Source organism: Terrabacter sp. 05T424, from assembly GCF_056396225.1.
This window is the reverse complement of record NZ_JBFTLB010000006.1, coordinates 170,789-228,459: the sequence shown is the minus strand read 5'-3', so window position 1 is coordinate 228,459 and position 57,671 is coordinate 170,789. Positions and strand designations below refer to the sequence as shown.

Annotated in this window: 47 protein-coding genes (2 of these 47 running past the window's edge); 38 read left to right on the top strand and 9 right to left on the bottom strand. The window is 71.7% G+C overall.

Annotated elements, in window-relative coordinates:
* The 7 genes in view from AC1DE0_RS14555 to AC1DE0_RS14525 are tightly spaced (at most 15 nt apart) and all read left to right on the top strand, a layout consistent with a single transcriptional unit that may run on beyond the window.
* A protein-coding gene (locus AC1DE0_RS14555) for a copper transporter (protein WP_478101731.1) crosses the window boundary here: on the top strand, positions 1–482 show its 3' portion. It extends 463 nt beyond the left edge of the window; 482 of the gene's 945 nt are visible here — the last part of the coding sequence; its start codon lies off the left edge, out of view; its stop codon occupies positions 480–482.
* Positions 479–1,411 (top strand): hypothetical protein, encoded by a 933-nt coding sequence (locus AC1DE0_RS14550; protein ID WP_478101729.1) that lies wholly within the window; start codon positions 479–481, stop codon positions 1,409–1,411. The genes AC1DE0_RS14555 and AC1DE0_RS14550 overlap by 4 nt, the downstream gene beginning before the upstream one ends.
* The gene (murJ, locus tag AC1DE0_RS14545; RefSeq protein WP_478101727.1) at positions 1,408–3,162 is read left to right on the top strand and encodes a murein biosynthesis integral membrane protein MurJ; all 1,755 of its coding nucleotides are present in this window, start codon (positions 1,408–1,410) and stop codon (positions 3,160–3,162) included. Before AC1DE0_RS14550 ends, murJ begins: the two co-directional genes overlap by 4 nt.
* A complete protein-coding gene (locus AC1DE0_RS14540; protein WP_478101725.1) occupies positions 3,159–4,316 on the top strand; it encodes a glycosyltransferase family 4 protein in 1,158 nt (385 codons plus the stop codon). The genes murJ and AC1DE0_RS14540 overlap by 4 nt, the downstream gene beginning before the upstream one ends.
* A gap of 11 nt (positions 4,317–4,327) precedes the next feature.
* Positions 4,328–6,091 carry a CTP synthase gene (locus AC1DE0_RS14535; protein ID WP_478101723.1) on the top strand — a complete coding sequence of 588 codons (1,764 nt, stop codon included), beginning with the start codon at positions 4,328–4,330 and terminating at the stop codon, positions 6,089–6,091.
* 15 nt (positions 6,092–6,106) lie between these two features.
* A complete protein-coding gene (locus tag AC1DE0_RS14530; protein ID WP_478101721.1) occupies positions 6,107–6,796 on the top strand; it encodes an NUDIX domain-containing protein in 690 nt (229 codons plus the stop codon).
* Positions 6,793–7,266 carry a YchJ family protein gene (locus AC1DE0_RS14525; RefSeq protein WP_478101719.1) on the top strand — a complete coding sequence of 158 codons (474 nt, stop codon included), beginning with the start codon at positions 6,793–6,795 and terminating at the stop codon, positions 7,264–7,266. The genes AC1DE0_RS14530 and AC1DE0_RS14525 overlap by 4 nt, the downstream gene beginning before the upstream one ends.
* On the opposite strand, the gene AC1DE0_RS14520 is transcribed toward AC1DE0_RS14525, so the two are convergent.
* Complete coding sequence (locus tag AC1DE0_RS14520) at positions 7,162–8,166, bottom strand: EamA family transporter (protein ID WP_478101717.1); 1,005 nt, start codon at positions 8,164–8,166, stop codon at positions 7,162–7,164. The two genes, AC1DE0_RS14525 and AC1DE0_RS14520, sit on opposite strands and share 105 nt — an antisense overlap.
* Positions 8,167–8,239: 73 nt before the next feature.
* Here AC1DE0_RS14520 and AC1DE0_RS14515 point away from each other — a divergent pair, with 73 nt between their 5' ends.
* Positions 8,240–9,154 (top strand): LysR family transcriptional regulator, encoded by a 915-nt coding sequence (locus AC1DE0_RS14515; RefSeq protein ID WP_478101715.1) that lies wholly within the window; start codon positions 8,240–8,242, stop codon positions 9,152–9,154.
* Here the strand turns inward: AC1DE0_RS14515 and AC1DE0_RS14510 are convergent.
* Positions 9,151–9,864: a TetR/AcrR family transcriptional regulator gene (locus AC1DE0_RS14510; protein ID WP_478101712.1), complete on the bottom strand. Its 714-nt coding sequence runs from the start codon at positions 9,862–9,864 to the stop codon at positions 9,151–9,153. The genes AC1DE0_RS14515 and AC1DE0_RS14510 overlap by 4 nt on opposite strands.
* A gap of 111 nt (positions 9,865–9,975) precedes the next feature.
* Between AC1DE0_RS14510 and AC1DE0_RS14505 the strand changes: the two genes are divergently transcribed.
* Complete coding sequence (locus AC1DE0_RS14505) at positions 9,976–11,505, top strand: MFS transporter (protein WP_478101709.1); 1,530 nt, start codon at positions 9,976–9,978, stop codon at positions 11,503–11,505.
* Between the two features lie 3 nt (positions 11,506–11,508).
* Here the strand turns inward: AC1DE0_RS14505 and helR are convergent, their stop codons facing one another.
* Both helR and AC1DE0_RS14495 read right to left on the bottom strand, forming a co-directional pair.
* Positions 11,509–13,671, bottom strand: a complete 2,163-nt coding sequence (gene helR, locus AC1DE0_RS14500) for an RNA polymerase recycling motor ATPase HelR (RefSeq protein WP_478101771.1) — start codon at positions 13,669–13,671, stop codon at positions 11,509–11,511.
* Between the two features lie 95 nt (positions 13,672–13,766).
* The gene (locus AC1DE0_RS14495) at positions 13,767–14,867 is read right to left on the bottom strand and encodes an acyltransferase family protein (protein ID WP_478101708.1); all 1,101 of its coding nucleotides are present in this window, start codon (positions 14,865–14,867) and stop codon (positions 13,767–13,769) included.
* A gap of 130 nt (positions 14,868–14,997) precedes the next feature.
* On the opposite strand from AC1DE0_RS14495, the gene aspS reads away from it, so the two are divergent.
* On the top strand, positions 14,998–16,809 hold the full coding sequence (gene aspS, locus AC1DE0_RS14490; protein ID WP_478101706.1) for an aspartate--tRNA ligase: 1,812 nt from the start codon (positions 14,998–15,000) through the stop codon (positions 16,807–16,809).
* Positions 16,810–16,899: 90 nt separating this feature from the next.
* Here aspS and AC1DE0_RS14485 read toward each other — a convergent pair whose 3' ends face one another.
* From AC1DE0_RS14485 to AC1DE0_RS14475, 3 genes are all read right to left on the bottom strand, one after another.
* The gene (locus AC1DE0_RS14485) at positions 16,900–17,586 is read right to left on the bottom strand and encodes a DUF427 domain-containing protein (protein ID WP_478101704.1); all 687 of its coding nucleotides are present in this window, start codon (positions 17,584–17,586) and stop codon (positions 16,900–16,902) included.
* 62 nt (positions 17,587–17,648) lie between these two features.
* The gene (locus AC1DE0_RS14480; RefSeq protein ID WP_478101700.1) at positions 17,649–18,428 is read right to left on the bottom strand and encodes a GNAT family N-acetyltransferase; all 780 of its coding nucleotides are present in this window, start codon (positions 18,426–18,428) and stop codon (positions 17,649–17,651) included.
* On the bottom strand, positions 18,425–20,620 hold the full coding sequence (locus tag AC1DE0_RS14475; RefSeq protein ID WP_478101698.1) for an MMPL family transporter: 2,196 nt from the start codon (positions 20,618–20,620) through the stop codon (positions 18,425–18,427). The genes AC1DE0_RS14480 and AC1DE0_RS14475 overlap by 4 nt, the downstream gene beginning before the upstream one ends.
* A gap of 20 nt (positions 20,621–20,640) precedes the next feature.
* Here AC1DE0_RS14475 and AC1DE0_RS14470 point away from each other — a divergent pair, with 20 nt between their 5' ends.
* From AC1DE0_RS14470 to AC1DE0_RS14395, 16 genes are all read left to right on the top strand, one after another.
* A complete protein-coding gene (locus AC1DE0_RS14470) occupies positions 20,641–22,041 on the top strand; it encodes a replication-associated recombination protein A (RefSeq protein WP_478101696.1) in 1,401 nt (466 codons plus the stop codon).
* Positions 22,042–22,336: 295 nt separating this feature from the next.
* Positions 22,337–23,368 (top strand): ABC transporter permease, encoded by a 1,032-nt coding sequence (locus tag AC1DE0_RS14465; RefSeq protein WP_478101694.1) that lies wholly within the window; start codon positions 22,337–22,339, stop codon positions 23,366–23,368.
* A 69-nt stretch (positions 23,369–23,437) separates the two neighbouring features.
* Complete coding sequence (locus tag AC1DE0_RS14460; protein WP_478101691.1) at positions 23,438–25,219, top strand: ABC transporter substrate-binding protein; 1,782 nt, start codon at positions 23,438–23,440, stop codon at positions 25,217–25,219.
* A 117-nt stretch (positions 25,220–25,336) separates the two neighbouring features.
* Positions 25,337–26,323 carry an ABC transporter permease gene (locus AC1DE0_RS14455; protein ID WP_478101689.1) on the top strand — a complete coding sequence of 329 codons (987 nt, stop codon included), beginning with the start codon at positions 25,337–25,339 and terminating at the stop codon, positions 26,321–26,323.
* Positions 26,320–27,390, top strand: coding sequence for an ABC transporter ATP-binding protein (locus AC1DE0_RS14450; RefSeq protein ID WP_478101687.1), 1,071 nt, complete (start codon positions 26,320–26,322; stop codon positions 27,388–27,390). The genes AC1DE0_RS14455 and AC1DE0_RS14450 overlap by 4 nt, the downstream gene beginning before the upstream one ends.
* Entirely contained in the window at positions 27,387–28,445 is a 1,059-nt protein-coding gene (locus AC1DE0_RS14445; protein WP_478101685.1) for an ABC transporter ATP-binding protein, read from the top strand. The genes AC1DE0_RS14450 and AC1DE0_RS14445 overlap by 4 nt, the downstream gene beginning before the upstream one ends.
* A 285-nt stretch (positions 28,446–28,730) precedes the next feature.
* Positions 28,731–31,403, top strand: a complete 2,673-nt coding sequence (gene alaS / locus AC1DE0_RS14440) for an alanine--tRNA ligase (RefSeq protein WP_478101683.1) — start codon at positions 28,731–28,733, stop codon at positions 31,401–31,403.
* The gene (gene ruvX, locus AC1DE0_RS14435) at positions 31,400–31,912 is read left to right on the top strand and encodes a Holliday junction resolvase RuvX (RefSeq protein WP_478101681.1); all 513 of its coding nucleotides are present in this window, start codon (positions 31,400–31,402) and stop codon (positions 31,910–31,912) included. The genes alaS and ruvX overlap by 4 nt, the downstream gene beginning before the upstream one ends.
* Positions 31,909–33,171 carry an endolytic transglycosylase MltG gene (mltG, locus tag AC1DE0_RS14430; protein WP_478101679.1) on the top strand — a complete coding sequence of 421 codons (1,263 nt, stop codon included), beginning with the start codon at positions 31,909–31,911 and terminating at the stop codon, positions 33,169–33,171. Before ruvX ends, mltG begins: the two co-directional genes overlap by 4 nt.
* Positions 33,165–34,127 carry a shikimate dehydrogenase gene (locus tag AC1DE0_RS14425; protein ID WP_478101677.1) on the top strand — a complete coding sequence of 321 codons (963 nt, stop codon included), beginning with the start codon at positions 33,165–33,167 and terminating at the stop codon, positions 34,125–34,127. Before mltG ends, AC1DE0_RS14425 begins: the two co-directional genes overlap by 7 nt.
* A gap of 17 nt (positions 34,128–34,144) precedes the next feature.
* Complete coding sequence (locus AC1DE0_RS14420; RefSeq protein WP_478101675.1) at positions 34,145–34,837, top strand: prepilin peptidase; 693 nt, start codon at positions 34,145–34,147, stop codon at positions 34,835–34,837.
* An 85-nt stretch (positions 34,838–34,922) separates the two neighbouring features.
* Positions 34,923–36,143 (top strand): chorismate synthase, encoded by a 1,221-nt coding sequence (gene aroC, locus AC1DE0_RS14415; protein ID WP_478101673.1) that lies wholly within the window; start codon positions 34,923–34,925, stop codon positions 36,141–36,143.
* Positions 36,137–36,676 carry a shikimate kinase gene (locus AC1DE0_RS14410; RefSeq protein WP_478101671.1) on the top strand — a complete coding sequence of 180 codons (540 nt, stop codon included), beginning with the start codon at positions 36,137–36,139 and terminating at the stop codon, positions 36,674–36,676. The genes aroC and AC1DE0_RS14410 overlap by 7 nt, the downstream gene beginning before the upstream one ends.
* Entirely contained in the window at positions 36,673–37,800 is a 1,128-nt protein-coding gene (aroB, locus tag AC1DE0_RS14405) for a 3-dehydroquinate synthase (protein WP_478101669.1), read from the top strand. The genes AC1DE0_RS14410 and aroB overlap by 4 nt, the downstream gene beginning before the upstream one ends.
* A 10-nt stretch (positions 37,801–37,810) precedes the next feature.
* Positions 37,811–38,248: a type II 3-dehydroquinate dehydratase gene (gene aroQ / locus AC1DE0_RS14400; RefSeq protein WP_478101667.1), complete on the top strand. Its 438-nt coding sequence runs from the start codon at positions 37,811–37,813 to the stop codon at positions 38,246–38,248.
* Between the two features lie 117 nt (positions 38,249–38,365).
* Complete coding sequence (locus AC1DE0_RS14395) at positions 38,366–39,283, top strand: intradiol ring-cleavage dioxygenase (protein ID WP_478101665.1); 918 nt, start codon at positions 38,366–38,368, stop codon at positions 39,281–39,283.
* A 10-nt stretch (positions 39,284–39,293) separates the two neighbouring features.
* Here the strand turns inward: AC1DE0_RS14395 and AC1DE0_RS14390 are convergent, their stop codons facing one another.
* On the bottom strand, positions 39,294–41,363 hold the full coding sequence (locus AC1DE0_RS14390; RefSeq protein WP_478101663.1) for a HelD family protein: 2,070 nt from the start codon (positions 41,361–41,363) through the stop codon (positions 39,294–39,296).
* Positions 41,364–41,570: 207 nt separating this feature from the next.
* On the opposite strand from AC1DE0_RS14390, the gene efp reads away from it, so the two are divergent.
* From efp to AC1DE0_RS14375, 3 genes are all read left to right on the top strand, one after another.
* On the top strand, positions 41,571–42,134 hold the full coding sequence (gene efp / locus AC1DE0_RS14385; RefSeq protein WP_442292254.1) for an elongation factor P: 564 nt from the start codon (positions 41,571–41,573) through the stop codon (positions 42,132–42,134).
* A 16-nt stretch (positions 42,135–42,150) separates the two neighbouring features.
* Entirely contained in the window at positions 42,151–42,564 is a 414-nt protein-coding gene (gene nusB / locus AC1DE0_RS14380) for a transcription antitermination factor NusB (RefSeq protein WP_478101660.1), read from the top strand.
* 217 nt (positions 42,565–42,781) lie between these two features.
* Positions 42,782–45,607 carry a fibronectin type III domain-containing protein gene (locus AC1DE0_RS14375; protein WP_478101658.1) on the top strand — a complete coding sequence of 942 codons (2,826 nt, stop codon included), beginning with the start codon at positions 42,782–42,784 and terminating at the stop codon, positions 45,605–45,607.
* A 37-nt stretch (positions 45,608–45,644) separates the two neighbouring features.
* Here AC1DE0_RS14375 and AC1DE0_RS14370 read toward each other — a convergent pair whose 3' ends face one another.
* Positions 45,645–46,550, bottom strand: a complete 906-nt coding sequence (locus AC1DE0_RS14370; protein WP_478101656.1) for a LysR family transcriptional regulator — start codon at positions 46,548–46,550, stop codon at positions 45,645–45,647.
* Between the two features lie 92 nt (positions 46,551–46,642).
* On the opposite strand from AC1DE0_RS14370, the gene AC1DE0_RS14365 reads away from it, so the two are divergent.
* From AC1DE0_RS14365 to pyrF, 9 genes are all read left to right on the top strand, one after another.
* Entirely contained in the window at positions 46,643–47,770 is a 1,128-nt protein-coding gene (locus AC1DE0_RS14365) for an SLAC1 family transporter (RefSeq protein ID WP_478101654.1), read from the top strand.
* A gap of 63 nt (positions 47,771–47,833) precedes the next feature.
* Entirely contained in the window at positions 47,834–48,436 is a 603-nt protein-coding gene (pyrR, locus tag AC1DE0_RS14360; RefSeq protein ID WP_478101652.1) for a bifunctional pyr operon transcriptional regulator/uracil phosphoribosyltransferase PyrR, read from the top strand.
* Positions 48,433–49,449: an aspartate carbamoyltransferase catalytic subunit gene (locus AC1DE0_RS14355; RefSeq protein ID WP_478101651.1), complete on the top strand. Its 1,017-nt coding sequence runs from the start codon at positions 48,433–48,435 to the stop codon at positions 49,447–49,449. Before pyrR ends, AC1DE0_RS14355 begins: the two co-directional genes overlap by 4 nt.
* On the top strand, positions 49,446–50,783 hold the full coding sequence (locus tag AC1DE0_RS14350) for a dihydroorotase (protein ID WP_478101649.1): 1,338 nt from the start codon (positions 49,446–49,448) through the stop codon (positions 50,781–50,783). Before AC1DE0_RS14355 ends, AC1DE0_RS14350 begins: the two co-directional genes overlap by 4 nt.
* Positions 50,780–52,000, top strand: coding sequence for a glutamine-hydrolyzing carbamoyl-phosphate synthase small subunit (carA, locus tag AC1DE0_RS14345; RefSeq protein ID WP_478101648.1), 1,221 nt, complete (start codon positions 50,780–50,782; stop codon positions 51,998–52,000). The genes AC1DE0_RS14350 and carA overlap by 4 nt, the downstream gene beginning before the upstream one ends.
* Before the next feature lies 1 nt (position 52,001).
* Positions 52,002–55,334 (top strand): carbamoyl-phosphate synthase large subunit, encoded by a 3,333-nt coding sequence (gene carB / locus AC1DE0_RS14340; RefSeq protein WP_478101646.1) that lies wholly within the window; start codon positions 52,002–52,004, stop codon positions 55,332–55,334.
* Positions 55,335–55,354: 20 nt separating this feature from the next.
* A complete protein-coding gene (locus AC1DE0_RS14335) occupies positions 55,355–56,257 on the top strand; it encodes a dihydroorotate dehydrogenase electron transfer subunit (protein WP_478101769.1) in 903 nt (300 codons plus the stop codon).
* Positions 56,257–57,207, top strand: coding sequence for a dihydroorotate dehydrogenase (locus AC1DE0_RS14330; protein ID WP_478101644.1), 951 nt, complete (start codon positions 56,257–56,259; stop codon positions 57,205–57,207). Before AC1DE0_RS14335 ends, AC1DE0_RS14330 begins: the two co-directional genes overlap by 1 nt.
* A 47-nt stretch (positions 57,208–57,254) precedes the next feature.
* On the top strand, positions 57,255–57,671 hold the 5' portion of the coding sequence (gene pyrF, locus AC1DE0_RS14325; protein WP_478101642.1) for an orotidine-5'-phosphate decarboxylase. 426 nt of this gene lie beyond the right edge of the window; only the first 417 of its 843 coding nucleotides appear in the window; the start codon lies at positions 57,255–57,257; its stop codon lies beyond the right edge, outside the window.

The window sequence follows — 57,671 nt, the reverse complement described above, 5'->3', positions numbered from 1 at the left end:
TCACCGGCGTGTTCACGGCCCTGACCGTCTCGAAGACCCCGGTCGGCGCATCGCCCGCACGCTCGGCAGGGCTCAAGGCGCTCGTGGACGCCGGCCTGCTCGACTCGTCCGTGCCCGACCTGCCGAGCGCCGATATCGCGATCATCGTGTCCGGCGACTTCGCCGGCGACGACTCGACGGTCTCGACCCGGTCCGACGCCGTACGGTCGCTCGTCGAGGCCTTTGCGGCCTCGTCGCGGGCCACCGTCGTCGCGGGCGGCAGCACCGTCGCCGCGGCCGGTCAGGCCGTCACGTCCAACGCCGTCCAGGCGGTCCGAGAGAAGTCCGAGACGGCCAACGTCGCCGCCACGGTCGACCACGCCCGGTCGGGCGACGGCCCGGCTGCGGTCGTGCTGGCTGTCGAGGACGTGCTCGACGAGCGCATCGGTCACTACGGCGTCGACGCAGGTGCGACGGCCACCGTCCCGCGAGTGCGCCCGTGACCCCTGGGCGTCGTCGCGCCGAGCCCGGCGCCGGGCCGGCTGCTGCGCCGGCTGGTGCGCCGGCCCGCGCGTCCGTCCCGACGCCGCTGCGTACGTCTGTGGGCTCGATGGTGGGCTCGCTCACGGTTTCCGCGGTGACGTCCTGGGCGTTGTCTCGCCTGTGCCGCCGGCTGCCCGCCGGAGCGACCGAGCGCTGGGAACGCACCAACCATGCCGGCCTCCCCGTCACCCTGCTCGAGGGCCCGGCCTGGGTCGGCGGTGCCGTCGGGGGTGCGCTGGCCGGATCCCTGCTCGGCACGAGGGCCGCTGTCGCCGGTTCGGCGGGCAGCGTCGCCGTCGTGGCGCTCGCAGCGGGGGCGCTCGGCGCCCTCGACGACCTGACGGGCGGCGCCGACGACAAGGGCCTGAAGGGCCACCTCGGTGCGCTCTCGCGGGGTCAGGTGACCACAGGAGCGGTGAAGGTCGCCGGCCTCGCCGCAGCGGGCCTCGTGGGTGCTGCCATGGTCGACGCCCGGAGGCAGGTCCGTGGGGGTGTGCTCGCGACGCTGGTCGGCGGAGCCGTCGTCGCCGGCGCCGCCAACGCCGTCAACCTCTTCGACCTGCGCCCGGGCCGGGCGCTCAAGGTGACCGTGCTCGCCGGTCTGCCTGTTCTCGGGACGCTTCCGGGGGCGGTCGCCGTCGGGTCGTCGATCGGCGTCGTGCGTGAGGATCTCGCGGCGCGCTCGATGCTCGGCGACACCGGCGCCAACGCCGCCGGCGCCCTCGTCGGGTTGGCCGCGGTGGAGCGCACCGGTCTGCCGGGTCGCCTGGCACTGCTCGGCGGACTGGCCGCCCTGACGCTCGCGTCGGAACGCGTCAGCTTCACCCGGGTCATCCACGGCAACCCCGTGCTCCGTCGGCTCGACGAGTGGGGTCGGGGGAGCCGGTGACCGACGACGCTCCCTGGCGCAGGGGCCCTTCGCGAGGGGGGCTGCTCGCCGCCGCGGGCACGATCGCCGCACTCACACTCCTGGCGCGCGTCGTCGGCTTCGGCCGATGGTTCGCCTTCTCGCACTCCGTCGGCGCCACCTGCGTGGGCAGCGTCTACCAGTCGGTCAACGCCGTGCCCAACGTGCTGTTCGAGATCGCCGCGGGTGGGGTGCTCGCAGCCGTCGTCGTCCCGCTCGTCGCCGGAGCGCTCGCGCGGGGTGACCGCGCCCACGCCGACGAGACGGCCTCGGCGCTGCTCACCTGGGCGGTCGTCGTCCTCGTCCCCCTGGGCGCTGTCGTGGCCCTTGCGGCCCGTCCGGTCGCCTCGACGCTGCTCGGCACGGGCTGCCCGGGCGAGGTCGACCTCGGGGCCGGCCTGCTCCGGGTCTTCGCCGTGCAGATCCCGCTCTACGGGGTCGCGATCGTGCTCGCCGGCGTGCTCCAGTCGCACCGACGGTTCGTCGGCCCCGCCCTGGCACCACTGCTCTCGAGTGTCGTCGTCATCGGCGCCTACCTCGCCTACCGTGCGCTCGTGGCCGACCCTGCCGCTCCGATCAGTGACGTGCCGCAGGTCGCGACGGCCGCGCTCGGGGTCGGGACGACCCTCGGGGTCGTCGCCTTGGCCCTGCCGCTCGTGGCCCCGGTGCGGCGCGCCGGCATCCGGCTCCGACCGCGGCTGCGCTTTCCCGACGGGGTGGCCCGACGCGTGCGCACCCTGGCCATGGCGGGCCTGCTGGCGGTCGCCGGACAGCAGCTCGCGACGCTCGTCGTCATCCGACTCGCCAACGACCGGGGTGGCTCGGGCACGCTCAACGTCTACACCTACGCGCAGGCGGTGACGCTGCTCCCGTATGCCGTCCTAGCCGTGCCGCTCGCAACGGCGGCGTTCCCGTCCCTGGCCGGCGCTCACGCTGCGCGCCAGCAGACCGGAGTGCAGGCGCGGGAGCAGCCCGGACCGCCTTCCACACCGCAGGCCGGACCGCGGGCCGGAGTCGAGAGAAGCGAGGTGCGTGACGCGTCCGCCACCTTGCGCCGGGCGTGGCTCGCCACGGTCGTCGTCTCGTTGTTCGGCGCGGCTGCCCTCGTCGCGGTGGCCGTACCGGTGGGCGCCTTCTTCAGCGCGCTCGACGCCGGCTCGACCTCGGACGCCTCGCGCGCGACGCTCTCCGCGATGGGCGATGCGGTGAGTGCGTTCGCCCCCTCGGTCCTGGCTCTCGGCGTCATGGGGCTGCTCACCCGCGCGTCCTACGTTCGGGGCCGCGCCGTCCTCGCCGGCGGGCTGGCGGCGCTCGGCTGGCTCGCAACCGTCGTCCTGCCGCTGCTGGTCCTCGACCCCCAGGGTGCCGGCGGACCCGCGACGCTCCGTGCGCTTGCGGCGGGGTCGAGCCTGGGCCTGGCGCTCGGTGCCCTGTCGCTCGTCGGACTGGTGGCCCGCAGCTGGGGCTGGTCGTCGCTGCGGCTGCCCGTGCGACCCCTCACCGCGGCGGTCACCGGTTCGGTCGTCGCGGCCGCCATCGGCCGTGCAGTGAGCTCGTGGCTGTCAGCCCGGGGGATCGGCCACACACTCGGGTCGAGCCTTGCGGTCGGTGCCGGTGTCGGGGTGCTGGCGCTCGTCGCCATGGCCGGGGTGGCCCTGGCCGTCGACCCGGGCCTCGTGCAGCGGGTCCGACGCTCCCGCGCCGGCGCCGTCCCCGAGGAGGTGGCGTCGTGAGGGTGCTCATGGTCGTCGGCCGAGCCGCGGGAGGGGTCGGCGCCCACGTCGACGACCTCGTCGCGGGCCTGCGGGCCGAGGGTCAGGACGTCCAGGTGGTGACGGCCCCCGCGACGGCGGACACCTTCGGCTGGGTCGACGCGCGCCGCCTCTGGCCGGTCCGTTCCGGCGTGCGCGCGCCGCTGGGACTCCTTGACTGGCACCGCATCATGCGGCTGGCAGGCACGGTGGACGTCGTCCACGCCCACGGGCACCAGGCCGCGGTCGTGGCAGCAGTGGCCGTAGCCCGAGCGCGTCCGCGCCCGCGACTCGTGGTGTCGCTGCACAACGACCTGCCCCCCGCCACCGGCACCATCGGGTCCCGGCTGAAGGCCGGAGTCGCGCGCGGCGTCATCCGCTGGGCACTTCGTCGGGCCGACCTCGTCACGGGCGCCAGCGACGACCTTGTCGTGCTCGCCGAGTCGCTCGGTGCGCGCCGCGCGGTGCTCGCCCAGGTCGCTGCCGCGAACGTCTCCTGCCTGCTCGTCGCTGAGCGTCTCGCACCCGACGAGAGGGCACGACTGCTCACAGACGCAGGCGTACCGCCGGACCGGCCCGTCGTGCTCACCGTCTCGCGCATCGCCCCGCAGAAGGACCTCGCGACCCTCGTCGCCGCCTCCGGCCTGTCCGCAGCCGCGGCCTCCTGGGTCGTCGTCGGTGACGGTGACGCCACCCTGCTGAGGCGCCTCGAGGAGGAGGCAGACGGCATACGCGAGCAGGGCGGCGCCGCAGGGGCCGAGGCACGTGCGCGCGTCCACTTCGTCGGTGCCCGGAACGACGTGCCGAGCTGGCTGCGGGTGGCCGACGTGTTCGTCCTCACGAGCCGCTGGGAGGCGCGAGCCCTGGTCGTGCAGGAGGCCATGGCCGCCGGCGTGCCGGTCGTCGCGACCCGCACCGGCGGCCTGCCGGGTCTCGTCGAGGGGACGGGAGTGCTTGTGCCCGTTGGCGATCCGGCAGCCACTGCTGCAGGGGTCGACAGCCTCCTCGCCAACCCTGCCCAGAGGGCCAGGATGGGCGCCGCGGGCCGTGCGCTCGCGGCCTCCTGGGAGTCGCCGAGGGACGAGGCGCGCCGATGGGTGGACCGGTATGCCCGAGACCCCCGCGCTATGACGTAGACTTAAAGCCCGTGGTGGAAACGACGAAGCACATCTTTGTGACCGGGGGCGTGGCCTCCTCGCTCGGCAAGGGCCTGACGGCCTCCAGCCTCGGACGACTTCTCAGATCGCGTGGCCTCAGGGTCACAATGCAGAAGCTCGACCCTTACATCAATGTCGACCCAGGGACGATGAACCCGTTCCAGCACGGCGAGGTCTTCGTGACCGACGACGGGGCCGAGACCGACCTCGACATCGGTCACTACGAGCGATTCCTCGACGTGAACCTCGTCGGCAGCGCCAACGTGACGACCGGCCAGGTCTACAACAACGTCATCGCCAAGGAGCGCCGCGGCGAGTACCTCGGCGACACGGTGCAGGTGATCCCGCACATCACCAACGAGATCGTCTCGCGCATGCGTGCCCTGGCGACCGGTGGACCCGACGCGCCCGACGTCATCATCACCGAGATCGGTGGCACGGTCGGCGACATCGAGTCGCTGCCCTTCCTCGAGGCGGCCCGCCAGGTGCGCCACCTCATCGGCCGCGACAACAGCTTCTTCCTCCACGTCTCGCTCGTGCCGTACCTCGCGCCGAGCGGCGAGCTGAAGACCAAGCCGACCCAGCACTCGGTCGCCGCCCTGCGGCAGGTCGGTGTGCAGCCCGACGGCCTCGTGCTCCGCGCCGACCGCGACATCCCCGAGCCGATCAAGCGCAAGATCTCGCTCATGTGCGACGTCGACGTGACCGCGGTCGCGGCCTGCGTGGACGCGCCGAGCATCTACGACATCCCGAAGGTGCTGCACCGCGAGGGCCTCGACGCGTACGTCATCCGTCGCCTCGGGCTCAACTTCCGCGACGTCGACTGGACCGAGTGGGACCAGCTGCTCGAGCGGGTGCACGACCCCGAGCACGCCGTCGAGGTCGCCCTCGTCGGCAAGTACATCGACCTGCCCGACGCCTACCTCTCCGTCACCGAGGCGTTGCGCGCCGGAGGCTTCCACCACGACGCGAAGGTCAACATCCGCTGGGTCGCCAGCGACGAGTGCCAGACCGAGGCCGGTGCCCAGCGCGCCCTCGGCGGCGTGGACGCCGTGCTCGTCCCCGGCGGCTTCGGCGTACGCGGCATCGAGGGCAAGCTCGGCGCGCTGCGCTGGGCGCGAGAGAAGCAGGTTCCGACGCTCGGCATCTGCCTCGGCCTCCAGTGCATGGTGATCGAGTACGCCCGCACGGTCCTCGGCACCGACGGTGCGAGCTCGACCGAGTTCGACCCGCAGACCCCCCACCCCGTCATCGCGACGATGGAGGAGCAGAAGGCGTTCGTCGAGGGTGCCGGCGACCTCGGCGGCACCATGCGCCTCGGCCTCTACCCGGCGGCCCTCAAGGAGGGCAGCGTCATCCGCGAGGCCTACGGCCAGGCCGAGGTCAAGGAGCGTCACCGCCACCGCTACGAGGTCAACAACGCCTACCGCGCCGACCTCGAGGCGGCCGGGCTCGTCTTCTCGGGCACGTCTCCCGACGGCACGCTCGTCGAGTTCGTCGAGCTGCCCCGCGACGTGCACCCCTACTACGTGTCGACGCAGGCGCACCCGGAGTTCCTCTCGCGCCCGAACCGCGCGCACCCGCTCTTCGCGGGCCTCGTCGGTGCGGCGCTGGAGCGCCAGCGCAGCGAGCGTCTCGTGGAGGTCGAGCGGCACCGCGCCTCAGAGGCCGCCGACTCGGCCGGCTCCCGTGACGACGACGGCCAGCGCGACGAGCTCGCGTCGGTCGCCGCCGGAACGACCGACGCCGACTGACCTCCGGGGGAGCAGGTGAGTCTCGACGCGCCCATCGGCACCGGCGCCGACATCGTCGAGGAGTGGGCCGCCGAGCCCGTCCTCGAGTCCTCGACGCCCTTCGAGGGGATGATCTTCGACGTCGTGCGCGAGCGCGTCGACCTCGGCGCCGGTGGTGTGGTCACGCGTGACTTCGTGACGCACCCCGGCGCGGTCGCGGTGCTCGCCCTGCGTCAGGTCGCCGGTGTCGACCACGTGCTGCTCATCCGGCAGTACCGCCACGCGAGCGGCGGGCACGTCTGGGAGCTCCCGGCCGGGCTCCTCGACGTCGCGGGGGAGCCGCCCCGAGACGCGGCTGCCCGCGAGCTGGCGGAGGAGGTCGACCTCGTGGCCGACGAGTGGCACGTGCTCGCCGACGACGTCACGTCTCCCGGCGCCTTCCCCGAGACCGTACGCGTCTTCCTCGCCCGCGGCCTCAGCGACGTCCCCGAGGCAGACGCCCACCAGCGGACGGCGGAGGAGCTCACGCTGCGACCGCTCTGGGTGCCGTTCGACGACGCCGTGGACGCGGCCCTGACCGGGCGCATCAGCAACTCGGCCACGCTGGTCGGGCTGCTCAGCGCCGGTCTCTCTCGTGGCCGCGCCTGGTCGACCCTGCGACCCCACGACGCGCCCTGGCCGGCGCGCGAGGCCCAGGCAGCGGCCTCCTCCGCGGCCCGACCGTGAGCGGGTCGTCCATCGTCGGCTCGTCCTTCGGCGGTGGCGCCCCGTGCACCGGCCCTTGTCCGTGTGGCAGCGGCACGGCATACGCGGGCTGCTGCAGTCCGCTGCTCACCGGGGAGCGGGACGCCTCGACGGCCGAGGAGCTGATGCGATCGCGCTACACGGCATTCGCCACGGGTGACGTCGACCACCTCGTGCGCACGTGGCACCCGCGAACCCGTCCCGACGACCTGACCCTCGACCCGGCCACCAGGTGGACGGGCCTCACCGTCGTGCGGACCGAGCGGGGCACCGGCGACGACACCGACGGGGTGGTCGAGTTCGTCGCAGCCTTCGACGAGCGGTCAGACCAGCGGTCAGACCAGCGGTCAGCCGGCCTCGGCGACGGGACGGCCGCGGGCCGCCTGCACGAGATCAGCCGGTTCGTCAGACGGGCCGGCCGCTGGGTCTACGTCGACGGCGACCAGCGCTGACCGGTCGTCAGGCCGATCCGTGACAGCGGTCCGGGCCCCCCGCCTCAGCAGCGTGACCGCGACGCCGGCGAGCAGCACGAGGCCACCGGCGAGCTCGAGAGCGTGCGGTCGCTCGTCGTAGACGAGCGCGGCCGCCGCCATGCCGAACACCGGCACGAGCATCGCGAACGGCGTGACCTTCGCGACGGGGTGACGGCTGAGCAGCGTGTTCCAGATGCCGTAGCCGACCAGTGACGAGAGGTAGGCCGTGTAGGCGGTCGAGAGGACGGCCGACCACTGCACGTGGCCGATCGCATCGCCGATGGCTGTCGGCCCCTCGAAGACCAGGGAGAGGGCGAACGCTGGAACGGGCACGACGAGCCCGGACCAGACGGTGACGCCGAGCCCGGCGCCCGCGCCGGACAACGACCCGGCGCGGCGGGTCAGCACGTTGCCGACGGCCCAGGAGACGGCCGCCAGGACCAGCACGACGAGGGGGAGCAAGGGGGCGGTGAGCCCGCGGCCCGCCGCGATGGTCAGCAGCCCGGCGCCGCCGAGCGCGACCCCGATGCGCTGCGCCGGCGTCGGCTGCTCCCGGAGCCACGCCGCGGCGATGACGACGGTGAGCAGCACCTGCGTCTGGAGCACGAGCGACGCCAGGCCCGGCGGCATGCCGAGCTCGAGGGCGAGGTACATCAGGGCGAACTGGCCGAGGCTCGTGAAGAGGCCGATGAGGGCGAGGTCACGCCAGGGGAGTCCCGGCCGCCGCACGAAGAACACGGCAGGGACGCAGACGACGGCGAACCGCACCGCGAGGAAGAGCAGCGGCGGCACCGAGTCGAGGCCGGTTCGGATCGCCACGAAGTTCGTGCCCCAGATCAGGGCGACCAGGACGGCGAGGGCGGTGTCACGGCGGCGCATGGGCCCATCGTCCGCGACCATGACCGTTCACGTCCATCAAACTGTTGTTCGGCGAACTGTGTAGCATTGCTGCATGATCGACCCGGTCGCCCTGCGTTCCCTCGTCGCCGTCGAGGCCCACGGGTCGGTGGGTGCGGCCGCTGCCGCCCTCGACTACACGCCGAGCGCCGTCTCCCAGCAGATCAAGCGGCTCGAGGGCCAGACCGGCGTCCAGCTGCTCGAGCGCCAGGGGCGAGGGGTGCTGCTCACCGAGGCGGGCCGCACCCTCACCGAGTCGGCCCGCGACCTGCTCTCGCACATGGAGCGCCTCGAGTCGCGGTTGCACGGGGTCAGCGGCGAGGCCGTGGGCACGGTGCGCCTCGCGACGTTCGCGACGGCATACCGCGGCATCGTCGTCGGCGCGCTCGCGCGACTGCGCGAGCAGGCCCCAGGTGTCACCCTGCGACCGGACGAGATCGACCCGTGGGACGCCGTCGACGCGGTGGCGTCCGGCTCGCACGACCTCGCGCTCGTGCACAACTGGGAGCCCTTGCCGCTCGCGATCCCCGACCACCTCGAGGTGCGACACCTCGGGCGCGACCGGGCCGACGTCCTGGTGTCCGTCGGGCACCGCCTCGCGGGCTCGGCGAGCATCGGCGTCGGTGACGTGCTCGACGAGCAGTGGGCGAGCGTGGCGCCGGGATCGATCTGCCACCAGTGGCTGCAGAAGATGTACTTCGACGTGGGGCGCGCGCCCCGCATCGGTCACGTCGCACTGGAGTTCGCGACGCACGTGGCCCTCGTCGCCGGCGGCGAGGCGATCGCGCTCGTGCCCCGCCTCGGGCGGGGGCCTCTACCCGAAGGGGTCGTCGCCGTGCCGATCGTCGACCCCGTGTCGGAGCGGACGGTCAGCCTGGTCTGGAGACGGACCATGACCGACAGTCCAGCACTCGCCGCCGTCACGAAATCCCTTGCGGCAGAAGGATCCCGGGACCTCACCCTGATCTAGGTGCGCCTGTCGGCCTGCAGTCGCAGCCCTGCGAGGATGAGGTCGAGCCCTGCGCGGAACTGGTCGGCGTCGTCGTGCCCGGAGAACTCGTCGACGATGCGGTGCACGAACGGGAACTCGTCCGCCGGCAGGGCGCGCCAGGTGTCGGCGTACCGGCTGAGGTACTCGTCGCGCCCCACCTCGCCGGAGCGCACCACCTCGGGCGCCTGCTGCCCCATGTCGGCCGCGGTGCCGACCACGAAGCCGACGACGGCGGACACCGCGTGGAAGCTCTGGCGGGGGGTCAGGTCGAGCCGGAGCACCTGTTGGCCGAGCTTCTCGTAGAGGTGCAGGGCGTTGGGCTGCACGTCGGTGTCGCGCATGAAGTAGGCGCCGAGCCACGGGCGTTCGACGATCGCGTCGAACAACGTCGTCGCGATGGTGCGCAGGTCGTCGACCGGGTCGCCGTCGCCGACCTGCGCGACGTCGGCGAGGACGTCCTCCAGCACGTGGTCGGCGGCGCGGTCGAGCAGCTCGTCCTTGCCCGAGACGTACCAGTAGATGCTGGCGACGCCGCCCCCGAGCCGAGCCGCCAGGGCACGGAAGGTGAGGGCTTGCTCACCCGACGTGTCGAGCAGCGCCACCGCCTCGGAGAGCACTGCGTCGAGGGAGTGGGACGCCCGGCGGCGCTCGCGCGGTCGGTGCACGTCGCGCTGTCGCTGGGGGGCCATGCGCCCATCCCACCACATGCCGCCGGCGTCGTCTTGCATCAGATCGAACATCGTTCTATATTATCGAACTGTGTTCGAGAGTCGAACGCCGTTCGATGATCGGAGGCCCGCATGACCACCACCAGCCCCACCGCGCCTCGCACCTACCGTTCCCTCCGTGCCGCCTGGGTGCCCCTGGCCGCCCTGTGCCTCGCCTTCTTCGTCGAGATGGTCGACAACACGCTGCTGACGATCGCGCTGCCCACCATCGGCCGCGACCTCGGCAGCGGCACGACCGCCCTCCAGTGGGTCACCGGCGCCTACTCGCTCACGTTCGGCGGCCTGCTGCTCACGGCCGGCTCGGCGGCCGACCGGCTCGGCCGGCGACGTGTCCTGCTGTGGGGGCTGGCCGCCTTCGGGGTGATCAGCCTCGCGGTCGCCGCCGTCACGACCACGGGTGAGCTCGTTGCACTTCGCGCCGCGCTCGGGGTCGCCGCGGCGGCGATGGCGCCGATCACCAACTCGCTCGTCTTCCGGCTCTTCGACGACCAGGCCCTGCGCATGCGAGCGATGACCGTCATGATCGTCGTCGGCATGGCCGGGTTCGTCCTCGGCCCACTGCTCGGCGGCACCGCCCTCGCCCACGTGCGATGGGAGTGGCTGCTGCTCGTCAACGCGCCGATCGCCCTCCTCGCGTGGGTGGGGATCCGCCTCGGCGTCCCCGCCGACCGGTCGGAGGACCTCACGCACGACCGGCTCGACCTGCCCGGAGCGGCGCTCAGCATCACCGCGATCGGCCTGGGCTGCTACGCCCTCACGAGTGGAGTCGAGCACGGCTGGCTGTCGGCCTGGACCATCGCCTCCGTCGTCGGAGCCGGCGTCGCGCTGCTCGCGTTCATCGGCCACGAGCGCCGCTCCGCGTCGCCGATGCTCGACCTCCGGCTCTTCGCGCGGGGCACCGTGCGGGGCGCGGCGATCGCGCAGGTCGGCACGTCGATCGCCATGGCCGGGGTGATGTTCGGGCTGATCCTGCACTTCCAGTACGCGTACGGCTGGAGCCCGGTGCGCGCGGGCCTGGCGAACCTCCCGCTCATCGCGACGATGGTCCTCGCGACCCCGGTCTCCGAGTGGCTGGCCAGGCGCTTCGGGCACCGGGTCGCCTGCCTTGTCGGTGCGGCTCTCCTCGCGCTCTCGCTGGCCGGGCTCGCCTGGGGCGTCGACCACGGCTACCCGGCGATCGCCGCCGCCATGGTCGTGATGACCCTCGGCCTGCGCAGCGTGATGACCATCTGCGCGGTGGCCCTCGTCGAGGCGATGCCGGAGAACCGGACGTCGATCGGGGCCGCGCTCAACGACACCGCCCAGGAGGTCGGCACGAGCGTCGGCACTGCCGTCGTCGGGACCCTCATCGCCGTGCTCGTGACGACGCAGCTGCCGAGCGGCACCTGGAGCCAGGCCCTCGTCGAGTCGTTCTTCCACGGCGAGCGGATCACGTATGCCGTCCTGGCCGTCGTCGTCGGCATCGTGTCCGCCTGGGGCGCGCTCTCGCTCACCGACAGCCACACCGTCGACGAGCACGCGGCCGAGGGCGAGGCCGAGACGCCCGCGGCGGAGGGCGCCCTCACGGTGGTCCGCCAGGGTGAGGCCGCCCTGCCGCGCTGACGCCTAGGCGGCCGGTGCTGCGTCACCGCCGAGGACCACGAGCTGCTGCGTGGCACGGGTCATCGCGACGTAGTGGTCGACGGCGCCCTCGATCCCCGACCCGAACGACCCGGGCTCGACGAGCACCACGAGGTCGAACTCGAGGCCCTTGGACAGCTCGGGGGTGAGGGACTGCACCCGGGGCCGAGGCACGAACGAAGAGTCGCCGATGACGCAGGCCACGCCGTCGTCGTGATCGGCGAGCCATCTCTCGACGACGGCCTCGAGGTCCGTGCGAGACCCGTGCACGACGGGCACGCCGCTCCGGCGGATCGAGATGGGGACGTTCGCGTCGGGAAGAGCCGTCCGGATGACCGGCTCGGCCTCGGCCATGACCTCCTCGGGGGTGCGGTAGTTGATGCTCAGCGAGCTCAACGTGACGCGGTCGAGCCCGACGCGGGCGAGCCGCTGCTCCCACGACTCCGTGAAGCCGTGCCGTGCCTGCGCCCGGTCCCCGACGATGGTCAGGCTGCGCGACGGGCACCGCGCGAGGAGCATCTGCCACTCGGCGTCGGTCAGCTCCTGGGCCTCGTCGACGACGACGTGCGCGAACGGGCCGGCGAGCAGGTCGGCATCGGCACCGGTGTCGTCCGTGTCGTCGAGCGCCCCTTGCAGGTCCGCGCCCCGCAGCATCGACATGAGGTGCATCTCCGAGTCGTCGGCCGCGATGAGGTGCTCGACGACCTTGGCCATCTCCTCGCGGTCGGCGGCCACCGCGGCCTCGCGCCGCCGGCGCCGGTCGGAGGCMTCGGGGTCGCCGAGCCGGTGGCGCGCAGCGTCGAGCAGCGGAAGGTCGGACCGCGTCCACGCCGTCGCGTCGGCCCGCTGGAGCGCACGGACCTGCTCGACCGTGAGCGACGGGGCACACCGGCGCAGGTAGGCCGGGACCGACCACAGGTCGCCGACGAGGTCGGTGGCCTCGAGCATCGGCCACGCCCGGGCGAGGGCTGCGCGGAGGTCGCGGTCGCGCTCGACGGCCGCGCGGATCATCTCGGGCGCGGCCTCCTCGTCGTCGTGCCGGTCGACGACGATCGACACGAGCTCGTCCCAGATCACGTCGCGCGCCTCGTTGTGCGGGGTGCCGGGCGAAGGCGCCTCGAACGCCGCGGCCCAGTCGTCGGGTCCGAGCCACACGTCGTCCCACGGGGTCGAGACCTCGACGCGCTCGGTCGGCGGCTCCTCGTAGAGCCTGACCGCCGGTTCGATGGCCCGGACCAGCTCGATCGAAGCCTTGAGCCGGGCGACCTCCGGGTCGGTCTCGTCGGGCGCCGAGGCGCCCTCGGGCACGAGGTCGCGGAGCGTGCAGGTCTGCACTCCCTCCTCGCCGAGGCTCGGCAGCACGTCGGAGACGTAGGCGAGGTACGGCTGGTGGGGGCCGACGAAGAGCACCCCGCCGCGGCGGTGCCCGAGGCGGGGGTCGGAGTACAGCAGGTATGCCGTCCGGTGCAGGGCCACGACCGTCTTGCCCGTGCCGGGACCGCCGTCCACGACGAGCGGGCCGCGGGAGCCGGCGCGCACGATGGCGTCCTGGTCGGCCTGGATGGTGCCGAGCACGTCTCGCATGCGGGCGGACCGGTTGGCGCCGAGGCTGGCGATGAACGCGGACTGGTCGTCGAGGGCAGCGTGGTGGTCGATGCCGTCCTCGACGAACACCTCGTCCCAGTAGTCGCCGACGCGTCCCCGGGTCCACCGGTAGCGCCGCCGGTTGGCCAGACCCATCGGGTTGCCGTGCGTGGCGCCGAAGAACGGTTCGGCGGCGGGGGAGCGCCAGTCGACGAGCAGGCGCCGGCCCTCCTCGTCGGTCAGGCCGAACCGGCCCACGTAGACCGGTTCGGGGTCGTCCGCCGCGACCATGCGGCCCAGGGTGAGGTCGATCCCGTAGCGGCGCAGGGCCCGCAGGCGTGCGGTCAGCCGGTGCACCTCCTGGTCGCGCTCGAGGGCGGTCTGGCCGTGTCCTGCCGGCGCACGGCGCACGGCGTCGAGGCGGTCGGAGAGCTCGGTGATCGTCTGGTCCAGGCTCCTCGCGATGGCGGCGAAGTGCTCATCGTCGCCGGCGATGAGGGCGGGGTCGGCCTTGTGGGAGAGGTGGGCGGGCAGGTCGAAGGCATCGGTGGTCAGTGGTGTCACGTCTGGTGTCACGTGGGCTCCGCTCGGGTGTCGCGACCAGGGTGGACCGTGATTCTCGGCCACGACCGGGGCCTTGCCGCAAGACCCCCTGTGCGCTATACGTTGGAAGTGGAGGGACGTGGTCCCTCCTTCTCCATGTCTGCCGCGCGTGATGCGGCATACGCCTCCTGGCGGGCCGAGGGCCGGTCGAGGCGGAAGCGGCCACGGAGCCGGCTGACGGGTTGTTCGACGAGCACCCACGACAGCCACGACACGAGCACGGCCGCGGCGATGAGCACGAGGTTGCGGGGCGTCGAGTGCTCACCGAGCAGCCGGCTGTTGATGAAGGTCTGGTGCCAGAGGTAGAGCGCGTAGCTGACCGTGCCGAAGAAGACCATGACCCGTGAGCCCACGAGCCGGGACCGGCCTGTCGCTGCGGCATACACGAGCCACACCCCGATGAGGGCGTACACGGCGCCGAGTGGCCGGAAGAGCGGGTGGTCGACCTCGAGCCCGCGACCGGGGAACGACGAGACCGCGACCATCACGATGAAGGGGACGGCCGGGCTCGTCGTGGGCAGCTGCCAACCACGGCGCCGCACCCCCGTGAGCACGAAGGCCAGCGCGACGCCGAGCAGCAGGGCGAACGCGTTCGTCTCGGTCGAGATGTCGAGACGGGCCTCGCTTCCCTGCGTCCACACCGAGTAGAACGTCGCGACCGCGGCCAGCGCGAGGACGACGGCGAGGGCACGCGAGCGCAGCCAGGTCATCAGTGCGATGAAGACCGCGGGCCACACGACGTAGAACTGCTCCTCCACCGAGAGCGACCACAGGTGGTTGAGGACCCCGAGGTCGGTGCCCGCGATGCGCACCCAGTTGCCGACGTAGAAGAGCGACGCGAGCGCCGCGACGGGGTAGTCGGTGAGGCGTTCGTCGCCCGTGGCCAGCAGCAGCGGCGGCACGAGCAGCAGGAGCAGCAGCAGGGCCGGCAGGAGGCGCAGCGCGCGACGGCCCCAGAAGCGCCAGAGGCTGATCGACCCCCACCGGTCCCACTCGCGCAGCAGCAGGCTGGTGATGAGGTAGCCGGACAGGACGAAGAAGAGCGTCACGCCCGACAGGCCACCCCAGCGCACCGGCAGGCCGGAGTGCGCTGCGACGACGAGGAGGATCGCGAGCCCTCGGACGCCGTCGAGGTCGCGGCTTCGGCTGTGCTGCACGCGGACAAGGCTAGGGGTGGACCCGGTCTAGGATGAAACCTCGGTGCCGCACGCCGACCGCGTGCGAGGTCACCAGAACGCCAGCGGCCCCACGCGTCGCACCCCCCACCCGTCCTCGGAAGGATCCTCCGTGCTCCGCACTCACGAGGCCGGCACGCTCCGTGCCGGCAGCCATGGTCATGTCGGCCAGTCAGTTGTCTTGACCGGGTGGGTGGCCCGACGCCGCGACCACGGCGGGGTCGCGTTCATGGACCTCCGGGACGCCTCCGGAGTGGTCCAGGTCGTCGCGCGCGACGAGGTGCTCGCCGAGGGCGGTGCCCACGACGTGCGCAACGAGTACTGCATCAAGGTGACCGGCGAGGTGCGTGAGCGTCCCGAAGGCAACGCCAACCCCGACCTGCCGACGGGTGACGTCGAGGTGATCGTCAGCGAGCTCGAGGTGCTCAACCCGGCCGCGCCGCTGCCGTTCCAGATCGACGAGCGCGTCACGGTCGGCGAGGAGGCCCGCCTCAAGCACCGCTACCTCGACCTGCGCCGCCCCGGCGCCAGCTCGGCCGGGTCGGCGATCCGCCTGCGCTCGAAGGTCAACGCGGCCGCCCGCACGGTGCTCGGCGCGCGCGACTTCGTCGAGATCGAGACCCCGACCCTCACCCGCTCGACGCCCGAAGGGGCCCGCGACTTCCTCGTGCCGGCACGCCTCGCGCCGGGTTCCTGGTACGCCCTGCCGCAGAGCCCGCAGCTGTTCAAGCAGCTGCTGATGGTCGCCGGCATGGAGCGCTACTACCAGATCGCGCGCTGCTACCGCGACGAGGACTTCCGCGCCGACCGCCAGCCGGAGTTCACCCAGCTCGACATCGAGATGAGCTTCGTCGAACAGGCCGACGTCATCGAGCTCGGCGAGGCGATCGTCCGTGAGATCTGGTCGCTCATCGGCGTCGACCTGACCACGCCGTTCCTGCAGATGACGTATGCCGAGGCGATGGCGCGCTACGGCTCCGACAAGCCCGACCTGCGCTTCGGCAACGAGCTCGTCGAGTGCACCGACTTCTTCACGGACACGACGTTCCGGGTCTTCCAGGCCGAGTACGTCGGCGCCGTCGTCATGCCGGGCGGGGCGAGCCAGCCGCGCAAGCAGCTCGACGGCTGGCAGGAGTGGGCCAAGCAGCGCGGTGCGCGGGGCCTCGCGTACGTCCTCGTCCAGGAGGACGGCGAGCTCGGCGGTCCCGTCGCGAAGAACCTCACCGACGCCGAGCGGGCGGGTCTGGCGGCGCACGTCGGCGCCCAGCCCGGCGACTGCATCTTCTTCGCGGCCGGCGCGACCAAGGCGAGCCGGGCCCTGCTCGGTGCGGCCCGTCTCGAGATCGGCCGGCGCTGCGACCTCATCGACGAGAAGGCCTGGAGCTTCCTCTGGGTGCTCGACGCGCCGCTCTTCGAGCCGGCCGCCGACGCCACGGCTTCGGGTGACGTCGCCCTCGGCTACAGCGCCTGGACCGCCGTGCACCACGCCTTCACGTCACCGAAGAAGGAGTTCGAGGACACCTTCGACACCGACCCCGGATCGGCGCTCGCCTACGCGTACGACATGGTCTGCAACGGCAACGAGATCGGTGGCGGCTCGATCCGTATCCACCGCCGCGACGTGCAGGAGCGCGTCTTCCGCGTCATGGGCATCTCCGACGAGGAGGCCCAGGAGAAGTTCGGCTTCCTCCTCGATGCCTTCCAGTTCGGTGCGCCGCCGCACGGCGGCATCGCGTTCGGCTGGGACCGCATCGTCTCGCTGCTCGCCGGCACCGACTCGATCCGCGACGTCATCGCCTTCCCGAAGTCCGGTGGCGGCTACGACCCGCTGACCGCCGCGCCGGCCCCGATCACGGCGGCCCAGCGCAAGGAGGCCGGGGTCGACGCGAAGCCCGCCGAGAAGGCGGCCACGCCGAGCGCCTGACCGGCGCACCTCGACGAGGGCCACCGCCCGCGTACGTCCGGATGCCGCTCACCCAACCGGGTGGGCGGCATCCGTGCGTACCACGGCGTCTCAGGCGTCGTCCGGCCGCGGACCGGTGAAGGCGTGCGCGCGCGCTCCGTCGACCGTGGTCACCGTGCGTTCCGCCCAGAAGCACAGCAGGTCGCGCACCGGCTCGGCCTCGCGCAGCGGGTTGCGGTAGCACCAGGCGATGTCGCGGCCGTTCTCACCCTCGGCGCTGAGGTAGGACGCGTGACCCTTGTAGGCGCACGTCGTCCTCGTGTCGCTCGGGGCCAGCAGCTCGGTGCGCACGTCGTGGGTCGGCAGGTACCACCGGGTCGGCAGCCCGGTCTCGAAGAGGGCCACCGGACGCCGTGACCGGGCGAGCTCGACGCCGTCCAGCTCGACCCGCACCTCCCGCGTGCTGTGCAGCACGTCGATGCGGGAGAAGGGGTCGTGCGGGTGGCCGATGACCGGCTCGTCCTCCTCGAGCCAGTCGAACTCGCCGAACGGCAGCAGCACGTGGCCGTCGACGCCGTCGCCCTCGAAGACCGCGGCACCCTGGGGCAGCTCGTCGCCGAGAGAGCTTCGGGGCACGGCGTACTGGGGGACGACATGGCGTGGCAGCCACACCACCAGCGCCTCGGTCGTGTCGCAGACGAGGGCCCCTTCGCGGCTGGCCCGGAGCCTCTTGGCGGTGGCGGCGTAGCGGAGCTGTTCGCGCTGCACGTGTTGCTGGGATCGCAGGTCGATCGTCATCTCCCCAGCATCCCCGGCGCGCGTCGACGGCGACAAGACCGCAGACGTGCCGTGGGGCGCGCTCAAGGGTCGACGACCACCGGGCGGCTCGACCAGGCACAGACCTGCTGGTAGCCCAGAGCGAGGTAGAGGCGGCGGCCCACGTCGTTGTGGGAGTACATCCCGAGGGTGCACACGCCGGTCTCTGCAACGGCAAGGCGGGTGAGCGCGCCGACGATCGTCCGTCCGAGGCCGCGCCCTCGCTCGCGCGCGTCGACCGCGACCGACGAGAGGTGCGGCGCGCCGGCGCGGGTGGTGCCCCAGGCCGTCACGGCGACGAGCCGGTCGGGCCTGCCTCCTCCGGCGGGCCCTTCCACGGCGAACCACCGCTCACCGCCGCCGGGCTCGGTGTCGGCCGTGGGCGAGTGCTCCTCGAGGAACGCTCGCACCTCGTCGGACCGGGCGACGTCGTCGAGCGGGAGCACGAGGTCGTGTGAGGGGTCGGCACGTGGCGGCGTCGTCGTATGGAACCACTCCCAGTCGCCGCCCTCGAACACTCGGTAGCGCTCGCGCAGGAGAGGCTCGAGATGCTGGGGAACGCTGACGGAGAAGGCTTTTCGCTGCGGGTCGATCTCGTCGGCGATCTGCGGGAGCGCATCGAGGAGGGTGGCGACGCCACGCTCGTCGCCCATCACGTTGACGGTTCGGCGAGTGGCCTTGCGGGTGCGTTGGAAGGCGACTGCGCCGGACGTGGTCCACCACGTGTCGGCGAGCTCCTCGGTGACCTCCCACCGGACGAAGGGGTTGTCGCCGGTCCACCGGAGCAGGCCCGCCAGCCCGTGCCCGGCGCGCACCCCGGTCACTCCGTGATGCCGAACCGGTCGTGCAGTCGGCGCAACGGCGCGGGAGCCCACCAGTTCCACCGTCCGAGGAGGGTCATGGTGGCCGGCACCAGCAGCATCCGCACGAGGGTCGCGTCGATGGCGACCGCCGCGACGAGGGCCAGACCCATCTGCTTGATGATGAGGATGTCACCGGCCACGAAGCCCGCGAAGACGATGACGATGAGCAGCGCGGCGGAGGTGATGATCCGACCGGTGCGCTGCAGCCCCAGCGAGACGGCCCGGTCGTTGCCGGCTCCGTGGCGGTGGAACTCCACGATGCGCGAGAGCAGGAAGACCTCGTAGTCCATCGACAGTCCGAAGCCGAACGCCAGCACGAGGAAGGGCACCATCGACTCGACGGCCCCGACCGACGTGAAGCCGAGCAGGCCCTCGAGGTGCCCCTCCTGGAAGATCCACACCACGACGCCGAGGGCGGCGCCGAGCGAGATGAGGTTGAGCAGCAGGGCCTTGACCGGCACGACGACCGAGCCGGTCATGAGGAAGAGCAGCACGAAGGTGCCGAGCGCGACGAGCCCGACGGCATACGGGGCGCGGGCCGACATGGACTCGAGGAAGTCGATCTGGCCGGCCGCCTGCCCCGTCGTCAGCGTCTCGAACGGGGCCGGGCTGTCGCGCACCGCGGCGACCAGCTCCTGCGCCTGGTCGGAGGTGGGTCCGCCCGCCATGCGCACGTCGACGCGCTGGTGGGTGCTGCCGAGGGGCTGGACGGTGATGCTCTCGACGCCGGGGGCCGTGCGGAACCCATCGGCCCACGCCGTCACGGCGCTCCGGTCGGACGACGCTGCGACCACGGTGACCTCCGGTGCGGTGAGCGCGGGGTAGTCGCGTGCAAGGTCCTCGAAGAACACGCGTTGGTCGGCGCCCTTCGGCAGCAGCTCCGTTCCCGAAGAGGTGAGGCGCATCGACAGCGTCGGCAGCGCCAGGGTCACCAGCACGACGACGACTGCAGCGATGACGAGGATGGGGCGTCGCTGCACCATGTGGGCGAGACGGGAGAAGAGACCGACATCGGACGGCCGCTCGATCGCCTTGCGCGAGAGGCGTTTTGCGCCGAGGACGCACAGAGCGGGGACCAGCGTGATCGCGACGACCATGGCGACGAGGACGATGGAGACGCCGGCGACGCCGATGGCGCGCATGATCGAGGCCTCGAAGGTCAGGAGGCCGGCGAGCGCGATCGCGACCGTCAGCCCCGAGAACAGGACGGTCCGCCCGGCGGTCGCCACGGTGCGCTCGGTGGCATGCGCCACCTCCTCGCGCGTCGGCACGTCGTGCTCGCGGTGTGCGAGCTCCTCGCGGAACCGGCTGACGGTGAGCAGCCCGTAGTCGATGGAGAGTCCGAGGCCGAGGAGCGTCACGATGTTGACGACCGTCGCGTCGAGCTCGACCGCGTGGGAGAAGCCGAAGAGGGAGAGCAGCCCTCCGCCGATCGCCACGACCGCTCCGATGATCGGCATGCCGGCCGCGATGAAGCCACCGAACACGAAGACCATCACGAGGAACGTCAGGGGCAGGGCGATGCCCTCGCCACGCAGCAGGTCACGCTCGACCGTGCTGGTGATGGCGGTGATCACCTTGTTCGAGCTGCCCAGCTGGCCGGTCGCGTCCATCGCCTCGGGCACCGCCAGCAGTGCCTTCTCGGCGGCCGCCTCGGCGGTGTCCTGGGCCTTTCGGTCGAGTCCGGGCTCGAAGTCGACGACCGTGACGAAGCCGCCCGCCCTGGGGGAGCCGCCCTTGAGGAGCGGCGCCACCGACAGGTCGGCGACGCCGCCGGGCGCCAGCAGCGGCGAGCGCATGTTCTTGACCCCCGGGACCCCGGCGACGGCGCGGGTGCGCTCGACCCCGGCCGCAATGAGCTTCGGGTCGCCGAGATCCGCGCCCGACACCTGCATGGTCAGCGTCTGCAACGTCGGACTGCTCTCGGCGATGACGTCCTGGGCGCGCGAGGCCTCGGAGTCGACGGTCGGGGCGCCCGAGTGGAGGCGTTCGAAGAGGGACTCGCCCGTGACGCCGCCCACGGCCACGGCGAAGCACGTGACGGCGACGACGACCCACGCCAGCACCCACGAGCGTGGGTGCCGGGCGACGAGCGCTCCGAGGCGGCCGAGCCGGGTGGTCGGACCCGGGCCGGGAGGAGAGGGTTTCAGCACGCGGATAGCCTTCCACAGTGATGTCGAACAGCACCGAGGACCTGTTCGGGGCGGCCTCCGCCGCCGAGCGCGGCGACCAGCCGGCGTCGGCCGGCGTGGCCCCGCTCGCCGTCCGGATGCGCCCGCGGACCCTCGACGAGGTGCGCGGCCAGGGCAAGGTGCTCCGCCCCGGGAGCCCGCTGCGACGGCTGATCGAGGGCTCGGGAGGGGCCGCCGGCCCCCTGTCCGCGATCCTCTGGGGTCCGCCGGGCACCGGCAAGACGACGCTCGCGCACCTCGTCGCCACCGTGGCCGACCGGCGCTTCGTCGAGCTGTCGGCCGTCACCGCCGGGGTCAAGGACGTGCGTTCGGTCATGGAGTCCGCCGTGCGCGAGCGCGACCTCTACGCACGCCAGACGGTGCTCTTCCTCGACGAGATCCACCGCTTCACCAAGGCCCAGCAGGACGCCCTGCTGCCCGGCGTCGAGAACCGGACGGTCATCCTCGTGGCCGCGACGACCGAGAACCCGTCGTTCAGCATCATCTCGCCCCTGCTCTCGCGCTCGGTGCTCGTCACGCTGGAGTCCCTGTCCGACGAGGAGGTCGGCGACCTGCTCGGTGCCGCCCTCACCGACGAGCGCGGCTTCGACGGCGCGCACACGCTCGCCCCCGACGCCACCGAGCACCTCGTGCGCATCGCCGGAGGGGACGCGCGACGGGCCCTCACCTCGCTCGAGGCGGCCGCCGGCGTCGCCCTGGACGCGCAGCCGGCCGGGCGGCTCTCCGACGACCCCGTCGAGATCACCCTGGCCAACGTGGAGCAGGCCGTCGCGCAGGCGGCCGTGCGCTACGACCGGGCCGGCGACCAGCACTACGACGTCGCGAGCGCGCTCATCAAGTCGATGCGCGGCAGCGACGTCGACGCGGCGCTGCACTACCTCGCCCGGATGCTCGAGGCGGGGGAGGACCCGCGCTTCATCGCCCGGCGCATCGTCATCTCGGCCAGCGAGGACGTCGGGATGGGCGACCCCACCGCCCTGCAGACCGCCGTTGCCGCCATGCACGCCGTGGCCCAGATCGGGATGCCGGAGGCGCGGATCATCCTCGCCCAGGCGGTCGTGCACAACGCCATGGCGCCCAAGTCCAACGCGGCATACCTCGGCATCAACGAGGCGATCGCCGACATACGCGCGGGGCGGGGGGGCGTGGTGCCGCCGCACCTGCGGGGGAGCGGGTATGCCGGGGCCGAGCGCCTCGGCCACGGCAAGGGCTACGTGTACGCCCATGACGAGCCCGACGGGGTGGCCGCGCAGCAGTACCTCCCGGACGACCTCCACGACACGGTGAGCTACTACCGGCCGACCGACCGCGGGTTCGAGGAGCGCCTGCGCGCCCGCTGGGAATGGCTGTCGACACGGCTGGGGCGTACGCGAGGGCAGTGATCCCCGGGCACCGTGAGGCCCTGCGTGGAACCGGCACTCGGGTGCTGCGAGGGGCGTTTGTTTCGGGTGGTCCGGATGTGGGCGGACATTGTGTGGCGGGGGCGCGTGCTCGGTAACGATTTGTCATCCATGCACGTCTCAATGCTTGGACGGCACGAATCTGTGTGGCAGGCTCACGTCGTCCCGCCGGGGGTGGAGCAGCGCAGCTCTGGTCTCCCCCTCGGGGCGACTCGGGTGTCGAATTCCCCCGAGTTGGATGTGATCCCACCAGGATGGAGACAACGCGTTGAACGCCATGCCGGAGCCCTCTGCCGAAGTGCTGACCGAGGAGTCCGCCGAGAAGGGTTCGACGCCGGTCCGTGAGCACCAGGAGGTGCGCACCGGCCGCTCGCCGGGTCAGGTCGCCTGGGCCCGGCTCAAGAAGGACAAGGTCGCGATCGTCTGCTTCGCGATCATCATCTTCTTCATCGTCGTGGCGATCTTCGCCCCCTTCCTCTACTCGCTCGAGTCCGTCGACCCGACGACGGGAGCCAAGGCCGACCCCTACACCACCTACACCAAGCTGGTGGACATCAACGGTCTCCCGACCGTGGGGACGAGCGCGGCCCACTGGCTCGGGGTCGAGCCCCGCCTGGGCCGCGACCTCTTCGCGCGCTGGGCGGTCGGCGCCCGCCCGTCCCTGATCATCGGGTTCGTGGCCGCGGCCGCGTCGACGATCATCGGTGTGACGCTCGGCCTCATTGCCGGCTACCTGGGCGGCGTCGCCGACAAGATCATCTCGTGGATCATCGACTTCTTCCTGTCGCTGCCCATCCTGCTGCTCGTGCTGGCCATCGTCCCGATCATGCAGAAGAGCCTCGCGTCCAACGGTGACCTCTCAGCCGAGGAGACGTCGCAGATCCGCTTCGTCGTGCTCATCGTCATCCTCTTCGTCTTCGGCTGGATGGGTCTGGCCCGTCTCGTGCGAGGTGAGGTCAAGAGCCTGCGTGAGCGCGAGTTCGTCCAGGCGGCGCGGGCCATCGGTGTGCCGACCCGGGGCATCCTCTTCCGTGAGGTGCTGCCCAACCTCGTGGGCCCGATCATCGTCTCCGCCTCGATCGCCGTCCCCGCCTACATCACCTACGAGGCCACGCTGAGCTATCTCGGCGCCGGCCTGGTCGAACCGACGGCCTCCTGGGGCCGCACCATCTCGGATGCGCAGAACCTCTTCGCCTCGTATCCGCTGTGGCTGTGGCCCTCGGTGATCGGCCTGTCGCTGCTCGTGCTCGCGCTCAGCCTGCTGGGCGACTCGATCCGCGACGCCTTCGACCCCACCAGCCGCCGATAACCCACCGGTTCTCGGCCATCAGATGTTCCCGGCAAAACGCCGGGACACGCACAAAGGGAGCAAACAACAATGCGCTGGACCAAAGTCCTGACCGTGGGGGCCGCGGCCTCCCTCGGCTTCGTCGCAGCTTGCGGCGCGCCGGCCGCCAACAACGCTGGCACCGGTGGCACGAACGGCGCCGGCAACGGCGGTGCGGTCGAGGGTGCCTCGGCCGGCCTCCTGCCCGACGCGAAGGGCCCCGCCCCGGAGGTCCCCGGTGCGAAGAAGGGCGGCATCCTGACCGTCCCCTACACCAGCACCCCGGCCAACATGGACCCGAGCGACCAGTTCTTCCAGGACACGGCCGTCATCTTCTCGCTGACGCACCGCGCACTGACCACGTTCACGGAGCGCGACGGCAAGCAGGTGCTCGTTCCTGACCTCGCCACCGACCTCGGCAAGGCCTCCGAGGACGGCCTGACGTGGACCTTCACGCTCAAGGACGGCATCAAGTACGAGGACGGCACGCCGGTCAAGGCCGCCGACATCGTCTTCGCTGCCAAGCGCTCGTTCGACCCCGACCTCGCCGCCAACGGCCCGACCTACCAGCGCGAGTTCTTCAAGGGCGGCGCCGACTACAAGGGCCCGTACAAGGGCGACAAGAACTGGAAGGGCGTCGAGGCCCCGGACGACAAGACCATCGTCTTCCACCTCGAGAAGCGCTTCGAGACGCTGCCCTACTTCGTCTCCTTCAACCAGTTCACGCCGATCCCCGAGGCGAAGGACAAGAAGGCCGACTACCAGCTGCACCCGCTGGCCACCGGCCCGTACATGTTCGACAAGTACACCCCGGGCACCGAGCTCACGCTCAAGCGCAACCCCAACTGGGACCCCGCCACCGACCCGGCGCGCCACAACTACCCCGACGGCTTCCACTTCAAGTGGGGCGTCGACACCATCAAGACGCAGACGGCCATCCTCGCCTCCAACGGCGAGGACGCCACGAGCCTCAACTGGGACGCCATCGACTCCTCACTCATCCCGCAGATCGAGGGCGACAAGAAGGCCCAGTTCGAGGAGGGCCCCTCCTCCTGCGTGATCATGGTCAACATGGACGCGCGCAAGATCCCGCTGCCCGTCCGCAAGGCGATCGCCGTCGCGTGGCCGTTCGACTCGATCCACAAGGCCGGCGGTGAGACGTCCCACTCGTACTCGCCCGCCAGCACGATCATCCCGCCGCAGATCCCCGGCCACCTGGACTACACGGCCGAGGCCACCCCGGGCTTCAAGATGAACGGGCAGGGCGACGGCGACCCGGCCAAGGCCAAGGCGATGCTCGCCGCGGCCGGCTACGGTCCCGACAAGCCGTTCGAGCTCATCTACTACTACACGAACGACGACGACACCGCCCAGAAGGTCAACCAGGTCCGCAAGCAGGCGCTCGAGCAGGCCGGCTTCAAGGTCCAGGACATCGGCGCCCCGAACAAGGAGCGTCGCAAGCTCGTCCTTGACCCCAAGGGCAAGTACAACATGCTGCAGTCGCCCCGCGGCTGGTGCTTCGACTGGCCGTCCGCCGACTCGATCATCCCGCCCACCTTCGGCACGATCGCGCTGTCGCAGGGTGGCACGACCTTCGGCAACTTCTCCGACGCCAAGATCGACTCGGAGATCAAGCGCATCCAGCAGCTCTCCATCACGGAGCAGGGGCCGGAGTGGGGCAAGATGGACAAGTGGCTCACGGAGACGTACCTGCTGGCCATCCCGGACTACAACGACAAGGGCAACTCGGTCTTCGGTACCAAGGTGCACAACGTCCACAACAACCCGAACAAGGGCATGCCCAACCTGATCGACGTGTGGCTCGACCAGTAAGTCATCAGTGACAACGCTCCCTCGGGAGAGTAGAACCTGATTTGACCGCCGTGGTGGGGGTCCGGAGATTCCCGGGCCCCCACCACCGGCGCCCCACCTTGTCCTGGAAGGCATATCGTGCTCACCTACATCCTCAGGCGACTGGGTCTCGCCCTGAGCGTCATCCTCGCCACTCTCGTGTCGACGTTCCTGATCTTCTTCGCGGGCCCGTCCGACCCTGCGCAGGCGATGTGCCCTGAGACCCGGTGCACCCCCCAACGCCTGGCGGCCATCACGCAGAGCCTCGGGCTCGACAAGCCGTTGCCCGCCCAGTTCTTCGACTACTTCGGCGGTCTCTTCGTCGGGCGTGACTTCGTCTACGCCGGCGACACCGTCCACTGCAGCGCGCCCTGCCTGGGCTTCTCCTTCGTGACGCGCCGTTCGGTCAACGACGAGCTCTTCTCCCGCTTCCCGAACACCGTGGTCCTCGCGCTCATGGCAGCGGTCGTGTTCCTCACGATTGGCGTCACGATCGGCATCTTCGCCGCCGTCCGTCGCGGCACCGCGACCGACCGCACGCTTGTCGGAGCCTCCCAGGTGCTCGGCGCCATCCCGTACTACGTGCTCGCGCTCCTGACGGCGCTCTACCCCGTCATCCTGTGGCACCTGCTGCCGCAGTACTCCTCGATCTCGGCCGGAGTCGGGCCCTACCTCCTCGGCATGCTCGCACCGGCACTGATCCTCGGTGTCGTGACATCCGCGTCGTACGTGCGCTACACGCGCAACTCGATGATCGACACGCTGTCGATGGACTACATCCGCACCGCCCGCTCGAAGGGCATCAACGAGCGCACCGTGCTGTTCAAGCACGGCTTCCGCGCCGCGATGAGCCCGATCGCCACCATCCTCGGTCTCGACATCGCCGCCCTGCTGACCGGAACGCTCATCACGGAGCAGATCTTCGGCGTCGACGGCATCGGTCGTCGCGGCCTCGCAGCCCTCAAGGCAGACGACCTGCCCATCATCATGGGCACGGTGCTCATCGGGGCCGTGGTCGTCGTGATCATGAACCTCATCGTCGACATCGCGTACTCCTTCATCGACCCGCGAGTGAGGCTCTCGTGACCGCAACCGCGAACACCATCTCGACCCAGACCGCCGAGGCGCATGACGCGGGCGACATCGTCCTGGACGTCAGCGACCTCTCCGTCGCCTTCCCGACCGAGGAGGGCGTGGTCAAGGCCGTCTCGAACCTGACCTACCAAGCTCGTCTCGGGCGCACGCTCGCCATCGTCGGCGAGTCCGGCTCGGGCAAGTCCGTCAGCAGCATGGCCGTGCTCGGACTGCACAACCCGAAGCGCACCCAGATCACGGGGAGCATCAAGCTCGACGGCCTCGAGCTGGTCGGGGCCTCGGCCTCGACCTTCCAGAAGATCCGCAGCACCAAGGCGGCCATGGTCTTCCAGGACCCCCAGAGCTCTCTGCACCCGTTCCACAAGATCGGCAAGCAGATCGCCGAGGCGTACCAGGCGCACAACAAGGTCAGCAAGCAGATCGCCGCCAAGCGCGCGGTCGAGATGCTCGACCTCGTCGGCATCCCCAACCCGCAGCGCCGGGCCAACCAGTACCCCCACGAGTTCTCGGGCGGTATGCGCCAGCGCGCCATGATCGCGCTCGGCCTGGTCAACAACCCGAAGCTGCTCATCGCCGACGAGCCGACGACGGCCCTCGACGTGACGGTCCAGGCGCAGATCCTCGACCTCGTCAACGACCTCCAGAAGGAGTTCGGCTCGGCGGTCATCCTGATCACCCACGACCTCGCGGTCGTCGCCGAGACCGCCGACGACATCCTCGTGATGTACGCCGGCCGCGGCGTCGAGAAGGGCAGCGCCAAGGAGGTGCTGGCCCAGCCGTCGCACCCCTACACGTACGGACTGCTCCAGTCGCTGCCCTCACACTCGGAGGACCTCGCCGAGCTCAAGGCGATCAAGGGCACGCCGCCCAGCCTGCTGAACCTGCCGTCGGGCTGCTCGTTCCACCCCCGCTGCGAGTTCAAGACGCAGGTCGAGGGCGAGCGGTGCTTCACCGAGCTGCCCGAGTGGCGACCCACCCCGGGGCTGGCCAACCGTGAGATCCGCTGTCACCTGGCCGACCCCGTGGCCACGCTTCAGCACGACGAGGGAGTCCGATGAGCGACCAGACGCTGCTCAAGGTCACCGACCTCCAGCGACACTTTCCGTTCCGTGAGGTCCAGGGCCTTCGGATGGTGCGGGCGACGGTCAAGGCCGTCGACGGCATCAGCTTCAGCATCAAGCAGGGCCAGACCCTTGGTCTCGTCGGGGAGTCCGGGTGTGGCAAGTCGACGACGTCCCGGCTCGTGACGCGTCTCGACGAGCCCACCGGAGGCACGATCGAGTTCGAGGGCCGCGACATCTCGCACTTGAAGGAGCGCGAGCTGCGCGGCATCCGTCGCGACGTCCAGATGATCTTCCAGGACCCGTACTCCTCGCTCAACCCGCGCCACACGGTGGGCTCGATCCTCAGCACGCCGCTGCGCGTGCACGGCCTGCACAAGGGCAAGGAGAAGGCCAGGGTGCAGGAGCTGCTCGAGCTCGTGGGCCTCAACCCGGAGCACATCAACCGCTACCCGTCGGAGTTCTCCGGCGGGCAGCGCCAGCGCATCGGCATCGCCCGAGCGCTCGCGGTGGAGCCGAAGCTCATCGTCGCCGACGAGCCGGTCTCGGCCCTCGATGTCTCCATCCAGGCGCAGGTGATGAACCTGCTCGCCAAGCTGCGCAACGAGCTCGACCTCGCCTTCGTCTTCGTCGCCCACGACCTCGGGGTGGTGCGCCACTTCTGCGACCAGGTCGCGGTCATGTACCTCGGCAAGATCGTCGAGTACGGCGACAAGAAGAAGATCTACGAGGCCCCGGAGCACCCGTACACCCAGGCACTGCTCTCGGCGGCGCCCGACATCAACGTCGCGCGCGGCATCGCCCCCAAGGAGCGAATCCGCCTCGTCGGCGACGTGCCGAGCCCGATCGACCCGCCGAGCGGCTGCCGTTTCCGGACCCGGTGCTGGAAGGCGCAGGACATCTGCGCCCAGCAGGAGCCGCCACTCCTCTCGGCGACGGCCGAGGAGTCGACGCGCACCTTCCGCGAGGGCGGCGTCCACCTGCAGGCGTGCCACTTCCCGGAGGTCAAGACGGACCTCGTCGCCGAGGTCGCGAGCAGCGGTTCGGCCTGAGCCACGGCGCGCTGCCAAGGACAGGGCGTATGCCGCTGGGCCGGCTCCCGCACGGGGGCCGGCCCAGCGGCATACCTGCGTGGACGGACGGCGGGGGTGCGCGGCCGGCAAGGGGTGTGGGACGGGCGTCACGTGGTCCGTTAGGGTTGTCGGCGTGATGGACACGAGAAGTGCGGTGGTGGCGAGCGTGGCTGCACGAGCCCGCTGGGGGTCGGTCGCGCCCTGCTGAGGCGCACGCCGACCCCGCCCCGACCCATCACCCGCGATCCACCACGAGGACATCACATGGAAACCGCTGAGATCCGCCGCCGCTGGCTCTCCTACTTCGAGAACAACGGCCACACGGTCGTCCCGAGCGCACCGCTCGTGCACGAGGACCCGAACCTGCTGTTCGTCAACGCCGGCATGGTCCCGTTCAAGCCGTACTTCCTCGGCCAGGAGACCCCGCCGTTCGATCGCGCCACGAGCGTGCAGAAGTGCGTGCGCACCCTCGACATCGAGGAGGTCGGCAAGACCACGCGCCACGGCACGTTCTTCCAGATGAACGGCAACTTCAGCTTCGGCGACTACTTCAAGGAAGGCGCGATCGGGCTCGCCTGGGAGCTCATCACGCGTAGCCAGGCCGATGGCGGCCTCGGGTTCGACGAGAAGGACCTCTACGCGTCCGTCTACCACGAGGACGAGGAGGCCATCGCGCTGTGGAAGAAGGTCGCGGGGCTGTCCGACGACCGCATCGTGCGCCTCGGTCGCAAGGACAACTACTGGAACATGGGCGTCGCCGGCCCCGGCGGGCCGTGCTCCGAGATCCTCCTCGACCGCGGCCGCGAGTTCGGCGCCGACGGCGACTGGGAGGCGGGTGACCGCTACCTCGAGTTCTGGAACCTCGTGTTCATGCAGTACGAGCTCGAGAACGTCAGGTCCAAGGAGGACTTCGACATCGCGGGCGACCTGCCCAAGCGCAACATCGACACCGGCATGGGGCTCGAGCGCGTCGCGTTCCTGCTCCAGGGAGTCGACAACATCTACGAGACCGACGAGGTCTTCCCGGTCATCGCGGCGGCCGAGGACCTCAGCGGTCGTCGCTACGGGGCCGACCACGGCGATGACGTGCGGTTCCGCGTGGTCGCCGACCACGTGCGCAGCTCGCTCATGCTCATCGGCGACGGCGTCACGCCGGGCAACGAGGGCCGCGGCTACGTGCTGCGCCGCCTGCTGCGTCGCGCGGTGCGGTCGATGCGCCTGCTCGGCGTCGACGCGCCGACGCTCGAGCAGCTGCTCCCGGTCAGCATGGAGCGGATGAAGGCCTCCTACCCGGAGCTCGAGACCGACTTCCAGCGGATCAGCCAGATCGCGTATGCCGAGGAGGAGGCGTTCCGTCGCACGCTGAGCTCGGGCACGACGATCCTCGACACAGCGGTCGCGCGGGCGAAGTCGTCGGGCGCGAGCACCCTCGGCGGGTCCGAGGCGTTCGCGCTGCACGACACCTATGGCTTCCCGATCGACCTCACGCTCGAGATGGCTGCAGAGCAGGGCCTGCAGGTCGACGAGGCGGGCTTCCGCCGCCTCATGGGCGAGCAGCGCGACCGCGCGAAGGCGGACGCCCGGGCGAAGAAGTCCGCGCACGGCGACACCAGCGTCTACCGCCAGCTCTCCGACGCGCTCGGCCGCCAGGTCGAGTTCACCGGCTACGACCAGACGCTCACCGACACCCGCGTCCGGGGGCTCATCCGCGACGGCGCGGTCGTCGACCGGGTGGTCCAGGGGGATGACATCGAGGTCGTGCTGGACCGCACCCCCCTCTACGCCGAGTCCGGCGGCCAGCAGGCCGACCACGGCCGCATCCGGCTGGCGAACGGCGCCCTCATCGAGGTGACCGACGTCCAGCGCCCCATCACCGGGCTCGTCGTACACCGCGCGACCGTGCTCGAGGGTGAGGTGGGTGTCGGCGAGGAAGCCGAGGCCGAGGTCGACGTCATCCGTCGCCGCTCGATCTCCCGCGCCCACACCGCGACCCACATGGTGCACCAGGCCCTGCGTGACGAGCTCGGCGACACGGCCACCCAGGCGGGTTCGGAGAACTCACCCGGCCGGCTCCGCTTCGACTTCAAGTCGCTCCAGGCGGTCCCCGCCGCGGCCATGGGCGAGATCGAGGGACGCATCAACGCGGTGCTGCTCGACGACCTCCCGGTGACCGCCGACATCATGAACATCGACGCCGCCAAGAAGCTCGGTGCGATGGCGCTGTTCGGAGAGAAGTACGGCGAACGGGTCCGCGTCGTGTCCATCGGCGAGTGGTCGCGCGAGCTGTGCGTCGGCACGCACACCCCGCGCGTCGGCCAGATCGGCGTCGTCAAGCTGCTCGGCGAGAGCTCGATCGGCTCTGGTGTTCGCCGCGTCGAGGCCCTCGTCGGCGCCGACGCGTACACCCACCTCGCGCGTGAGGCGACGATCGTCAGCCAGCTGACCGACACCCTCGGGGTGCGCCGCGACGAGCTCGCCGACCGCGTCGCCACCATCATCGGTCGCCTGCGTGACGCCGAGAAGGAGATTGCTGCGGTGCGCCAGAGCCAGGTGCTCGGCGCGGCGAGCGGGCTCGTGTCGTCGGCGCGCGACATCGGCGGGGTGACCTTCGTGAGCCACGACGCCGGCGACGGCGTGACGGGCGACGACCTGCGCAAGCTCGTCACCGACGTGCGCGGGCGCCTCGGCAACGACCGTCCGGTGCTCGTGTCGATGGCCGCGGTCAACAACGACCGGCCGTTCGTCATCGTCGCGACGAACGAGCGGGCCCGCGCGGCAGGCCTCAAGGCAGGCGCCTTCGTGAAGGTCGCCGCGCAGACGCTCGGCGGCGGAGGCGGCGGCAAGGACGACCTGGCCCAAGGCGGCGGCACCGACCCCGGCAGGGTGTCGTCGGCGCTCGGAGCCGTCGAGGACCAGCTGCGTCAGCGGGGCGCATGACCTCGCCCGGCGAGCATCCCCGACGCGGGGTGCGCATCGGGGTCGACGTGGGCGACGCCCGCGTCGGCGTGGCCGCGTGCGACCCGTCCGGCATGCTCGCGCACCCGGTGCGCACGCTGCCCCGCGACGTCGAGGGCGACACGGATGTCGAGGCCATCGTGACGCTCGTCGACGAGCTCTCGGCCATCGAGGTCGTCGTCGGCCTGCCTCGCCTGCTGTCGGGCGAGGAGGGCGAGGCGGCGCGGATCGCCCGGGCCTATGCGGGGCGGCTCGCGTCTCGACTGGGTACTGTAGGGGTGCGTATGGTCGATGAACGCTTGACCACCGTCGACGCGCACCGCAGACTACGCGACAGCGGTGTTCCGGGTCGCGGGCAGCGAGCCGTCGTCGACCAGGCCGCAGCAGTACTCATTCTCCAGTCTGCGCTGGACACCGAGGCACGATCGGGAAGACCAGCAGGGGAGACCGTCTCGCCAGGGGGCAAACGGAAGAAGGAACGTCGTCGATGAAGGACCATCTCGAGACCTCCATCTTCGGCGACCACGAGGAGCACCTCGAGCACCCTGAGCCGGGCGAGCACTTCGAGCACCTCGAGGAGGCGCACACCGCGCCGGCCCCGATGAGCCGCCGTGAGATGCGTGACGCCGAGGAGGCCGCGCGCAAGGGCGGCAGGAGGAGTCGCAAGGGCGCCGCCGCCGGTGCCACCGGCGGAAGTGGTCGCGGACGGCCCTCGATCCTTCGACGACTCCTCGTCATCGTGCTGGCCCTGGCCGTCATCGGTGGCGGAGTCGCCGTCGCCTACAAGGCCCTGCGACCGGTCGTCGAGGGCTTCCTCGAGTCCAACGACTACCCCGGCCCCGGGTCGGGTGAGGTCAACGTGACCGTCGACGAGGGTGCGCGCGGAAGCGTCATCGCCAAGACCCTGGCCGACCAGGACGTCGTCAAGTCGAGCAAGGCGTTCATCGAGGCCGCGAACAACAACCCGAAGAGCGCCGGCATCCAGCCCGGCATCTACACGCTGAAGAAGCAGATGAAGGCGTCGGACGCCCTCGCGATCCTCGTCGACCCGAAGAACCGGCTCATCACGCGGGTCGTCATCCCGGAGGGCCTGTGGACCGAGGAGATCTACGCCCGCCTGTCGAAGACGTCCGGCATCCCGGTCGCCGAGTACACCGCGGCGGCCAAGAAGGTCGACGAGCTCGGACTCCCGCCGTCGGCACGCGGCAACATCGAGGGCTACCTCTTTCCGGCCAGCTACGAGTTCCCGCCGTCCACCTCGGCCCTCGACCAGCTCAAGGAGATGGTCGCCGAGTCGACGAAGCGCCTCGAGACGCTCGGCATCACGCCCGAGCAGATGGAGCGGGTCGTCACCGTCGCCAGCCTGGTCGAGGGTGAGGCGAAGACCGATGGCGACCGGGCCAAGGTCGCACGGGTCGTCGAGAACCGGCTGGCCGCCAACATGTCGCTCGGCTTCGACTCGACGGTCAACTACATCTTCCGCAAGCGTGGCGTGCCCACCCAGGACATGCTCGACAGCCGGAGCCCGTACAACACCCGTCGCGTCACCGGGCTGCCGCCAGGCCCCATCTCCAACCCCGGCGTGGGCGCCCTCATGGCAGCAGCCAACCCGGCGCCCGGGCCGTGGCTCTATTTCGTCACGGTGAACCTCGACACGGGTGAGACGAAGTTCGCCGCGACCTACCCCGAGCACCAGCGCTACGTCGCGGAGTTCCAGAAGTGGTGCAGCGACAACAAGGGCAAGTGCTGAGAGAGGGGTCCGCCGTCCACCGCTGCGCGGTGTGGGGCAGCCCCGTCGCGCACTCGCTCTCCCCGCTCCTGCACCGAGCGGCCTACGTCGCCCTGGGTCTGGCCGACTGGGAGTACGCGCGCCGCGAGGTCGACGAGGCGGCCTTTCCCGATGCGTTCGGCGGGCTCGACACCTCCTGGCGCGGCCTGTCGCTGACGATGCCGCTCAAGGAGGTGGGCCTGCGGGCCGCCCGCACCGTCACCCCACTGGCCGCGGCCACGGGGGCGGCCAACACCCTGGTCAGGGACGCCGACGACCCGTCTGCGTGGACCGCCCACAACACCGACGTGCACGGCATCCGGATGGCCCTCGAGCTCGCAGGGTGCCCAACGCCGTCCAGCCTGCTCGTCATCGGCTCGGGCGCCACGGCCCGGTCGGCCCTGGCCGCCGTTGCGTCGCCCGGGGCGAGAGTGGTCTTCATGGTGCGCGACCGGGTGCGCCCCGAGACGCTGGCGCAGGCCGAGGTGGCCGGCACGGCGGTCGAGGTGGTGCCCATGGGCGACTGGGAGCCGGCGCGCGACGTCGACGCCATCGTGAGCACCGTGCCCCCGCTGTCCGTGCCACCTCTCGGGGGGTTCCTCGAGCAGGGAGACGGCGGCAACAGCCGGCGTCCCGTCGTCCTCGACGTCGTCTACGGTTCGGGCCGCACGCCGCTGCAGCGGGCCGCCGCCGCGCGAGGCTGGGCTGTCGCCGAGGGCACCGACATGCTCCTGCACCAGGCCACCGAGCAGGTACGCCTGATGACCGGCAGGCCGGCGCCGCTCGCCGCCATGTCGGAGGCGTTGGAGCAGGCCCTGGCGCAGCTGGCGCTGACCGAGGCCACGACCGAGCCCACGACCGAGCCCACGACCGAGCCCACGACCGAGCCCACGACCGGCGTACGAGGGCCATCACAGACGCCGGACCCGGCTCGGTGACCTTCCCCGTGACGTGGGTGGACGCACCCGGTGCGCCGCTGTGGTTCGTCCTCGCGCTCGCCCTCGCCGGCGGCCTCGTCGGCGAGGTGCTGCGTCGGCGTCTCGCGACCGGCGGCTACCGTCTCGACGACGAGCTCGGTCGCCCTCCTCGGCTCTCGTCCGCGGCGATCCCGGTCGCGCTCGCGCTGCTGTGGGGGCTGGTGGCATGGCGCTTCGGTCCGCTCTCCGAGTGGGCCCTGGCTCCGGCCTACCTCGGGTTCTCCTTCGTCGCCGTCGCGCTGGCGTGGATCGACGCCGACGTCCACCGCCTGCCGCGAGGGCTGACCCGTCCGGCATACCCGATGCTCGTCGCCCAGCTTGCACTGGCGTCACTCGCCTCGGGCGACTGGGACGCGCTGCGCCGGGCGGCCGTCGCCGGTGTCGTGCTCTGGGCCATCTACTTCCTCCTCGCACTCGTTGCCGCGTTGCTCGGCAGCGGCTTCGGCTTCGGCGACGTCACCCTCGCCGGGCTCGTGGGGCTGGCGAGCGGCTACGTCAGCGTGTCGACCACGCTCGTGGCGTCCTACGCAGCCTTCCTCCTCGCGGGGCTCTACGGCGTCGTGCGGCTGGTGCTGCGGCGTGGCACCCGCAAGGACGACATCGCGTTCGGACCGTGGATGCTCGTCGGCCTGCTCCTCGCCCTCGTCGTGCAGGTGCGGTCCTTCGTCTGACCCTCCGTCGCCGCCGGTGGGCCGCGTCGGTCCCGCGGAGCGGGCGGGTCGGAGCCGGTCGCGGCACGCGTGGGAGGATCGAGGAATGTTGCGTTGGTTGACGGCCGGTGAGTCGCACGGGCCCGCACTCGTCGCCATGATCGAGGGTCTCCCCGCGGGGGTCGAGGTCGGCGCCAAGGACCTGCAGGCCGCCCTGTCGCGGCGCCGGCTCGGCTACGGTCGCGGCGCCCGGATGAAGTTCGAGCAGGACGAGGTGGAGTTCCTCGGCGGTCTGCGCCACGGCGTGACGCTCGGCTCGCCGATCGCGGTCCGCGTCGGCAACAGCGAGTGGCCCAAGTGGACGACCGTCATGAGCCCTGAGGCCGTGACCGACGAGGCGTATGCGGCGTCCGACGACGTCAACGCCGAGAAGGAGATCGCCCGCAACAGGCCGCTCACCCGACCCCGGCCCGGTCACGCCGACCTCGTCGGCATGCAGAAGTACGGCCACGAGGACGCCCGGCCCATCCTCGAGCGTGCCTCGGCCCGCGAGACGGCCGCCCGCGTCGCGCTGGGAGAGGTCGCCGCCCGCTTCCTCGAGCAGGCCTACGGCATCCGCCTCGTCTCGCACACGGTGTCCATTGGCACGGCCGCGGTGCCTGCCGACGCCGCGCTTCCCACGCCCGACGACCTAGAGCGTCTCGACGCCGACCCCGTCCGGGCGTTCGACCCCGCGGGGTCCGCGGCCATGGTCGCGGAGATCGATGCCGCCAAGAAGGACGGAGACACCCTCGGTGGCGTGGTCGAGGTCCTGGCCTACGGCCTCCCGCCGGGCCTGGGCTCGCACGTGCACTGGGACCGCAAGCTCGACGGCCAGCTCGCCCAGGCCCTCATGAGCATCCAGGCGATCAAGGGCGTCGAGGTCGGCGACGGCTTCGAGACCGCTCGCCGCCGCGGGTCCGAGGCGCACGACGAGATGGAGATCGTCGACGGGGTCATCACCCGACGCACGGGGCGTGCGGGTGGCACCGAGGGCGGCATGTCCACCGGTCAGGTGCTGCGCGTCCGCGCTGCCATGAAGCCGATCAGCACCGTGCCGCGTGCGCTCTCGACGGTCGACGTCGCCACCGGCGAGGCCGCGACCGCGATCCACCAGCGCTCCGACGTGTGCGCCGTGCCCGCTGCCGGTGTCGTGGCGGAAGCCATGGTCGCCCTCGTGCTCGCGCAGTCCTGCCTCGAGAAGTTCGGCGGCGACTCGGTCACCGAGACGGCCCGCAACCACACGGCCTACCTCGCCGGCATCCGCGAGGGGCTGCGCACGTGGTGAACGACGTGACGCCCCCGACGACGCGTCCGGTCGCCGTCGTGGTCGGCCCGCCCGGCGCCGGAAAGACCACCGTCGGCCAGGCCCTCGCAGCCCGGCTCGGCGTCGCGTTCCACGACGTCGACTCCGCCATCGAGGCGGCCCAGGGCCGCTCGATCTCCGACATCTTCGTCGACGACGGCGAGGCCGTCTTCCGCGACCTCGAGCGCGCCGAGGTCGCGCGGTCGCTCGCCGAGCAGGCGGGTGTCGTCTCGGTGGGCGGGGGAGCCGTGATGGACCCGCTCACCGAGGAGGCCCTGGCCGGTCACGTCGTCGTCTTCCTCGACGTCGCCATCGCCGATGCGAGCAAGCGCATCGGTTTCGACCGCTCACGCCCGCTCCTGTCGGTCAACCCGCGTGCCTCGTGGGTGGCCATGATGAACACCAGACGGCCGACCTACGAGCGGGTGTCGACCCTGCGCGTCGACACCGCAGGTCGCACCCCCGACGAGGTCGTCGACACCATCGTGGCGTCGCTCGAGGCGGCCAACGCGTGACCGGTGAGGCGACGCCGACCACCATCGCCGTCGGCAGCGACTACGACGTCGTCATCGGCGCCGGCGTGCTCGACCGGGTGGCCGACCTGCTCGGCCCGGACGTCGAACGCGTCCTCGTCGTGCACCCACCGACCCTCCCCGACCTGACGAGGCGGGTCACCACGGCCCTCGAGGCACGCGGCCTCGCCGTGCACGTGGCCGAGGTGCCCGACGCCGAGGCGGCCAAGACCGCCACGGTCGTCGCCGACCTCTGGGGGCAGCTCGGCCGGGCCGGCTTCACCCGCACCGATGCCGTCGTCGGAGTCGGCGGTGGCACGGTCACCGACCTCGCGGGCTTCGTCGCGGCCTCCTGGCTGCGCGGTGTCCGCGTGGTGCAGGTGCCCACGACGCTGCTCGGCATGGTCGACGCCGCCGTCGGGGGCAAGACCGGCATCAACACCGCCGAGGGCAAGAACCTCGTGGGAGCCTTCCATCCGCCCGCCGGAGTGCTCTGCGACGTCGACGTGCTCCAGACGCTTCCCGAGGCCGACCTCGCAGCGGGGCTCGCTGAAGTCGTCAAGTGCGGCTTCATCGCCGACCCCGTCATCCTCGAGCTCGTCGAGTCGGCCGTGGCTGCCGACCCGGAGACGGCACGCAGCGCCGCCAATCCGCACCTGCGCGAGCTCATCGAGCGGGCGATCCGGGTCAAGGCCGAGGTCGTGGCTGCCGACCTCAAGGAGAGCTCGCTTCGCGAGATCCTCAACTACGGCCACACGTTCGGGCACGCGATCGAGCAGGTCGAGAACTACACCTGGCGTCACGGCGAGGCGGTCAGCGTCGGTCTGGTCTACGTCGCCGAGCTGGCCCGCCTCGCCGGCCACCTCACCGGACCGGAGGGCGACGCGCTCGTCGCCCGGCACCGCTCGGTCCTCGCCTCGCTCGGGCTGCCCACGACGTATGCCGCGGGACGCTGGGACGAGCTGCTCACGGCGATGCGGCGCGACAAGAAGTCGCGGGGTTCGACGCTGCGCTTCGTGGTGCTCGACGGCCTCGCCCAGCCGACCCGTCTCGTGGGCCCGGACGACGTGCTGCTCCAGGCGGCATACGGCCTCGTGTCGCGGGCCGGGCGAGGTCCGGCTCACTAGACTCGCCGCCATGACGGCACCCACGGTCTTCGTCCTGTCGGGCCCCAACCTCAACCGTCTCGGCACGCGTGAGCCGGAGGTCTACGGCTCCGACACGCTCGACGACGTCCACGCCGCCGTCCAGCGGGAGGCCCGTGACCTGGGGCTCGTTGCGGACTGCCGGCAGACGAACCACGAGGGCGAGCTCGTCGACTGGCTGCACGAGGCGGTCGACGTCGGCGCCGACGTCGTGCTCAACCCCGGCGCCTTCACGCACTACTCGTATGCCGTCCGCGACGCCTGCGCGATCGTCACCACGAGCGGGCGCAGCCTGGTCGAGGTGCACCTGTCGAACCCGGCCACGCGCGAGGAGTTCCGGCACACGTCGGTCGTGGCCGGGGTGGCCACCGGCACCATCGCCGGGTTCGGCCTGCAGTCCTACCTGCTCGCCCTCCGCGCCCTCGTCTGACCGTTCCGGGCGCCGCCGGCCACAGCGGACGCACAGCAGGCCCATCGAGGTCACATGGCTGTGACACCCAGACTCTTCTCAGGAGGGGTCGCCGGCCCCACGACGGAAGGCACGAGGATGGCCCCCAGACAGGACGACTGGCTCGACGAGCACGGCAACGAGATCGAGGACCACGACCGCGGCCTCTCCTTCGACCTGCTGACCCTGGTCGACCGGCGTCGGGCGCTGACCCTGTTCGGTGGCCTCGGCGTAGCGGGCGCCCTCGCTGCGTGCAGCAGCAGCACGCCCACCGCGACGACCGGCACGACCACCGCGAGCAGCACCGCGAGCAGCACCGCCGCCGCGACGGCGAGTGCCACGTCGGCAACGGGGTCGGCAACCACGTCCGCGGCGGCCACCAGCGACGCCAGCCTGGTCGAGGCGCCGGACGAGACGGCGGGTCCCTTCCCGGGCGACGGCTCCAACGGCCAGAACGTGCTCGACGACTCAGGCATCGTGCGGCAGGACATCCGCAGCAGCATCGGTGCGTCGACCGCGACGGCCCAGGGTGTGCCCCTCACCATCAAGCTCACGGTGAAGGACCTCGCGACCAGCTCGGCTCTCGTCGGGGCCGCCGTCTACGTCTGGCACTGCGACCGCGACGGGCTCTACTCGATGTACAGCCAGGGGGCAGAGAGCGAGAACTACCTCCGCGGCGTGCAGGCCACCGACGACTCCGGCACCGCGACGTTCACCACCATCTACCCGGGCTGCTACGCGGGTCGCTGGCCGCACGTGCACTTCGAGGTCTACGCGAAGGTCGCGGACGCCACCTCGAGCGGGCCGATCGTCAAGACGTCGCAGATCGCGCTACCCCAGACGGCTTGCGAGGCGGTCTACGCGACGGGCGGCTACGAGCAGAGCGTCGGCAACCTGTCCCAGGTGAGCCTCGCGCGCGACAACGTCTTCGGCGACGACGGGGGAGTCCACCAGCTGGCGACCATGTCGGGCAGCGCCTCGACCGGCTACACCGCGGCGCTCACCATCGGCGTCTGACCGGACCTGGTCAGGTGAGCTCTGCGGGGAGTGGCTCGGCGTGCACGATCGTCAGCCCGGAGACCGCTCGGGTCAGCACGACGTAGAGCCGGCGCAGTCCCGTGCGCTCGTCGGGCTCCGCCGCCGCGATGGCACGGGGTTCGACGACGACGGTCCGGTCGAACTCGAGACCCTTCGCGACGCTCGCCGGCACGACCTCGACCTGCCGGTCCTCGTCGTCGCCGTGGTCGACATCGAGGCGTCCGTGCGGCACCGACGCTGCGGCGAGAGCCGATGACACGGCCTCGACACCGGCGTCCGCGACGATGACGCCGACCGACCCCGGCTCCTGCGCTGCCGCCTCGACGGCGCGCACGACCTCGGTGTGCAGCTCGTCCTCGGCGACCGGTCGAAGCTCGAGGCGGCCCGGGTTCTCGCGCACCGACACCGGCGCCCCGAGCCCGGGCGCCATGTGCGGGAGCAGGCGGGCCGCGTACTCGATGACGACCGCCGGGACGCGGAAGCCACGGTCGAGCACCACGAGGTCGTGCGTGTCCTTGCCGAGGTGTCGCATGGCGTCGTCCCACGACCCGGTCGCCCACGGCGTCGTGCCCTGCGCGATGTCACCGAGCACCGTGACCGACCCGGTCGACGCGCGTCGGCCGACGGCCCGCAGCTGCATCGGCGAGAGGTCCTGGGCCTCGTCGAGCACGACGTGTCCCAGGCTCGGCACGCGGCGCAGCACGTCGTCGACCTCGTCGAGCAGTGCCATGTCGGCGCGTGACCACCGTGCAGCGCCCTTGGTGCGGGCGGGCTTGTCCCAGAGCAGCATCGCCTGCTCCTCCGCGGTGAGGTCCTCGCCGGCGGCGTCGCGCAGCGCGTCCGCGTCCGAGAGGAGCCGATGCAGCACGCCCTGCGGGTCGAGGGAGGGCCAGACCGTCGCGACGTACTTCTTGACGGCCGGCGACTTGGCGACGGCGTCCTGCACGCGGTCGTCGGGGGCCTCGCCCGACCGCTCCATCTCGAGCAGGACGTGGTGCGCGAGCCGCTGCGGCAGCAGCTCGCGGGCGGCGGAGTAGCGCACGCCGCGCGCGGCCAGCTCGCCGAGGATCTCCCGCACCTCGTATGCCGGCACACGCCACTTGCGCACGCCGCGCGGCACCACGAGCGCCTCCGTCGGGCGGGCCACGTGCGACCAGACCGCCCGGTGCAGCACTGCTGCCAGGCGGGCGTCGCCCTTGAGGGTCGCGACGTCGGCCGGCTCGTCGGCGCGCACCCGGCCGTGGCCGAGCAGCGTCTCGATCGTCGCGTGGCCGACGCGCACCTCGCCGAGAGAAGGAAGCACGGCGCCGATGTGGTCGAGGAACGCACGGTTCGGACCGACGACGAGGACGCCCGACCGGTCGAGGCGCTCGCGGAAGGAGTAGAGCAGCCACGCGGCGCGGTGCAGACCCACCGCCGTCTTGCCGGTGCCTGGGGCGCCCTGCACGCAGACGCTCACCGCGACGTCGCTGCGGACGATCTCGTCCTGCTCGGGCTGGATCGTCGAGACGATGTCGCGCATCGGCCCCGTGCGCGGTCGCTCGATCTCGGCGGCAAGGATCGAGCCGGCGCCCCCGTCGGGCGGCGCCGGGTCGCGCAGCTGCTCGTCCTCGAGCGCGGTGAGGCGCCCGCGGTCGACGCCGAACCGGCGCCGGAGCACGACGTCCATGGGCTCGAGCGGCGACGCGCGGTAGAAGGCGGTCGAGATCGGGGCGCGCCAGTCGACGACGACAGGGTCGCCGGCCTCGTCGGAGACGTGTCGGCGACCGATGTGGAACTGCTCGGCAGGGCCGCCCGGCGGGTCCACGTCGATGCGGCCGAAGAAGAGGGTGGTGCGCGGGTCGTCCTGCAGCGAGGCGATGCGTCGCGCGAGCACCCGGCCGAGCACCTCGCCGGAGATGGCGTCGCTCGCCTTCGACGCGTCGAGCGACTCTGCCAGCTCACGCATCCGGGTCAGCTGGCCCCTCGCAGCGTCGAGGTAGGCCTGTTCCCTCGCGAGCTCACCCGTCAGCGTCTCCGCGGTCTCCGTGCTCGGCTCGGCGCTCGGTGACGGGGGCATGACGAAGCCGCCTTTCGTGGGCTGGGGTTCGAGGGGGACGAGCGAGCCTACACCCCGGGCGCGCCGGGACGGCCGTGACGATTCCGCGATCGGGCGGGCGCGCCGCTAGACTCGTGCGGCAACTCCCCAAGTCAAGAACGCCCCGGGGCTGCGGTGTGCCATCGGCGCGCGCCGGGCCGGCCGGCATACGAAGGTGGACACACAACGATGGCTACGACCAACGACCTGAAGAACGGCATGGTGCTCAACATCGAGGGACAGCTCTGGTCCGTCGTCGAGTTCCAGCACGTCAAGCCCGGCAAGGGCCCGGCCTTCGTGCGCACCAAGCTCAAGGCCGTTCTCTCCGGCAAGGTCGTCGACAAGACGTTCAACGCCGGCACCAAGGTCGAGACGAGCAACGTCGACAAGCGCACGATGCAGTACCTCTACAAGGACGGCACCGACTTCGTCTTCATGGACGTCGACACCTACGACCAGCTGCACGTGTCCGAGACCGTCGTCGGCGACTCCGCGAACTACCTCCTCGAGAACCAGAACGCGATCGTCGCCACCAACGAGGGCCTCCCGCTCTACGTCGAGCTGCCCGCATCGGTCGTCCTGGAGATCACGCACACCGAGCCGGGCCTGCAGGGCGACCGCTCGACGGGCGGGACCAAGCCGGCCACGCTCGAGACCGGCGCCCAGATCAACGTGCCCCTCTTCCTCGAGAGCGGCACCAAGGTCAAGGTCGACACCCGCGACGGGTCGTACCTCGGCCGCGTCAACGACTGAGCGGACGCGAACTCCCTTGGCAGCACGCAGCAAGGCCCGCACCCGGGCCCTCGACATCCTCTTCGAGGCGGACCAGCGCGGGATGAACGCCGAGGCGCTCCTCGACGAGCGTCTGGGCGACCGTGAGTCGCGGGCGGCCAACAACCCCTACACCGCCGACCTCGTGCGAGGTGTGGTGGGCCGCTGGAACGACATCAACGGCGCCCTGACCGACTACAGCCAGGGCTGGACCCTCGACCGCATGCCCGCCGTCGACCGCGCGATCCTGCGGCTCGGCGCGTGGGAGGTGCTCTGGAACGACGAGATCCCGGACGCCGTCGCGATCTCCGAGGCCGTGGCCCTCGCGACCGAGCTGTCGACCGATGAGTCGCCGGCCTTCGTCAACGGGCTCCTCGCCCGTCTCGCCGAGGTCAAGGCGACGATCGTCTGACGCGTCGCCGCCATCGCGTGCACGAAGGGCACCTACCAACCCGGTGGGTGCCCTTCGTCTGTACCTCCGAGCCCTGAGAGAGCGAAGCCCCAGAGCGAGTGTCGGGAGGCACGAGGCGGGCCAGCACCGCGCCTACTGCATCTGCATGAGGCTGCAGCTACGGCATCGGTGGGATCCTCCGAACAGGTGCTTGGGGATCTCGCAGAAGGTGATCGCGATGCGGCTCGCGCGCTTCTACCGTCGCTCCACCGGGACTGCACGTCTCGGCCGTCCGACCGATGCTCCCCGGCGGCGCCGCTGGCGTCTTCGGGGCGGACTGGGGGCGGTGCTTGCCGCCGCGGTCCTGGCGCTGCAGTGGGCGCTCGCGGGTCTCGTGCCGGCGCTGGCCGCGACCCCGCTCAACGTCTTCGTGGGATACATGGACACCCACTCGGTGGCGTCGAGCTCCAAGCAGCCCAAGCCCTGGCCCTACACCGACCCGACGAGCTACGTCGGCTCGCCGTGCCCCAGCTACCCGACGAGCACGACGTGCTGGGACGCGGCTGCCCTGCGCCTGGACAACCCGGGCAGCGTCGACGTCACCGGCGTGCACGTGGTCGTGGCCATCGGGTCGAAGACGTACAACCTGTGGGGCGCGTCGATGACCGTCAAGGCCGGCGGCACGCTGGTGCTCACCGAGACCGGCGCGCAGAACTCGACGAACTTCGACGCCTCGGACTTCTCTCCGAACTCCTACAACGGCGGCAACACCGCCTCCTGCGTGAACTCCGGCGCCGTCCCGGACGTCCGGGTCACCATCGGCACGACCACGACGAGCTACCTCGACTCCGGCCAGGTGCTCAACGGGGCCGGCGTCGACAGCGGGCACTGCGTCAACGGCACCTTCGTGTCGGGGCGCATCGACGAGTCGCACCCCTGGGCCCAGATCGGCGTCGCCGCCTCGAACACGCCGTCGGCGCCGCAGAGCCTGGCCGCAGTGGCCGGCGACGCGTCGGTGAACCTCTCGTGGCGGGCACCCGCGAGTGACGGCGGCTCGGCCGTCACCGGCTACAACGTGTACCGCGGCACCACCCCCGGTGGCGAGGGGACGAGTCCGGTCGCCACCAACGTCACGACGACCACCTTCACCGACGCCGGGCGCGTCAACGGGACGGCGTACTACTACACCGTCTCCGCCGTGAACGCCGTCGGCGTGTCGGCCCGCTCGAACGAGGCGTCCGCGACCCCGCAGACCACCGCGCCGACGGCACCGGGCGCTCCGACCGGACTGAGCGCGACGGCCGGCAACGCCTCCGTGGCCCTGGCGTGGACGGCGCCTGCGTCCAACGGCGGGTCTGCCGTGACGGGGTACGCCGTGTACCGCGGGTCGACGCCGGGCGGAGAGAGCCCGACGCCGATCGCGACGAACGTCACCGGCACGAGCTTCACCGACACCGGCGAGGTCAACGGAACGGCCTACTACTACAAGGTCGCGGCCACCAACGCCGTGGGCACCTCGCCGCAGTCGAACGAGGCCTCGGCCACCCCGCGCGCCACGGTATCGTCCGCTCCGGGTGGGCTCATCGCCTCCGCGGGCGACCGGATGGTGGCGCTGTCGTGGCAGATGCCGACCTCTGACGGTGGCTCCGGCATCACGGGCTACAACGTGTACCGCGGAACCAGCGCCGGTGCGGAGGGCAGCGCCCCGATCGCGTCCAACGTCGCCGCGAGGACCTTCACCGACTCCGGGGTGGTCAACGGGACGACGTACTTCTACCGGGTTGCTGCGGTGAACGCCGTCGGCACGTCGGCGTTCTCGGGCGAGGCGTCGGCGACGCCGCACGCGGCCGCGACCGTGCCCTCGGCGCCGCAGTCCCTGGCCGCGGTGGGCAGCAACACGACGGTCGCCCTGACGTGGTCGGTGCCAGCGTCCGACGGTGGGTCCGCCGTCACCGGCTACTCCGTGTACCGGGGCACGAGCGCAGGCGCTGAGGCGGCGACGCCGATCGCGGCCAACGTGGCCGGGACGAGCTTCACCGACACCGGGCTGGTCAACGGGACCACGTACTTCTACCGGGTCACGGCCGTCAACGCCGTCGGGGCGTCCACCCCCTCGAACGAGGCCTCGGCGAGGCCGCAGGCCACGGTGTCAACGGCCCCGACGGGGCTGGTCGCTTCGGGCGGCAACACGACAGCGGGCCTGACGTGGTCGGCGCCGGCGTCCGACGGTGGGTCCGCGGTGACGGGCTACTCCGTGTACCGGGGCACGAGCGCGGGTGGTGAGGTCGCGACGCCGGTGGCGGCGAACGTGGCCGGGACGAGCTTCAGCGACACCGGTCTGGTCAACGGGACGACCTACTTCTACCGGGTCGCAGCGGTCAACGGGGTCGGGACGTCGGCGCCGTCGACCGAGGTGTCGGCGACGCCGCAGGCGCCGGTGGCGGCCGGCTACGTGGGGCGGGTCGGGTCGCTGACGGCTTCTACGGCTCGCACGGCGAGCACGGTGACGGTCGGGTCGGCCGGGGTCCAGGCCGGTCACACGGTGGTGGTGTCGGTGCTGCTGTCGACGACGAGCCTGACCGCAGCCGTGTCCGTCAAGGACTCGGTGGGCAACGCGTACGTGGTGGTTCGCGACGGCAGCGACGGTTCCGCGGGGGACCGGGTCGTGACGGCGGTGGCGATCGGAGTGCGGGCGCTGCCCGCCGGGGCGACGGTGACGGTGACGTACGGGTCGGCTGCGGAGACGCATCTGGCCGTTGACGAGCTGGCCGGGGTGACGAGGCTCGACGGCAACGCGTTCGCGACGGGCTCCGGTGCGACCTTCAGCTCGGGGAGTGCCACGACGACTGCGCCGAACGACGTGCTCTTCGGGGCGGCCGGGCTCGAGTCGAGCGGGACGGCGCCGACGTGGGCGACGGGCTGGACGGCCTTGCCCAGGCTCAGCCTGTCCACAGACCACCTGGCGACGGCCTACCGTGTCGCCTCGACGTCGGGGCCGTACGCCGCGAGCGGCAGCGGTGGCGGGCAGTGGATGGCCACCCTCGTGGCCTTCCGGACCAGCTGAGCCACTGCTCCTCGACGCCCCGGGTCGGGACCGGGGCTCAGGCCCCGCGGGTCGCGGCGGCGATGGCGAGCAGCTCGGCGGCCGCCTCGCTCGGACGTTGGCTCGGGTTCCACACGGCCCGGATCGAGCGCGGCATCGTCAGGTCGACGACGGGGACGGCGACGAGCCGTCCGGAACGCAGGTCGCCGCGCACGGCGAGCGCCGACAGCACGGCCGGGGTGCCGGTGGTGACGACCGCGTCGCGGACCGCCCCGGTGGAGGACAGCTCGAGCGCCGGCGCCGCGTGGCCGGGGACGGCGCGCTCCCAGGTGCGCCGGGTGCCGGAGCCCGCCTCCCGCACGACGAGCGGCGTCGCGGCGAGCTCAGCAGCGCTGATGCCTCGGCGGCGCCTCGCCCACGCGTGGTCGCGCGGCACGACGACGACGAGCGCGTCGGAGGCGACGGTGCGCCGGGCCAGGCCACGCGGCACGGTCGGCCCCTCGACGAACCCGAGGTCGACCTCACCGGCTGTCACCGCCGCGACGACGTGCTCGGAGTTGCCCGGGAGCACCTGGACGCGCACTCCGGTCGCGGAAGCGCGCAGCGCGCTGGCCCAGCCGGGCAGGAGGCACTCGGACACGGTGTTGCTGGCGGCGACCCGCAGGACGCTCTCGCCGGCGCTGCGCAGACCGATGACCCCGTGCTCGAGTGCGCGGGCCGAGTCGACGACGTCGCCGGCCCACGTGACGACGAGCTGCCCTGCGGCCGTGAGCTCGACGCCGCGGGAGGTGCGCGTGAAGACGGCCACGCCGAGCACCCGTTCGGCTGCGCTGACCCGCGTGCTCATGGCCTGCTGGCTGACGCCGAGCTCGTCGGCGGCGGCGGAGATGCTGCCGCAGCGGGCCACGGCGAGCAGGGCGAGCAGCTGGCCGGTCTCGGGCACGTGGCTCAGGTCTAAGGGCACGCCACCAGCGTACGCGGCCACAACGTCAGCGTTGTGGCCACACGCCTCGTCGACGCTTCCGGGCGACGCCGGGTGCCCGCGAGGATGGACCCGTGACGACACCCCTGCTCACCCACCCCGCCCGAGGAGCCACGAAGCCCGAACGGCGCGTCGGTGCTTCTCCGTTGCCACCGATGGGCCCGGCGTGGTTCCCGTCGGTCATGGGGACCGGCATCCTCACGACGCTGCTCGCGACGTACAGCAGCGCCGGTGATCTCCGCGTGGCGGCTGTGTCGCTGCTGGTCGTCGCCTGGGTGCTCCTGCTCGGCCTCGGGGGCGGCTTCGCAGTTCGGGCCGTCAACCGTCCCGAGCGGCTGCGTGCCTCGGTGGCGACCCCGTCCGACCGGGCGATGTGGGGGACCGTGGCCATGGGGGTCCTGTCCGTCGGGTCGGCGACGCTCGCGGTCCTGCCCGGGCGCGGTTCTGTCGTCACGGCGCTCGTGCTGTGGTCGGTCGGCACCGCGCTCGGGCTCGTCACGGCCCTCGGGTTCACGGCCGGGCTCGTCCGGGGCGTCGCGGGCGAGCCGTCGTTCCTCTGGGGCCTGCCGGTCGTGCCGCCGATGGTCTCTGCGACGGCCGGTGCTGCCCTCGTGCCACATCTGCCAGGCCACCCGGGCGCCGCCGTCGCGTTGCTCGCGGCGTCGGCGGCGTGCTTCCCCGTGGCGCTCGGGCTCGGGCTCGTCGTCTTCGCGGTCGGCTACCACCACCACTGGCGCGTCGCCGCGGTGCCGGTCGCGGCCTCGGCCTCGGCGTGGATCCCGCTCGGCATCGTCGGACAGTCGGTCGCGGCCGCCCAGGCGCTCGCGACCGCGGGAGCGCCGTGGCTCACGCCGGCGGCCGCGTCGGACGTTCGCGCGTTGGCCGTCGGGTACGGCGTCGTCGTCCTCGCCTGCGGCGTGCCGGTGGCCGCGTGGGCCGTCGTCGTGACAGCCCGAGGGTTCGCCCGCCGGATGCCGTTCGGCCCGGGCTGGTGGGCCCTGACCTTCCCGGTCGGCACCGTGTCGCTCGGCCTGCACCACCTCGGGGGCGCGAGCGGGCACGCGTCCGTCGTCGTCGCGGGCGGCGTCGTGCTCGCCGCGCTCTGCGGCACGTGGACGCTGTGCGCCGCGGCGACGGTGCGTGCCGTTGCCTCCGTTCTCACGGAGTGGCGCGGTGTCGGGACCGGTGCCGCGGGAGGCTAGACTCCCTGCCGAAGACATCCTTTAACCACCGTCCTGTGAGGCGGGGAAGGAGGTCCAGCGGCGATGGCCTGCCCTGACCTGAGTGCATCTGCCCAGTCATCGACCGATCGCTCGAGCATCCCCGACGACGCTCGCGACGTGATGACCGAAGGAGACATCTCCCGGGCGCTGCGGCGCATCGGACACGAGATCCTCGAGCGCAACAAGGGCAGCGAGGGCCTGGTGCTCCTCGGCATCCCTTCGCGCGGCGTCCCGCTCGCCCGGCGCCTCGCGGCCGGCATCGAGCAGGTCGAGGGCCGCCCGGTGCCCGTCGGTGAGCTCGACATCACGCTCCACCGCGACGACCTGCGCCGCAACCCGGTGCGCACCGCGCACCGGTCGCGCATCCCCGGCGGCGGCATCGACGACAAGGTCGTCGTCCTCGTCGACGACGTGCTGTACTCCGGTCGCACCATCCGCGCCGCCCTCGACGCCCTGTCCGAGCTCGGACGGCCCCGGGCCGTGCGCCTGGCGGTGCTCGTCGACCGCGGGCACCGCGAGCTGCCGATCCGCGCCGACCACGTCGGCAAGAACCTCCCGACCTCGCGTGAGGAGCGGGTGCACGTGCGGGTCGCAGAGGTCGACGGGCTCGACGTCGTGCGCATCAGCGGAGGTGAGGCGCGATGACGAAGCACCTCATCTCCTCGGCCGACCTCAGCCGCACTGAGGTCGAGGACATCCTCGAGACCGCCGCGTCGATGCACGACCTGCAGCGTCGTGAGGTCAAGAAGGTGCCGACGCTCCGCGGACGCACCGTCATCAACTTCTTCTTCGAGGACTCGACGCGCACCCGCAGCTCGTTCGAGATCGCGGGCAAGTGGATGTCGGCCGACACCATCAACCTCTCGGCCAAGGGCTCGTCGACGAGCAAGGGCGAGAGCCTGCGCGACACCGCGATGACCGTCGACGCGATGGCCGTCGACGCCCTCGTCATCCGGCACAACGCCTCGGGCGCCTGCCAGCAGGTGGCCCAGTGGGTGCGCTGCAGCGTCATCAACGCCGGGGACGGCACCCACGAGCACCCCACGCAGGCACTGCTCGACGCGTACACGCTGCGTACGCGGCTGGGTGATTTGGACGGCAAGCACGTCGTCATCGTCGGCGACCTCACCCACTCCCGCGTCTTCCGCAGCAACGTCATCACGCTGAAGACGCTCGGGGCCCGAGTGACCGTGGTGGCGCCGCCGACGCTCATGCCGAGCGGCATCGGCGCGTGGAGCGCGGCCGACGGCTTCGCGACGAGCTGGGACCTCGACCCGGTGCTCGACGGCGAAGGCGTGCACGGTCCCGTCGACGCCGTGATGATGCTGCGCGTCCAGCGCGAGCGGATGAGCGGCGGCTTCTTCCCGACGGCGCGCGAGTACACCGTCGGCTACGGACTGACGCGCGACCGGCTCGACCGCCTCGTGGCCCGCAACGACGACGTGCTGGTGCTGCACCCCGGACCGATGAACCGCGGCCTCGAGATCGCCCCCGAGGCGGCCGACGCACCGCAGTCCGTCGTGCTCGACCAGGTCTCGGCAGGGGTCGCGGTCCGGATGGCCGTGCTCTACCACCTGCTCGCCGGCGACGACACGCCCGCGCCTGCACCCACAGCCAGCCCCGTGACCGCACCGGCGACCGAAGGAGCCGTTCGATGACCCGCCTGGTGATCCGCGGCGCCCGCCTGCTCGGTGCCGACGCAGCAGACCTGCTCGTCGAGGACGGCATCATCACCGAGGTCGGCTCGGTCTCGGCCCCGTCCGACGCCGACGTCCTCGACGCCGACGGCCTCGTCGCGCTGCCCGGCCTCGTCGACCTCCACGTGCACCTGCGGGAGCCGGGACGGGAGGACGCCGAGACCATCGCCACCGGCTCGGCGGCCGCTGCCGCAGGCGGGTTCACGGCGATCTTCGCGATGGCCAACACGAGCCCGGTCACCGACACCGCCGAGGCGGCCGAACGCGTGCTCGACCTGGGGCGCGCCTGCGGGCTCACCGAGGTCGTGCCGGTCGGTGCCGTGACCAAGGGACTCGAGGGCGCCGAGCTGGCCGAGCTCGGTCTGATGGCCCGCTCACGCGCCAAGGTGAGCGTCTTCAGCGACGACGGCCACTGCGTCCACGACGCGCGCATCATGCGCCGGGCGCTCGAGTACATCAAGCCGTTCGGCGGCGTCATCAGCCAGCACGCGCAGGACCCGCGCCTTGCGGGCCGCGAGGCGTGCTGCCACGAGGGCGAGGTCTCCGGCCGGCTCGGGCTGCCCGGCTGGCCCGGCATCGCCGAGGAGTCGGTCGTCGCCCGCGACGTCATGCTGGCCCGGCACACCGGCTCGCGTGTCCACGTCGCGCACGTCTCGACGGCCGGCACCGTCGAGGTGATCCGCTGGGCCAAGGCCCAGGGCATCGACGTCACGGCCGAGGTGACGCCGCACCACCTGGCCCTCACCACCGACCTGCTGCTCGGCTACGACCCCGTCTACAAGGTCAACCCGCCACTGCGCCCCACCGAGGACGTCGAGGCGCTGCGGGCAGCCCTCGCCGACGGCACGATCGACGCGGTCGCCACCGACCACGCGCCGCATGCCCGCCACGACAAGGAGCACGCCTTCGTCGACGCGGCATTCGGCATGCTCGGCCTCGAGACGGCGCTCTCCGTCGTCAGCGACGTCATGGTGCACGGCGGGCTGCTCGACTGGTCCGACGTGGCCCGCGTCATGTCGACGGCTCCGGCCCGAATCGGTGGGCTCGCCCACCAGGGAAGGGGACTCGCCGTCGGCAGCCCCGCCCACATCACACTCGTCGACCCCGACAGCGAGGTCACGGTCGACGCCGCCGCGAGCCGCAGCCGCTCGCGCAACAACCCGTGGCACGGACGCACGCTGCGCGGGGCCGTCGAGGCGACGGTCTTCGCGGGGCGCCTGACCCACGACGCCCGCAACGGAGCGGGCAACCGACGAGAACTGACGAACGCGACGACCTCAGGGGCAGACCTGTGACGACCCAGACACCGCTGACCGTACCCACCCGCGACGGGCACCCGGGCCGCGCCCGCGTGGGCGCTGTGCTCGCGCTCGAGGACGGCCGCATCTTCCGCGGCGCCTCCTACGGGGCCCTCGGCGAGACGGTCGGCGAGGCGGTCTTCTCCACCGGCATGACCGGCTACCAGGAGACCCTCACCGACCCCAGCTACCACCGCCAGGTCATCGTCATGACCGCGCCGCACGTCGGCAACACCGGCGTCAACGCCGACGACGACGAGAGCACCCGCATCTGGGTCGCCGGCTACGTCGTGCGCGACCCCGCCATCCGGGCGTCGAACTGGCGCTCCACCCGCGACCTCGAGGACGAGCTCGCCGACCAGGGTGTCGTCGGCATCTGCGAGATCGACACCCGCGCGCTGACCCGTCACCTGCGCGAGCGTGGCGCCATGCGTGTCGGCATCTTCAGCGGCGACGCGGCCGCCCGGTCCGAGGACGAGCTGCTCGAGGCGGTTCGCACGAGCCCGCAGATGGCCGGAGCCGCTCTGGCCGCGGAGGTCACCACCGCCGAGCCGTATGCCGTCCCGGCCGTCGGCGAGAAGCGCTTCACCGTCGCGGCCGTCGACCTCGGCATCAAGGCGATGACGCCGCAGCTCATGGCGCGGCGCGGCATCGAGGTCCATGTGCTGCCGGCGACAGCGACGATCGACGACGTCCTTGCGGTGGGGGAGTCGGGGCCCGACGGGGTCTTCTTCTCGAACGGCCCGGGCGACCCGTCGACGGCCGACCGAGAGGTGGCGCTGCTGCGGGAGGTGCTCGACCGCGAGCTGCCGTTCTTCGGCATCTGCTTCGGCAACCAGCTGCTCGGCCGGGCGCTCGGCTTCGGCACGTACAAGCTGAAGTATGGCCACCGCGGCATCAACCAGCCCGTGATGGACCGCACCACCGGCAAGGTCGAGGTCACGGCGCACAACCACGGCTTCGCGGTCGACGCTCCCCTCGACGAGGACAGCGACACGGCATACGGCCGCGTGCGTGTCTCGCACGTGTGCCTCAACGACGACGTCGTCGAAGGGCTGGAATGCCTTGACCTGCCGGCCTACTCGGTCCAGTACCACCCCGAGGCCGCCGCCGGCCCCCACGACGCCGCCTACCTCTTCGACCGCTTCACGGAGCTCATGACCAACCGACAGACAACCCACCAAGAGCTCTCCGCGACAGAAGGGGGCAACTGACGTGCCGAAGCGTTCCGACATCCAGAGCGTGCTCGTCATCGGGTCAGGGCCGATCGTCATCGGCCAGGCCTGCGAGTTCGACTACTCCGGTACCCAGGCCTGCCGCGTGCTGCGGGAGGAGGGCATCCGCGTCATCCTCGTCAACAGCAACCCGGCGACGATCATGACCGACCCCGAGTTCGCCGACGCCACCTACGTCGAGCCGATCACGCCAGAGGTGGTCGAGGCGATCATCGCCAAGGAGCGCCCCGACGCGGTGCTCGCGACGCTCGGTGGCCAGACGGCCCTGAACTGTGCCATCTCCTTGCACTACAGCGGAGTCCTCGAGAAGTACGGCTGCCCGCTGATCGGCGCCAACGTGGAGGCCATCGAGCTCGGTGAGGACCGCGAGAAGTTCAAGGGCGTCGTCGAGCGCTGCGGGGCGGAGTCGGCCCGGTCGATCATCTGTCACACCATGGACGAGCTGCTCGCGGCCGCCGAGGACCTCAAGTACCCCGTGGTCGTGCGCCCGTCGTTCACCATGGGTGGGCTCGGGTCGGGCTTCGCCTACGACGAGGCCGACCTGCGCCGCATCGGCGGCCAGGGGCTGCAGTACTCCCCGACGACCGAGGTGCTCCTCGAGGAGTCGATCCTTGGCTGGAAGGAGTACGAGCTCGAGGTCATGCGCGACCATGCCGACAACGTCGTCGTCGTCTGCTCCATCGAGAACCTCGACCCGATGGGCGTGCACACGGGTGACTCGATCACCGTCGCGCCCGCCCTGACCCTGACCGACCGCGAGTACCAGCGGCTGCGCGACATCGGCATCGCCGTCATCCGCGAGGTCGGCGTCGACACCGGCGGCTGCAACATCCAGTTCGCCGTCAACCCGGTCGACGGCCGCATCATCGTCATCGAGATGAACCCCCGCGTCTCGCGCTCGAGCGCCCTCGCCTCCAAGGCGACCGGCTTCCCGATCGCCAAGATCGCAGCGAAGATGGCCATCGGCTACACCCTCGACGAGGTGCCCAACGACATCACCCGCGAGACCCCGGCGAGCTTCGAGCCGTCGCTCGACTACGTCGTCGTGAAGGTGCCGCGCTTCGCGTTCGAGAAGTTCCCGGCTGCCGACCCGACCCTGACGACGACGATGAAGTCGGTCGGCGAGGCGATGGCGATCGGCCGCAACTTCACCGAGGCCCTCCAGAAGGCGCTGCGCTCCCTCGAGAAGAAGGGCGCGAGCTTCCACTGGGAGGGCGAGCTCACGAAGGTCGCTGCCGAGCGCGCCCTCGAGGAGGCCAAGGTGCCCACCGACGGCCGGATCGTGCTGGTGCAGCAGGCACTTCGGGGCGGCTGCACCGTCGAGGAGGTCCACGAGGCCACCGGCATCGACCCGTGGTTCCTCGACCAGATGGCGCTGATCAACGACGTCGCGGCGATGCTGGCCGACGCCGACCAGCTGACACCGGAGCTGCTGCGTCTCGTCAAGCGGCACGGCTTCAGCGACGCCCAGATCGCGAGCATCAGGCGTATGCCGCAGGCCGTCGTGCGCGGCGTGCGCCACGCTCTGGGAGTGCGCCCGGTCTACAAGACCGTCGACACGTGCGCGGCCGAGTTCGCCGCGACGACGCCGTACCACTACAGCTCGTACGACGAGGAGACCGAGGTGGCGCCGCGCGAGCGTCCCGCGGTCATCATCCTCGGATCGGGCCCCAACCGCATCGGGCAGGGCGTCGAGTTCGACTACTCCTGCGTGCATGCGTCGTTCTCCTTGCGCGACAAGGGATTCGACACGGTCATGGTCAACTGCAACCCCGAGACGGTCTCAACCGACTACGACACGAGCAGCCGGCTCTACTTCGAGCCGCTGACTCTCGAGGACGTGCTCGAGGTCATCCACGCCGAGAGCCAGGCGGGCCCGATCGCGGGGGTCATCGTGCAGCTCGGCGGCCAGACCCCGCTCGGCCTCGCGCAGGCGCTCGAGGACGAGGGCGTCCCCATCGTCGGCACTCCGCCCGGTGCGATCCACCTGGCGGAGGACCGCGGCGCGTTCGGCCAGGTCCTGGCCAAGGCGGGTCTCATCGCGCCGAAGCACGGCACCGCCTTCAGCGCCGAGGAGGCGCTGGCGGTCGCCCGTGAGATCGGCTACCCGGTGCTCGTGCGCCCCTCCTACGTGCTCGGTGGCCGCGGCATGGTCATCGTCTACGAGGACGACTCGCTCGTCACCTACGTCGAGAAGGCCACCGAGGCGAGCCCGGACCACCCGATCCTGATCGACCGGTTCCTCGACGACGCCATCGAGATCGACGTCGACGCCCTCTTCGACGGCGACGACATGTACCTCGGCGGCATCATGGAGCACGTCGAGGAGGCCGGCATCCACTCCGGCGACAGCTCGTGCACGCTGCCGCCGGCGACGCTGGGTGACGGTGAGCTCGAGCGGGTGCGGGTCGCGACGCGCAAGCTCGCCGAGGGCATCGGCGTACGCGGCCTGATGAACGTCCAGTTCGCCCTCGCACAGGACATCCTCTACGTCATCGAGGCCAACCCGCGCGCCTCGCGCACCGTGCCGTTCGTCGCGAAGGCGACCGGTGTGCCCCTTGCCAGCGCGGCGGCCCGGGTCATGCTCGGCGCGACCGTGAAGGAGCTGCGCGAGGAGGGCATGCTGCCGCCCACCGGTGACGGGGGACGGATGCCCGACCACGCTCCCGTGTCCTGCAAGGAGGCCGTCCTGCCGTTCAAGCGGTTCCGCACCAAGGAGGGCGTCGCGGTCGACTCGCTCCTCGGCCCCGAGATGCGGTCGACCGGCGAGGTCATGGGCATCGACGTCGACTTCGGCTCGGCCTTCTCCAAGGCCCAGCAGGGCGGCGGCTCGGCGCTGCCGCGGTCCGGCGCGATCTTCGTGTCGGTGGCCAACCGCGACAAGCGCGCCATGCTCTTCCCCGTCAAGCGCCTCGTCGACCTCGGCTTCACCATCCTCGCCACGCGCGGCACGGCAGCAGTGCTGAAGCGCAACGGCATCGAGGCGACGGTGGTCCGCAAGATCACCGAGCGTGACGACGACGCCCCGGGCGAGAAGTCGATCGTCGACCTCATCCTCGACGGCACCGTGCAGATGGTCGTCAACACGCCCTCGGGGCAGGACGCCCGCGCCGACGGCTACGCGATCCGTGCCGCGACCACGAGCGCCGACAAGCCGATCATCACCACGATCGCCACTCTCGCGGCGGCCGTGCTCGGCATCGAGGCCGGCCTGACCGAGGAGATCCGGGTCAAGTCCCTGCAGGACCACGCCCGTGACCTCGACCTCTACGGACGCCGTGACGCGCTCGTCGGGACGGGAGCGACCGCGTGACCGGCCCCGTGACCAATCCGGTGACCACACCCGCGACGGACCGGAACCTGCGCGCCCGGGTGACCCAGGAGGTCGCGGAGGTCATCGCCACCCGCCGGGTGGGCGCCTACCAGCACCTCACGCTCGTCGCCCCGGGGGTCGCCGAGCTGGCCCGCCCCGGACAGTTCGTCGCGCTCGCCGTCGGTGGCGAGTCCTCGGGCAACCTGCTGCGCCGCTCGTTCTCGATCCACAAGGTGAGCCCGAGCGGCACCTACGGCGGCACCGTCGAGATCGTCGTCTCCGCCGTCGGGGCGGGCACCCGCTGGATCGTCGAGCGGGCACCGCACGACTCGATCGACGTCGTCGGACCCCTCGGCAAGGCGTTCCCGCTGCCCACCGACCCGGTCGCGTGCGTGCTCGTCGGCGGCGGCTACGGCAGCGCCCCGTTGTTCTGGCTCGCGGGCGAGCTGCGCGAGCGCGGCTGCCACGTCGAGATGGTGCTCGGCGCTGCGAGCGAGGACCGCCTCTTCGGCGTGGTCGAGGCCCGGCGCAGCTGTGACGGTGTCACCGTCACCACCGACGACGGGTCGGCCGGCCAGCAGGGCTGGGTCAGCGACGTGCTGCCCGACATCATCGACCGCACCAAGGCGGCCGTCGTCTACGGCTGCGGCCCCATGGGCATGCTCGAGTCGATCACCAGGGTCGCCGAGGCCAACGACGCCGTGGCCCAGGTGGCCGTCGAGGAGTCGATGGCCTGCGGCATCGGTGTCTGCATGACTTGCGTCATGCCCGTGGTGGGCTCCGACGGGCGTACGCGCATGGTGCGCTCGTGCGTCGAGGGCCCGGTCTTCCGAGGTGACCGCGTCAGGTGGGATGCCTTCGACGGCGGCCACGCCCGGGTCCCGGACGATGCCGTCGGAGCCCCGAAGGTGAGTGCCCGCTGATGGTCGACCTCTCCGTGGACCTCGGTGGCGGCCACCGCCTGCCCAACCCCCTGATGACCGCGTCGGGCTGCGCCGCGAACGGCAAGGAGCTGCACCGCTTCTTCGACGTCTCCGACCTCGGCGCGTTCGTGACGAAGTCGGTCATGGCCGACCCGCGCTCGGGCCGCGGCACGCCGCGCATGGCCGAGACCCCGTCGGGCATGCTCAACTCCATCGGCCTGCAGGGCCCCGGCATCGAGGCGTTCGTCGACGAGGACCTGCCCTGGCTGAAGTCCGTCGGCGCCCGCGTGCTGCCGTCCATCGCGGGCAGCTCGAGCACCGAGTACGCCCACGTGGCGGCGACCCTGCGGGCGAGCCGGGCCTTCGACGCCGTCGTCGGTGTCGAGGTCAACATCTCGTGCCCCAACGTCGCCAACCGCGGCCTCGTCTTCGCCTGCGACCCGATGGCCTCGGCCAAGGTCATCGCCCTGGTGCGCGAGCAGCTCCCGCGAGACATCCCGGTCTTCGCCAAGCTGAGCCCCGACGTCACCGACATCACGGCGATCGCGGCGGCCTGCGTCAAGGCCGGTGCCGACGGCCTGACGATGATCAACACCCTGCTGGGCATGGTCATCGACACCGACCGCATGCGCCCGCAGCTCGGTGGCGTCACCGGCGGCCTGTCGGGCCCCGGCATCAGGCCGGTCGCCGTCCGGGCCATCTGGCAGGTGCGCCAGGCGATGTTCGAGGGCCGCATCCCCACCGTGCCAATCATCGGCGTCGGGGGAGTGCGCACCGGCCGCGACGCCCTGGAGCTCGTCGCCGCCGGGGCGAGCGCGATCCAGGTCGGCACCGTGGTCTTCAACGACCCGTCCGCGCCGGTCCGGGTGCTGCGCGAGCTGTGCGAGCTGCTCGAGGCCAGGGGCTTCGACCGGTTCACCGACGCCGTCGCCGTCGCCCACGACCGGTGACGGCAGCCCGTTCGCCCCACCCACGACCGCTGAGCGGAGACCGACCCATGACGCAGCCCTTCGGAGCGCTCCTGCACGACGCCATGCGAGCCCACGGGCCCCTCTGTGCGGGCATCGACCCGCACCGCGGGCTCGTGGAGTCGTGGGGGCTGACCTACGACGTGCGGGGCCTCGAGCGCTTCGCCCTGACCTGCGTCGAGGCCTTCGCCGGCCGCGTCGCGGCGGTGAAGCCCCAGTCGGCCTTCTTCGAGGTGTTCGGCAGCCGGGGTGTCGCCGTGCTCGAGCGGGTGCTCACCGACCTGCGCGAGGCCGACACGCTCACGATCCTCGACGCGAAGCGCGGCGACATCGGGTCGACCATGACGGCATACGCGGAGGCCTTTCTCGGCGCCGACGCCGTCGCACCCCCCGACGCCCTGACGGTCAGCCCCTACCTCGGCTACGAGTCGCTTCGACCCGCGATC

Coding starts and splice junctions, on each gene's coding strand:
- AC1DE0_RS14520 (WP_478101717.1), bottom strand. CDS start 8,166: ATGCGCCGCCGTGACACCGCCCTCGCCGTCCTGGTCGCCCTGATCTGG.
- AC1DE0_RS14515 (WP_478101715.1), top strand. CDS start 8,240: ATGATCGACCCGGTCGCCCTGCGTTCCCTCGTCGCCGTCGAGGCCCAC.
- AC1DE0_RS14510 (WP_478101712.1), bottom strand. CDS start 9,864: ATGGCCCCCCAGCGACAGCGCGACGTGCACCGACCGCGCGAGCGCCGC.
- AC1DE0_RS14505 (WP_478101709.1), top strand. CDS start 9,976: ATGACCACCACCAGCCCCACCGCGCCTCGCACCTACCGTTCCCTCCGT.
- AC1DE0_RS14485 (WP_478101704.1), bottom strand. CDS start 17,586: ATGACGATCGACCTGCGATCCCAGCAACACGTGCAGCGCGAACAGCTC.
- AC1DE0_RS14470 (WP_478101696.1), top strand. CDS start 20,641: ATGTCGAACAGCACCGAGGACCTGTTCGGGGCGGCCTCCGCCGCCGAG.
- AC1DE0_RS14465 (WP_478101694.1), top strand. CDS start 22,337: ATGCCGGAGCCCTCTGCCGAAGTGCTGACCGAGGAGTCCGCCGAGAAG.
- AC1DE0_RS14460 (WP_478101691.1), top strand. CDS start 23,438: ATGCGCTGGACCAAAGTCCTGACCGTGGGGGCCGCGGCCTCCCTCGGC.
- AC1DE0_RS14445 (WP_478101685.1), top strand. CDS start 27,387: ATGAGCGACCAGACGCTGCTCAAGGTCACCGACCTCCAGCGACACTTT.
- alaS (WP_478101683.1), top strand. CDS start 28,731: ATGGAAACCGCTGAGATCCGCCGCCGCTGGCTCTCCTACTTCGAGAAC.
- ruvX (WP_478101681.1), top strand. CDS start 31,400: ATGACCTCGCCCGGCGAGCATCCCCGACGCGGGGTGCGCATCGGGGTC.
- mltG (WP_478101679.1), top strand. CDS start 31,909: ATGAAGGACCATCTCGAGACCTCCATCTTCGGCGACCACGAGGAGCAC.
- aroC (WP_478101673.1), top strand. CDS start 34,923: ATGTTGCGTTGGTTGACGGCCGGTGAGTCGCACGGGCCCGCACTCGTC.
- aroQ (WP_478101667.1), top strand. CDS start 37,811: ATGACGGCACCCACGGTCTTCGTCCTGTCGGGCCCCAACCTCAACCGT.
- AC1DE0_RS14395 (WP_478101665.1), top strand. CDS start 38,366: ATGGCCCCCAGACAGGACGACTGGCTCGACGAGCACGGCAACGAGATC.
- AC1DE0_RS14390 (WP_478101663.1), bottom strand. CDS start 41,363: ATGCCCCCGTCACCGAGCGCCGAGCCGAGCACGGAGACCGCGGAGACG.
- efp (WP_442292254.1), top strand. CDS start 41,571: ATGGCTACGACCAACGACCTGAAGAACGGCATGGTGCTCAACATCGAG.
- AC1DE0_RS14375 (WP_478101658.1), top strand. CDS start 42,782: ATGCGGCTCGCGCGCTTCTACCGTCGCTCCACCGGGACTGCACGTCTC.
- pyrR (WP_478101652.1), top strand. CDS start 47,834: ATGGCCTGCCCTGACCTGAGTGCATCTGCCCAGTCATCGACCGATCGC.
- AC1DE0_RS14355 (WP_478101651.1), top strand. CDS start 48,433: ATGACGAAGCACCTCATCTCCTCGGCCGACCTCAGCCGCACTGAGGTC.
- AC1DE0_RS14350 (WP_478101649.1), top strand. CDS start 49,446: ATGACCCGCCTGGTGATCCGCGGCGCCCGCCTGCTCGGTGCCGACGCA.
- AC1DE0_RS14330 (WP_478101644.1), top strand. CDS start 56,257: ATGGTCGACCTCTCCGTGGACCTCGGTGGCGGCCACCGCCTGCCCAAC.